The organism is Mycobacterium sp. (genome assembly GCF_044223235.1).
In the GTDB taxonomy this organism is placed as follows: domain Bacteria; phylum Actinomycetota; class Actinomycetes; order Mycobacteriales; family Mycobacteriaceae; genus Mycobacterium.
On the sequence record NZ_JBGAME010000024.1, the window covers coordinates 1 to 57,671 of the forward strand.

At 68.3% G+C, this 57,671-nt stretch carries 50 protein-coding genes, 2 tRNA genes and 2 pseudogenes (1 of these 54 running past the window's edge); 31 read left to right on the plus strand and 23 right to left on the minus strand.

Features of this window, described 5'->3' with window-relative positions:
* Positions 1–97: 97 nt before the first annotated feature.
* The 4 genes from ADBZ6K_RS21675 to ADBZ6K_RS21690 form a co-directional block, all read right to left on the minus strand.
* Positions 98–171 (minus strand) — tRNA-Val (locus ADBZ6K_RS21675).
* Between the two features lie 158 nt (positions 172–329).
* Positions 330–794, minus strand: coding sequence for a methyltransferase domain-containing protein (locus ADBZ6K_RS21680; RefSeq protein ID WP_526350540.1), 465 nt, complete (start codon positions 792–794; stop codon positions 330–332).
* 393 nt (positions 795–1,187) lie between these two features.
* Positions 1,188–2,237: an iron-containing alcohol dehydrogenase family protein gene (locus tag ADBZ6K_RS21685; RefSeq protein ID WP_526350542.1), complete on the minus strand. Its 1,050-nt coding sequence runs from the start codon at positions 2,235–2,237 to the stop codon at positions 1,188–1,190.
* A complete protein-coding gene (locus tag ADBZ6K_RS21690; protein WP_526350544.1) occupies positions 2,237–3,022 on the minus strand; it encodes an HAD-IIA family hydrolase in 786 nt (261 codons plus the stop codon). Before ADBZ6K_RS21690 ends, ADBZ6K_RS21685 begins: the two co-directional genes overlap by 1 nt.
* Positions 3,023–3,215: 193 nt before the next feature.
* Here ADBZ6K_RS21690 and ADBZ6K_RS21695 point away from each other — a divergent pair, with 193 nt between their 5' ends.
* The gene (locus tag ADBZ6K_RS21695) at positions 3,216–4,175 is read left to right on the plus strand and encodes an L-lactate dehydrogenase (protein WP_526350546.1); all 960 of its coding nucleotides are present in this window, start codon (positions 3,216–3,218) and stop codon (positions 4,173–4,175) included.
* 65 nt (positions 4,176–4,240) lie between these two features.
* Here the strand turns inward: ADBZ6K_RS21695 and ADBZ6K_RS21700 are convergent, their stop codons facing one another.
* Positions 4,241–5,761 carry an HNH endonuclease signature motif containing protein gene (locus ADBZ6K_RS21700; protein ID WP_526350548.1) on the minus strand — a complete coding sequence of 507 codons (1,521 nt, stop codon included), beginning with the start codon at positions 5,759–5,761 and terminating at the stop codon, positions 4,241–4,243.
* Between the two features lie 180 nt (positions 5,762–5,941).
* Between ADBZ6K_RS21700 and ADBZ6K_RS21705 the strand changes: the two genes are divergently transcribed.
* Positions 5,942–6,667 carry an MIP/aquaporin family protein gene (locus ADBZ6K_RS21705; RefSeq protein WP_526350550.1) on the plus strand — a complete coding sequence of 242 codons (726 nt, stop codon included), beginning with the start codon at positions 5,942–5,944 and terminating at the stop codon, positions 6,665–6,667.
* 25 nt (positions 6,668–6,692) lie between these two features.
* Here the strand turns inward: ADBZ6K_RS21705 and ADBZ6K_RS21710 are convergent, their stop codons facing one another.
* Positions 6,693–7,424: a type III PLP-dependent enzyme domain-containing protein gene (locus tag ADBZ6K_RS21710; RefSeq protein ID WP_526350552.1), complete on the minus strand. Its 732-nt coding sequence runs from the start codon at positions 7,422–7,424 to the stop codon at positions 6,693–6,695.
* Between the two features lie 285 nt (positions 7,425–7,709).
* On the opposite strand from ADBZ6K_RS21710, the gene ADBZ6K_RS21715 reads away from it, so the two are divergent.
* The 10 genes from ADBZ6K_RS21715 (at position 7,710) to ADBZ6K_RS21760 (ending at position 21,225) form a co-directional block, all read left to right on the plus strand.
* On the plus strand, positions 7,710–7,799 hold the full coding sequence (locus ADBZ6K_RS21715; RefSeq protein WP_526350554.1) for a potassium-transporting ATPase: 90 nt from the start codon (positions 7,710–7,712) through the stop codon (positions 7,797–7,799).
* Positions 7,781–7,882 (plus strand): potassium-transporting ATPase subunit F, encoded by a 102-nt coding sequence (locus ADBZ6K_RS21720; protein WP_526350556.1) that lies wholly within the window; start codon positions 7,781–7,783, stop codon positions 7,880–7,882. The genes ADBZ6K_RS21715 and ADBZ6K_RS21720 overlap by 19 nt, the downstream gene beginning before the upstream one ends.
* Positions 7,882–9,552: a potassium-transporting ATPase subunit KdpA gene (gene kdpA / locus ADBZ6K_RS21725; RefSeq protein WP_526350558.1), complete on the plus strand. Its 1,671-nt coding sequence runs from the start codon at positions 7,882–7,884 to the stop codon at positions 9,550–9,552. The genes ADBZ6K_RS21720 and kdpA overlap by 1 nt, the downstream gene beginning before the upstream one ends.
* Position 9,553: 1 nt before the next feature.
* Entirely contained in the window at positions 9,554–11,695 is a 2,142-nt protein-coding gene (gene kdpB / locus ADBZ6K_RS21730) for a potassium-transporting ATPase subunit KdpB (protein WP_526350560.1), read from the plus strand.
* Between the two features lies 1 nt (position 11,696).
* Positions 11,697–12,572 (plus strand): potassium-transporting ATPase subunit C, encoded by an 876-nt coding sequence (locus tag ADBZ6K_RS21735; protein WP_526350562.1) that lies wholly within the window; start codon positions 11,697–11,699, stop codon positions 12,570–12,572.
* Between the two features lie 7 nt (positions 12,573–12,579).
* On the plus strand, positions 12,580–15,156 hold the full coding sequence (locus ADBZ6K_RS21740; RefSeq protein ID WP_526350564.1) for a DUF4118 domain-containing protein: 2,577 nt from the start codon (positions 12,580–12,582) through the stop codon (positions 15,154–15,156).
* Between the two features lie 56 nt (positions 15,157–15,212).
* Positions 15,213–17,753 (plus strand): DUF4118 domain-containing protein, encoded by a 2,541-nt coding sequence (locus tag ADBZ6K_RS21745; protein WP_526350566.1) that lies wholly within the window; start codon positions 15,213–15,215, stop codon positions 17,751–17,753.
* Positions 17,750–18,427: a response regulator transcription factor gene (locus ADBZ6K_RS21750; RefSeq protein WP_526350568.1), complete on the plus strand. Its 678-nt coding sequence runs from the start codon at positions 17,750–17,752 to the stop codon at positions 18,425–18,427. The genes ADBZ6K_RS21745 and ADBZ6K_RS21750 overlap by 4 nt, the downstream gene beginning before the upstream one ends.
* A gap of 71 nt (positions 18,428–18,498) precedes the next feature.
* On the plus strand, positions 18,499–20,370 hold the full coding sequence (locus ADBZ6K_RS21755; RefSeq protein ID WP_526350570.1) for a propionyl-CoA synthetase: 1,872 nt from the start codon (positions 18,499–18,501) through the stop codon (positions 20,368–20,370).
* Between the two features lie 390 nt (positions 20,371–20,760).
* Complete coding sequence (locus ADBZ6K_RS21760; protein ID WP_526350572.1) at positions 20,761–21,225, plus strand: DUF4383 domain-containing protein; 465 nt, start codon at positions 20,761–20,763, stop codon at positions 21,223–21,225.
* A gap of 64 nt (positions 21,226–21,289) precedes the next feature.
* Here ADBZ6K_RS21760 and ADBZ6K_RS21765 read toward each other — a convergent pair.
* Together ADBZ6K_RS21765 and ADBZ6K_RS21770 are read right to left on the minus strand one after the other, a co-directional pair.
* Positions 21,290–21,571 (minus strand): annotated as a pseudogene (locus tag ADBZ6K_RS21765) (TIGR03085 family metal-binding protein); the annotation flags it as partial.
* A 4-nt stretch (positions 21,572–21,575) separates the two neighbouring features.
* Positions 21,576–21,734, minus strand: a pseudogene (locus tag ADBZ6K_RS21770) (maleylpyruvate isomerase N-terminal domain-containing protein); the annotation flags it as partial.
* 226 nt (positions 21,735–21,960) lie between these two features.
* On the opposite strand from ADBZ6K_RS21770, the gene ADBZ6K_RS21775 reads away from it, so the two are divergent.
* From ADBZ6K_RS21775 to ADBZ6K_RS21785, 3 genes are read left to right on the plus strand one after another with little or no spacing between them, the layout of a single operon-like run.
* A complete protein-coding gene (locus ADBZ6K_RS21775) occupies positions 21,961–22,851 on the plus strand; it encodes an ATP-binding cassette domain-containing protein (protein ID WP_526350666.1) in 891 nt (296 codons plus the stop codon).
* A complete protein-coding gene (locus ADBZ6K_RS21780; RefSeq protein ID WP_526350574.1) occupies positions 22,848–23,555 on the plus strand; it encodes a fluoroquinolone export ABC transporter permease subunit in 708 nt (235 codons plus the stop codon). Before ADBZ6K_RS21775 ends, ADBZ6K_RS21780 begins: the two co-directional genes overlap by 4 nt.
* Positions 23,555–24,298 carry an Rv2686c family ABC transporter permease subunit gene (locus ADBZ6K_RS21785; protein WP_526350576.1) on the plus strand — a complete coding sequence of 248 codons (744 nt, stop codon included), beginning with the start codon at positions 23,555–23,557 and terminating at the stop codon, positions 24,296–24,298. Before ADBZ6K_RS21780 ends, ADBZ6K_RS21785 begins: the two co-directional genes overlap by 1 nt.
* Before the next feature lie 40 nt (positions 24,299–24,338).
* Here ADBZ6K_RS21785 and ADBZ6K_RS21790 read toward each other — a convergent pair whose 3' ends face one another.
* From ADBZ6K_RS21790 to ADBZ6K_RS21810, 5 genes are all read right to left on the minus strand, one after another.
* Positions 24,339–25,295 carry a Ppx/GppA phosphatase family protein gene (locus tag ADBZ6K_RS21790; RefSeq protein WP_526350578.1) on the minus strand — a complete coding sequence of 319 codons (957 nt, stop codon included), beginning with the start codon at positions 25,293–25,295 and terminating at the stop codon, positions 24,339–24,341.
* Between the two features lie 60 nt (positions 25,296–25,355).
* On the minus strand, positions 25,356–25,868 hold the full coding sequence (locus ADBZ6K_RS21795; protein WP_526350580.1) for a DUF501 domain-containing protein: 513 nt from the start codon (positions 25,866–25,868) through the stop codon (positions 25,356–25,358).
* Complete coding sequence (locus tag ADBZ6K_RS21800; protein WP_526350582.1) at positions 25,861–26,574, minus strand: FtsB family cell division protein; 714 nt, start codon at positions 26,572–26,574, stop codon at positions 25,861–25,863. The genes ADBZ6K_RS21795 and ADBZ6K_RS21800 overlap by 8 nt, the downstream gene beginning before the upstream one ends.
* 3 nt (positions 26,575–26,577) lie before the next feature.
* Positions 26,578–27,867 carry a phosphopyruvate hydratase gene (gene eno, locus ADBZ6K_RS21805; protein WP_526350584.1) on the minus strand — a complete coding sequence of 430 codons (1,290 nt, stop codon included), beginning with the start codon at positions 27,865–27,867 and terminating at the stop codon, positions 26,578–26,580.
* Between the two features lie 138 nt (positions 27,868–28,005).
* Positions 28,006–28,737: a lytic transglycosylase domain-containing protein gene (locus ADBZ6K_RS21810; RefSeq protein WP_526350586.1), complete on the minus strand. Its 732-nt coding sequence runs from the start codon at positions 28,735–28,737 to the stop codon at positions 28,006–28,008.
* 218 nt (positions 28,738–28,955) lie between these two features.
* Here ADBZ6K_RS21810 and efeU point away from each other — a divergent pair, with 218 nt between their 5' ends.
* From efeU to efeB, 3 genes are read left to right on the plus strand one after another with little or no spacing between them, the layout of a single operon-like run.
* Entirely contained in the window at positions 28,956–29,915 is a 960-nt protein-coding gene (gene efeU, locus ADBZ6K_RS21815) for an iron uptake transporter permease EfeU (protein WP_526350588.1), read from the plus strand.
* A 2-nt stretch (positions 29,916–29,917) separates the two neighbouring features.
* A complete protein-coding gene (gene efeO, locus ADBZ6K_RS21820) occupies positions 29,918–31,078 on the plus strand; it encodes an iron uptake system protein EfeO (RefSeq protein ID WP_526350668.1) in 1,161 nt (386 codons plus the stop codon).
* Entirely contained in the window at positions 31,059–32,363 is a 1,305-nt protein-coding gene (gene efeB / locus ADBZ6K_RS21825) for an iron uptake transporter deferrochelatase/peroxidase subunit (protein WP_526350590.1), read from the plus strand. The genes efeO and efeB overlap by 20 nt, the downstream gene beginning before the upstream one ends.
* Positions 32,364–32,370: 7 nt before the next feature.
* On the opposite strand, the gene ADBZ6K_RS21830 is transcribed toward efeB, so the two are convergent.
* The 3 genes from ADBZ6K_RS21830 to ADBZ6K_RS21840 form a co-directional block, all read right to left on the minus strand.
* Positions 32,371–33,297, minus strand: coding sequence for a nucleoside triphosphate pyrophosphohydrolase (locus ADBZ6K_RS21830; RefSeq protein WP_526350592.1), 927 nt, complete (start codon positions 33,295–33,297; stop codon positions 32,371–32,373).
* Positions 33,294–36,962: a transcription-repair coupling factor gene (gene mfd / locus ADBZ6K_RS21835; RefSeq protein ID WP_526350594.1), complete on the minus strand. Its 3,669-nt coding sequence runs from the start codon at positions 36,960–36,962 to the stop codon at positions 33,294–33,296. Before mfd ends, ADBZ6K_RS21830 begins: the two co-directional genes overlap by 4 nt.
* 64 nt (positions 36,963–37,026) lie before the next feature.
* Positions 37,027–37,620 (minus strand): TetR/AcrR family transcriptional regulator, encoded by a 594-nt coding sequence (locus tag ADBZ6K_RS21840; RefSeq protein WP_526350670.1) that lies wholly within the window; start codon positions 37,618–37,620, stop codon positions 37,027–37,029.
* A gap of 119 nt (positions 37,621–37,739) precedes the next feature.
* Between ADBZ6K_RS21840 and ADBZ6K_RS21845 the strand changes: the two genes are divergently transcribed.
* The 7 genes from ADBZ6K_RS21845 to pth all read left to right on the plus strand — a co-directional run bounded on the left by ADBZ6K_RS21845 (position 37,740) and on the right by pth (position 42,982).
* Positions 37,740–37,811: transfer RNA gene (locus tag ADBZ6K_RS21845), tRNA-Gln, on the plus strand.
* Between the two features lie 148 nt (positions 37,812–37,959).
* Entirely contained in the window at positions 37,960–39,420 is a 1,461-nt protein-coding gene (gene glmU, locus ADBZ6K_RS21850) for a bifunctional UDP-N-acetylglucosamine diphosphorylase/glucosamine-1-phosphate N-acetyltransferase GlmU (RefSeq protein ID WP_526350596.1), read from the plus strand.
* An 87-nt stretch (positions 39,421–39,507) separates the two neighbouring features.
* Positions 39,508–40,488, plus strand: a complete 981-nt coding sequence (locus ADBZ6K_RS21855; protein WP_526350598.1) for a ribose-phosphate diphosphokinase — start codon at positions 39,508–39,510, stop codon at positions 40,486–40,488.
* The gene (gene arsC / locus ADBZ6K_RS21860) at positions 40,488–40,832 is read left to right on the plus strand and encodes an arsenate reductase (glutaredoxin) (protein ID WP_526350600.1); all 345 of its coding nucleotides are present in this window, start codon (positions 40,488–40,490) and stop codon (positions 40,830–40,832) included. The genes ADBZ6K_RS21855 and arsC overlap by 1 nt, the downstream gene beginning before the upstream one ends.
* On the plus strand, positions 40,829–41,506 hold the full coding sequence (locus ADBZ6K_RS21865) for an LpqN/LpqT family lipoprotein (protein ID WP_526350602.1): 678 nt from the start codon (positions 40,829–40,831) through the stop codon (positions 41,504–41,506). The genes arsC and ADBZ6K_RS21865 overlap by 4 nt, the downstream gene beginning before the upstream one ends.
* Positions 41,507–41,707: 201 nt before the next feature.
* Positions 41,708–42,373 carry a 50S ribosomal protein L25/general stress protein Ctc gene (locus ADBZ6K_RS21870; protein WP_526350604.1) on the plus strand — a complete coding sequence of 222 codons (666 nt, stop codon included), beginning with the start codon at positions 41,708–41,710 and terminating at the stop codon, positions 42,371–42,373.
* Positions 42,374–42,403: 30 nt separating this feature from the next.
* A complete protein-coding gene (pth, locus tag ADBZ6K_RS21875) occupies positions 42,404–42,982 on the plus strand; it encodes an aminoacyl-tRNA hydrolase (protein WP_526350606.1) in 579 nt (192 codons plus the stop codon).
* Positions 42,983–43,009: 27 nt separating this feature from the next.
* On the opposite strand, the gene ADBZ6K_RS21880 is transcribed toward pth, so the two are convergent.
* The 5 genes from ADBZ6K_RS21880 to ADBZ6K_RS21900 all read right to left on the minus strand — a co-directional run bounded on the left by ADBZ6K_RS21880 (position 43,010) and on the right by ADBZ6K_RS21900 (position 48,973).
* Positions 43,010–44,644 (minus strand): fatty acyl-AMP ligase, encoded by a 1,635-nt coding sequence (locus ADBZ6K_RS21880; protein ID WP_526350608.1) that lies wholly within the window; start codon positions 44,642–44,644, stop codon positions 43,010–43,012.
* A 322-nt stretch (positions 44,645–44,966) separates the two neighbouring features.
* Positions 44,967–45,932 (minus strand): 4-(cytidine 5'-diphospho)-2-C-methyl-D-erythritol kinase, encoded by a 966-nt coding sequence (locus tag ADBZ6K_RS21885; RefSeq protein ID WP_526350610.1) that lies wholly within the window; start codon positions 45,930–45,932, stop codon positions 44,967–44,969.
* A 54-nt stretch (positions 45,933–45,986) separates the two neighbouring features.
* The gene (gene rsmA / locus ADBZ6K_RS21890) at positions 45,987–46,907 is read right to left on the minus strand and encodes a 16S rRNA (adenine(1518)-N(6)/adenine(1519)-N(6))-dimethyltransferase RsmA (protein WP_526350612.1); all 921 of its coding nucleotides are present in this window, start codon (positions 46,905–46,907) and stop codon (positions 45,987–45,989) included.
* Positions 46,904–48,031, minus strand: a complete 1,128-nt coding sequence (locus ADBZ6K_RS21895) for a transglycosylase family protein (protein WP_526350614.1) — start codon at positions 48,029–48,031, stop codon at positions 46,904–46,906. Before ADBZ6K_RS21895 ends, rsmA begins: the two co-directional genes overlap by 4 nt.
* Before the next feature lie 75 nt (positions 48,032–48,106).
* Entirely contained in the window at positions 48,107–48,973 is an 867-nt protein-coding gene (locus ADBZ6K_RS21900; protein ID WP_526350616.1) for a TatD family hydrolase, read from the minus strand.
* 24 nt (positions 48,974–48,997) lie between these two features.
* On the opposite strand from ADBZ6K_RS21900, the gene metG reads away from it, so the two are divergent.
* The 4 genes from metG (at position 48,998) to ADBZ6K_RS21920 (ending at position 54,060) form a co-directional block, all read left to right on the plus strand.
* The gene (gene metG / locus ADBZ6K_RS21905) at positions 48,998–50,560 is read left to right on the plus strand and encodes a methionine--tRNA ligase (protein WP_526350618.1); all 1,563 of its coding nucleotides are present in this window, start codon (positions 48,998–49,000) and stop codon (positions 50,558–50,560) included.
* 125 nt (positions 50,561–50,685) lie between these two features.
* Positions 50,686–51,867 (plus strand): NAD(P)/FAD-dependent oxidoreductase, encoded by a 1,182-nt coding sequence (locus ADBZ6K_RS21910; RefSeq protein ID WP_526350620.1) that lies wholly within the window; start codon positions 50,686–50,688, stop codon positions 51,865–51,867.
* Positions 51,864–52,760: an RNA polymerase sigma-70 factor gene (locus ADBZ6K_RS21915; RefSeq protein ID WP_526350622.1), complete on the plus strand. Its 897-nt coding sequence runs from the start codon at positions 51,864–51,866 to the stop codon at positions 52,758–52,760. The genes ADBZ6K_RS21910 and ADBZ6K_RS21915 overlap by 4 nt, the downstream gene beginning before the upstream one ends.
* Positions 52,761–52,785: 25 nt before the next feature.
* Complete coding sequence (locus tag ADBZ6K_RS21920; protein WP_526350624.1) at positions 52,786–54,060, plus strand: aminodeoxychorismate synthase component I; 1,275 nt, start codon at positions 52,786–52,788, stop codon at positions 54,058–54,060.
* Here ADBZ6K_RS21920 and rsmI read toward each other — a convergent pair.
* Positions 54,016–54,852 carry a 16S rRNA (cytidine(1402)-2'-O)-methyltransferase gene (gene rsmI / locus ADBZ6K_RS21925; RefSeq protein WP_526350626.1) on the minus strand — a complete coding sequence of 279 codons (837 nt, stop codon included), beginning with the start codon at positions 54,850–54,852 and terminating at the stop codon, positions 54,016–54,018. The genes ADBZ6K_RS21920 and rsmI overlap by 45 nt on opposite strands.
* Before the next feature lie 61 nt (positions 54,853–54,913).
* Between rsmI and ADBZ6K_RS21930 the strand changes: the two genes are divergently transcribed.
* Both ADBZ6K_RS21930 and ADBZ6K_RS21935 read left to right on the plus strand, forming a co-directional pair.
* A complete protein-coding gene (locus ADBZ6K_RS21930; protein ID WP_526350628.1) occupies positions 54,914–56,464 on the plus strand; it encodes a dolichyl-phosphate-mannose--protein mannosyltransferase in 1,551 nt (516 codons plus the stop codon).
* Positions 56,465–56,567: 103 nt separating this feature from the next.
* A complete protein-coding gene (locus ADBZ6K_RS21935; protein WP_526350630.1) occupies positions 56,568–57,446 on the plus strand; it encodes a putative endonuclease domain-containing protein in 879 nt (292 codons plus the stop codon).
* 18 nt (positions 57,447–57,464) lie between these two features.
* Here the strand turns inward: ADBZ6K_RS21935 and arcA are convergent, their stop codons facing one another.
* Positions 57,465–57,671: the 3' end of an arginine deiminase gene (gene arcA / locus ADBZ6K_RS21940; RefSeq protein WP_526350672.1), read on the minus strand. 990 nt of this gene lie beyond the right edge of the window; the window shows 207 of its 1,197 coding nt (coding positions 991–1,197); its start codon lies beyond the right edge, outside the window — the gene reads right to left on this strand; it ends in the stop codon at positions 57,465–57,467.

A 57,671-nucleotide genomic window follows, 5' to 3' on the forward strand; every position in this document is an offset into this window, starting at 1 on the left:
GATCTGACTGCTGACGCGGTGCTGACCCGAGGGCCCGAAAGTGTTGCAATCGCTCATCTGTTCGAGACGAAAACCACCTCTACCTGCACTTATTCGGTGCCCCCAGTCGGACTCGAACCGACACTGTGCGGATTGTAAGTCCGCTGCCTCTGCCAATTGGGCTATGGGGGCCACCGATGATGGTAGAGGCCGGGGCGGTATCAGGGTGGAGGCGGCCGCCTGCCCCACGCATACCAAGTCTCCAAGATGACATGCCCCACCGAGGGGTCGTGCAAGCGTGCCACGCAAGCATCGATCTGTTCGGCGGTGACTCTGCCGGTGGCCACCATTCAGTCGCGCACCACGCCTATGGAGAACTGATTGATTCGAACGCTGCCGATGTCTCCGCCGACCTCGCAACGACGAAACGATTCGGCATCGACTTCTTCCAAGCCGAGTTGGCGCATCCGCTCGGCCATCCTAGGTGCCCACGTGTGATCCCAGCCCGCCTCGTTGACGACCGCGAGGAACGCTTCCTGGGTGAGCATGTCCTCGGGCGTCGGGTGAATCGGTCCGCCGAGAGCGCCGCCGAAATCGCAGATTGCCACCAGGCCGCCCGGGCGAGCGGCTTCGATCAGACGTGCCAACCCCTCGATTCGCTCGGGCAGATGTTCGAGGAGGCACCGCGCATGAACGACATCGAACAAATCGCGCGGGAAGTCGTCGGCGAACAGATCCATCTGCCGTGCCTCGAGGCGCTCCCGTTCGCGATCCCACGCCATATCGAATACGTAGCCTGGCTCTGGGCGGCCCACGACGCGTGCGCTACGCCCTTCAGAAGGGCGGCGGTTCGAGACGTTCTCGCGTGTAGATGTCACTCTTCGCGCGTTAGGCGTTGATCCGTCGCTCGCGGTCGATAGCGCGGGTTTGGCGGCGGCGCAGCATCATCAACCCCCTGGCCGGAGACGGCGCAGGAACGTCGGCTGCTTACCCGCCCAACCCCCGAGTCCGCACCCGAAGGATTTCAGCAAATGGTGCCTGCGACAAAGACATTTGAGGGTCGGTAACAAGTCATCGGGCTACCCTCTGGCGGACCAGAAGATATCGATGGGCCCGTGAGCGATGCTCCGGCGTTTTTCGTATGCACCGAGAAGTTTTGGTCGTCGTCCTCCACCTGCTGATATGGCTCGGCGAGATCGCGGCGCGAATCACGCAAGGTAGTCGCCCCACAGCGGGTCCTCGGTGAGGTAGCGCTGCAGCACTTCGACCGCTCCTGGCTCGGACAGCACGGTGTAATAGCCCGGCTTGATCGTCGTCGCCAACCGCACTGCCTGCAGGAAGGTCGAACGGTCCAGGGGGTCGTGCTTCATCGCCGCGCTGAATCCGGTCTCATCGAGTACGCGTCGCACGGTGGAGTGGTGCGGATTCTTCTGTAACCACGTGGTGGCGATGGTCGCCACACCGACCTGTTCGCCGTGCATCCGCGGTCGGTCGGCAATCTGATCGTAGGCATGCGAGATCAGGTGCTCACTGCCCGAGGCCGGACGAGATGAGCCCGCCACCTCCATCGCGACTCCGCTCATGACCAACGCCCCGCAGACGAGTTGCAGGAAGTCGAGGTCGTCGATGGACTTGACCGGGTGGAAGACCAGATTCTCCACGCTCTGCATCGCAATGGTGGTGGCGAAGTCGTTGATCGCCTCGCCGGTGGCGTGGTACGAGCGCTTCCAGTCGCTGATCGCGCTGTACTTGGAGATGAGGTCACCAATCCCGGACAACGTGAAACGCGGCGGGCAATTGCGGATCACGGTGGTGTCGATCACCACACCGAATGGGATGGTGGCCGCCGCGCTGATCCGGGCGCCGTCGACAAGCAGGCTCGCGCCGGGAGAGGCGAAGCCATCGTTGGAGATCGCCGTCGGAACCGCGATGATCGGCAACCGGTTGAGGAAGGCGACGTACTTGCCGACGTCGACCGCAACCCCACCGCCGACAGCCACAATCGCCTGGGTTCCCCTGGGCAGACGGAACGCGGTGCTGACGATGGCATCGGCGTCGTTGCTCAGCGCGATCTGCTGCGTCACCACGGTGATCTCGGACGAAGCCAGCGAGATCCGCACGCTCTGCCCGACCAGATCCTCGATACCCTCGCCGTAGAAGAGGGCAATTCGATCGAAGCCGTACTTGCGCAGATACTTTCCCAGCTTGAACAGGGCGTCCGGCTTGATGCGCAGCAGGGAGGGGATGCGGATCTCCATCAGTGCGGCTTCCCAAGCACGACGGGATCGATGTCCGCGACGCTGTCGTAGACGAACGTCGGGCGGTAGGGGAAGCCGTCGACAGCGGCGCGGTCGGACACCCCTGACAGCACAAGGCAAGTCTGCATGCCGGCCTCGAGTCCGCCGACGATGTCGGTATCCATTCTGTCGCCGATCATCACGCAGTCCTCAGCGGGAACCCCGAGCATTCCCCGGGCGTAGAACATCATCAGAGAATTGGGCTTCCCGACGATGTATGGCTTTGTCCCAGTGGCCGCCTCGATCGATGCCAGCAGTACCCCGGCGGCCGGTTCGGTGCCTCCTTCGACGGGATCCACCATATCCGGGTTGGTGCCGATGAACTTCGCGCCCTCGTCTATGAGTTGCGCGGCCTTGCGCAACATGGGATACGCGAATGATTCGGTCTTGCCGACCACGACGTAATCGGGCGCGGTATCGGTGATCGAGTAGCCGATCTTGTATAGCTCCGCAGTCAATCCGCTGCCGCCGACGACGTAGGCAGTGCCATGCGGTTTCTGGTTGTTCAGGAATTGCGCGGTGGCCATTGCCGAGGTGATGAAGTTCTGCTCGGTGAGACCATGGAACCCGAGCCCGGCAAGCTTGCGCAGCAAGTCGAGCGCACTCTGCTCGGAGTTGTTGGTCAGGAAGACAAATCCGACCCCGCTCTCGCGCAACCGGTCGATGAAGCCCTGTGCACCGGGAATGGCCCGCTTGCCTCGATAGATCACGCCGTCCATGTCGGAGATCACGCCAAGCCTGGGCACTCCCGCACCTCCGATGGGCGATTCGGGCACCCGCCAGTCGGAGGAGTATTACGTGAATTCCCGGGTCGGCACATTATCGACACCCTTCCAGCTTGCCGCGGTCACCGGCTCGGGCCGACCTGTCAGAGGTCCCGAGATGCGGTGTCCTTCGACCCCTATCTCGGGAACCGGTTTCGTCTCTACGTTGACTGACATGTCTGAAAATGGATTGCGCCGTAACAAAGTTGCCATCGTCGGAGCGGGAGCGGTGGGCGCGACGCTTGCGTACGCGAGCCTGATCCGCGGAGCGGCGCATGACGTGGTGCTCTATGACCTCTACGCCGAGAAGGTCGAGGCAGAGGTGCTGGACCTGCGCCACGGGCTGCAGTTCGTCCCTCGCGCGGAGGTGCACGGTTCGGACGACATCCAGGTCTGCGCCGGCGCCGATGTCGTCGTGGTCACCGCCGGTGCGAAGCAGAAGCCCGGGCAGACACGACTCGAGCTAGCCGGGACCAACGTTGAGATCTGCCGGGCACTGATACCCAAGCTGCTCGACGTCGCTCCCGATGCGGTCATCGTGATGGTGACGAATCCCGTCGACGTGCTCACCCTGGCAGCGCTGAAGTTCTCCGGCCTGCCCGCCCACCGTGTACTCGGCACCGGGACGGTGTTGGACTCCTCGCGACTGCGCGACCTCGTCGCCCGGCATTTCGGCGTCGCCCCGCAGAGCGTGCATGCCGTCATCGCCGGTGAGCACGGCGACTCGGAGTTTCCTCTTTGGAGTACCGCCACCGTGGGAGGCCTGCCCTTGGCCGGCTTCGCAATGCCCGGCCGGCCCACGTTGGACAACGCGACCGAGGAGAGCATCGCCCGCGAAGTGGTCACGGCAGCGGAGCGCATCATCCGGGGCAAGGGCGCGACAAACTACGCGGTGGGTCTGGCGGCAACCCGGGTGATCGAGGCGATCCTGCGCGACGAGAACGGCGTCCTTCCGGTGACATCGTTGCTCGACGGGCACCTCGGTCTGTCGGACGTCTGCTTGTCCCTACCATCGGTGGTCAACCGCAGCGGCGTGGCCGCCGTGCTGGACGTGCCGATGTCCCCGCGGGAACTCGATTTGTTGCAGGCCTCGGCGCAACAAGTGCGTGACGTCGCCACTACCTTTGGTTTGTAGCGCGCCGCCACGTTCGACATCCTGGCGGTTGCGAACACGTAACCCGGCTCTGGGCTGTCCACGACTCAGAAGGTCGGCGGTTTCAGGCGTTCTCGGGCGTAGATGTCGTTCTTCGCGCGTTCGGCGTTGATGCGTTGCTCGCGGTCGATGGCGCGGGTTTGGCGGCGGCGCGGCATCATCAACCCCCTGGCCGGTGACGGCGCAGGAATGTCGGCCGCGTCCACGGCTACCGGCGCGGTCGGCCGCGTCAGCGCCGGGAAGAACAACCGGCTACCCGGATGGGTGGTGTACGTGAAACCGCCAGGGGCAGTCCATATGACGGTACCGTCGGGCAGTTGGCTATCCGACCAACCCGCGGGTCCGCACCAGAACGATTTGAGCAAATGGTGTCTGCGACAAAGACATTTGAGGTTGGACGCCTGGGTGGGCCCCACCGGCCAGGGGATCGTGTGGTCGATGTCGCAGTCGAATGCGGGCGCGTCGCAGCCCGGGAACCGACACGTCAGATCCCGGCAGCGGACGAACTCCGCCAGCGCCGTCGAGGGAGTGTAGCGAGGTTCGGGTCCCGCAGCGCCGGGATGGACGATCGTGCGCACCACCGCGCGCTGGGCCAGTGCGGCGGCCAGCGGAGCAGACATGATGGTGCCCCCGATCAGCAGCGCGGGATTGCACGGGCTCGGCTCGGTCGGCGGGTCGGGGGCAAACGCCTCGGCGATCGTCGTCGTCGCGTTGATGTCCCGCGGCTGCGGATCCTCCCCGTCCAGCGCCGCAGCGGTCGTGTCCTCGACGGTGTCGGCGTCGGCCACCACGTGGATGACCACCGCGCCCGGGGAGGCGTCGGCGGCCGGGCACTCGGATTCCCCACAGGCGCAGGCCAGCCGGTCGGCCCCGCCGGCCAACGCCCCCAGTGCGTCGGCGCGGCGCTGATCGAGTGTGCGAGGGTCGCCGTCGCACACCGCCTTCGCCATCGCGTCCAGCCGTTCGTCGAGCACGGCGGCATCGGTGGCGTACAGATCGCCCGAGATCGCGGACAGCCCGTCACCGTTGCTGCGACGGTCGACGATGACGCCGCGCGAGCGGGCACGGACCTCGGTGCGGCGCAGTGCGTGCGGGTCGAAGCGGTCGACCCAGTAGTCGATGGCCTTTTCGATCTTGGCCTCCGACCAACCCCTCCACCGATGCAAATGCTCCGCAATCGCAGCGTCGATCTTGGCCATGGTCTCCGGGTCCGTCGCCAACGAGGTGCGGGTGACGATGACAGACGCCAGGCGATAACTGAGGTCCCCTGCGGTCAACAGCTGCTCGACCCGAGGGAGGCGTTCGTGCAGAGCCTTCGCAACGAGCAGCTGGTTGGACACCACTCCACCGGACAGGCCTTGGGCTGCAGCGATTTCCGCGCACACCGCTGACCAATTGTCCAAGCACCACTGCTCCCGTTCGACGGCCCCGTCGGCGGCCAGGCGCGCTTCCAGAACGCCGAACATCGCCGACAGCTTCCGCGCGCATGCGGCGTTCTCGACCCGCGCCCACTCACCGACCGCGCCGGCGCCAGCGGCACTTTCGGCGGTTGTCAGCAAATCGAACATACGTGCGATATTACCTGCGGCCACCGACAAGAGGTGACTCGGCGACCGCGAGCCTGTGAACAAAATCGGCATTGGGGATAACCCGGGGTGTGTCGTCCGAATGGATGACACCGGATTCATCCGCCCGTTCGCCCGAACGCAGGATGCGACGACTCAACGTTGTGCCGCAACCTCATTCGTATGACGAGAACACTTCCCACCCCCACTGCCGCATCACGCCGCCATCAACATCGCAACGCTTTCGACATCCACAAGGCCCAGCGCACACGACGCCAGGACGTCCGAGTGAAGTACGCCGTCGAGGCGATCGGCACCTTCTTCCTGGTCGCCACGATCGGCGCCACGGCACACACCGGCAGCCCGCTGGCCCCACTGGCCATCGGCGCGGTCCTGATGGCGATGATCTACGCAGGCGGCCATGTTTCCGGCGCCCACTACAACCCCGCGGTGACCCTGGCGGTGCTCGTCCGCGGCCGCATCACGGTGCATGACGCCGTCGGCTACTGCAGCGCCCAGGTCGCCGGCGGGTTGGTCGCCGCGGCGGGAATCACCGCCGGTCTGCCCCGCACTCCGTCCGCCCCGATGCACATCGGGCCCGCCGCCATGGTCGCCGAGCTGTTGGTCACCTTCGCGTTGTGCTACGTCGTGCTCAACGTCGCGACCAGCAAAGACCACCCCGACAACGGCTTCTACGGCCTGGCGATCGGCTTTACCGTGCTGGCCGGTGCGATCGCCGTCGGCGGTATCTCCGGCGGCGCATTCAACCCGGCCGTGGTCCTCGCCGGCGTGGCGATGGGTCAGTTCGGCGGATCGGCCGTGTGGCTCTACCTCCCGGTCCAGCTGCTCGCCGGCGCCGCTGCCGCTGCCGCATTCCGAGTGCTCAATCCCGGCGACAAGTACAAGTAAAGGCAGCCGGCGGCCCTTCTCTCGCTCATGGGAGAAGGGCCGCCCCGGGTGAGAGCGCCACGAGCGGACGGGGGAAGCGAAGTGCCTCGCAGGCCTCGTCGATCGAATCCTCAACCGCTGCGGCGAATCCGGGCAATTCGACTGCCCAATCGCCGGGCGGGACGACGCTTCGCCCGCACAACCCCAGCCGGCACAGCACCACCCCGTGGCGGCGGCCGATCATCGCCATCACCCCGACCAGGTACCGGATCACCTCCGAGTGCACGCCTCCCTTCGAGGCGATATCGCCATACACTCCAACGAGATTGAACTTCAGGATCTCGGCAATCGGTGCGATCTCCCGATCAGTGGTGTCCGGTTCCCTCAACCGCACGGCCACCGACTGCCGACGACTGCGGACACAGGAGGCAACCAGTTCGGCCTGTCCCGCCGAGCTGACCACCACCCGCCGGGCACCACCGCTGACCACCGCACACAGCTCGGCGTCCCCGAGAACATCGGCGTGGACGCTCATCTGGCCCGGCGGCACCCCGGCCGCGAGAGCCACGTCGATGTCCTCCCCCGCGCGGACATCGACCGGCACGCGGTGATCTCGCACCCAGGACGCGACCTCCTCATCCTTGAGAGCCGTTGCCGGAAAATCGATCTCCGCCGCAGGAAAGGCAGTGCGATAGGTGACGTAGCGACGCACCGTCGCGTGCCGATCCGCCCGCTTGCGGCGCTCGATCGCTGACAGTAAGACGTCGGAGATGGTCACGATGACCTCCTTTCGCCGACCTGTCTACGCCGCCATCCTGAGATTCAGCCCGCACCGGCGCGTACTCGAAGCACCACCGCAGCACACTCACAGGCGTCCCGATTCGCCCAATACCCGTGCGCACCCGCCTGCACGGCGTGACACCGTAAGACCTCCGTTAAGGGCGCACCCGTGCCCGTCAAGAAACCGTCAACGCCGCGCTGAGCGCCCTGAACTGGACGGACGCTGAACACATGCCGGTGAAATCGCCGGCGGCGTTAACGGGTTCGAACGGAGAGACATCTCGTGGTTGTGCTCATAGTGGTGTTCACCGTCCTGACGGTGGCGATCTTCGCCCTGCTCGGCCAGGTGATCAAGTGGGTCGAGAGACTGTGATCGAGAACGTCGTCGGCCTGGTGCTGGCCGCCCTCATCGCGCTGTTCCTGTTCGCCGCGCTGCTGTTCCCGGAGAGGTTCTAGTGACCACCACTACGGCGGGGATCGCATTCCTCGCCTCGCTGATAGTCGCCCTCGCCGCTGTGCACGTCCCGCTCGGCGACTACATGTTCCGCGTCTACACATCGCAGAAGCACGCCCGCGGTGAACGCCTCGTCTACCGCATCATCGGGGCCGATCCCGAGTCCGAACAGACGTGGGGGGCCTACGCGCGCAGCGTGCTGGCCTTCTCCGCGGTCGGCGTCCTGTTCCTGTTCCTCCTGCAGCTGGTCCAGGGCAGGCTGCCACTGCACCTTGATGACCCGGCCACCCCGATGACACCGGCGCTGGCATGGAACACCGCGGTCAGTTTCGTGACGAACACCAACTGGCAGGCGTATTCGGGCGAGTCGACGCAGGGTCATCTGGTCCAGATGGCCGGCCTCACGGTGCAGAACTTCGTGTCGGCCGCCGTCGGCATGGCGGTCGCGGTCGCGTTCGTGCGCGGCCTGGCCCGCCAGAGCACCCACGAACTGGGCAACTTCTGGGTTGACTTGGTACGCGGCACATTCCGCATCCTGCTGCCGCTGTCGATCGTCGGCGCGATCATCCTCATAGCCGGTGGCGTGATCCAGAACTTCCACCTGCACGACCAGGTGGTCGGCACCCTGGCCGGCGCACAACAGACGATCACCGGTGGGCCGGTGGCAAGCCAGGAGGCCATCAAGGAACTCGGCACCAACGGCGGCGGCTTCTTCAACGCCAACTCGGCGCACCCGTTCGAGAACCCCACCGTCTGGACCAACTGGGTGGAGATCTTCCTGCTGCTGATGATCAGCTTCTCGCTGCCGCGCACGTTCGGCCGGATCATCCATAGCCGCAAGCAGGGGTATGCGATCGTCGCGGTGATGGGTGTCATCGCCACCGTCAGCGTCAGCCTGATGATGCTGTTCCAACTGCAGCATCACGGCACCGTGCCCACCGCGGTCAACGCCGCGATGGAGGGCGTCGAGCAGCGGTTCGGGGTCGCCGACTCGGCGGTGTTCGCCGACGCGACGACGCTGACCTCGACTGGCGCGGTCAACTCGTTCCACGACTCCTACACCAGCCTCGGCGGGCTGATGGCGCTGTTCAACATGCAGCTCGGCGAGGTGGCGCCCGGCGGCGTCGGCTCCGGCCTCTACGGCATGCTCGTGCTGGCGATCATCACGGTGTTCGTCGCGGGACTGATGGTCGGGCGCACCCCGGAGTATCTCGGCAAGAAGATCACCCCGCGCGAGATCAAGCTGGCCGCAACCTATTTCCTGATCACCCCGCTGATCGTGCTGACCGGCACGGCCGTCGCGATGGCGATGCCCGGCCAGCGGGCGAGCATGCTCAACTCCGGCCCCCACGGGCTCTCGGAGGTGTTGTACGCCTTCACCTCGGCGGGCAACAACAACGGATCCGCCTTCGCGGGCATCGGCGTCAACACCGAGTGGTACAACACCGCGCTCGGCCTGGCCATGGTGTTCGGCCGCTTCCTGCCGATCATCTTCGTGCTGGCGCTGGCGGGCTCACTGGCCAGCCAGGGCAAGACACCCGAATCCATCGGCACCCTGCCCACCCACCGGCCGCAGTTCGTCGGCATGGTCGCAGGCGTGACGCTGATCCTGGTCGCGCTGACCTTCCTGCCGATGCTCGCGCTCGGACCACTCGCCGAAGGAATCCACTGACATGCCCACCCTGACACTCGAATCCGCGCCAGCGAGCACAAGCGCCAAACCGGCCAAACGCATTCAGGGCGGTCTGCTCGACCCGAAGATGCTGTGGCGATCCCTGCCCGACGCGCTGCGCAAGCTCGACCCGCGCACCATGTGGCGCAACCCGGTGATGCTCATCGTGGAGATCGGCGCGGTGTGGAGCACCGTCCTTGCCGTTACCAGGCCTTCGTGGTTCGCCTGGCTGATCGTCGTGTGGCTGTGGCTGACAGTCGTTTTCGCCAACCTCGCCGAAGCCGTCGCCGAGGGTCGCGGGAAGGCCCAGGCGGCGAGCCTGCGCAATGCCAAGACCTCCACGATGGCCCGCAGGCTCGTCGACTGGCACCCCGGCGCACCGGCGCGGGAGGAGGCGGTGGCCGCTCCCCTGCTCCAGCAGGGCGACGTCGTCGTCGTGGAAGCCGGTCAGGCCATCCCGGGCGACGGGGACGTCGTCGAAGGCATCGCGTCGGTGGACGAGTCGGCCATCACCGGTGAATCCGCTCCTGTCATCCGGGAATCCGGCGGCGACCGCTCCGCGGTGACCGGCGGCACCACCGTGCTGTCGGACCGCATCGTCGTGCGGATCACCCAGAAACCGGGCGAAAGCTTTATCGACCGGATGATCTCGCTCGTCGAGGGCGCCAACCGGCAGAAGACACCCAACGAGATCGCGCTGAACATCCTGCTCTCGTCGCTGACCATCATCTTCGTATTCGCCGTCGCCACCCTGCAGCCGCTGGCGATCTTCTCCAAGGCCAACAACCCGGGCGTTCCGGACAGCCTGGCGCTCACCGGCAATGGCGTGACCGGCATCGTGATGGTGTCGCTGCTGGTGTGCCTGATCCCGACCACCATCGGCGCCCTGCTGTCGGCGATCGGCATCGCCGGTATGGACCGGCTGGTGCAGCGCAACGTGCTGGCCATGTCCGGCCGTGCCGTCGAGGCCGCCGGTGACGTCAACACGCTGCTGCTGGACAAGACCGGCACCATCACCCTGGGCAACCGGCAGGCCGCGGCGTTCGTCCCGATATCCAGCGTGAGCGCAGGGGAACTCGCCGACGCGGCGCAGCTGTCAAGCCTCGCCGACGAAACACCCGAGGGCCGCTCGATCGTCGTGTTCGCCAAACAGCAGTACGGGCTGCGGGCCCGCACGCCCGGTGAACTCGCCCACGCCCACTGGATCGAATTCAGTGCGAATACCCGGATGTCCGGCGTCGATCTGGACGGGAACAAGCTGCGCAAGGGCGCCGCCACGGCGGTGGCGGAGTGGGTGCGGGCTGAGGGCGGTCAGGTGCCCGCCGAGCTGGGTGAGATCGTCGACGGCATCTCGGCCGCCGGTGGCACGCCGCTGGTGGTCGGGCGGGTGCGCGCCGGTGCCGCGACCGTGCTCGGGGTGATCCACCTCAAGGACGTGGTCAAGCACGGCATGCGGGAGCGGTTCGACGAGATGCGCAGGATGGGCATCCGCACGGTGATGATCACCGGCGATAACCCCTTGACCGCCAAGGCGATTGCCGACGAGGCCGGGGTGGACGACTTCCTGGCCGAGGCCACACCCGAGGACAAGATGGCCCTGATCAAAAAGGAGCAGGCCGGCGGCAAGCTCGTCGCGATGACCGGCGACGGCACCAACGACGCACCCGCACTCGCGCAGGCCGACGTCGGCGTGGCGATGAACAGCGGCACGTCGGCCGCCAAGGAGGCCGGCAACATGGTCGACCTCGACTCCGATCCGACCAAGCTCATCGAGATCGTCGAAATCGGCAAGCAACTGCTGATCACCAGAGGCGCCCTGACGACGTTCTCGATCGCCAACGACATCGCCAAGTACTTCGCGATCATCCCGGCGATGTTCGTGGCCATGTTCCCCGGCCTGGACCTGCTCAACGTGATGCGGCTGCACAGCCCCCAATCGGCCATCCTGTCCGCGGTCATCTTCAACGCGCTGGTGATCGTCGCGCTGATCCCGCTGGCCCTGCGCGGTGTCCGCTACACCCCGAGCAGTGCGTCAAAGCTGTTGAGCCGCAACCTCTACGTGTATGGACTCGGAGGAATCATCGCACCGTTCATCGGCATCAAACTGATCGACCTGGTCATCCAACTCTTCCCCGGAATGTGACATGAGATTCTCCGCCCTGGCCCGACAGCATTGGGCCGCGCTGCGTGCGCTGCTGTTGTTCACCGTCGTCCTGGGTCTGGCTTACCCGGCGGTCATCTGGCTGGTCGCGCAGCTGCCCGGGCTGCGGGACAAGGCCGACGGGTCGATCGTCGAGGCCGACGGAAAGCCGGTGGGCAGCAGCCTGATCGGCCAAGCCTTCACCGACGCCGACGGTAGCCCGCTGCCGCGGTACTTCCAGAGCAGGCCGTCGGCGGCGGGCGACGGGTACGACCCGCTGGCCAGCGGCGCGAGCAACCTCGGTCCCGAGAGCATCGTCGACACCCCCGATGACCCCAGCCTGCTGACTCTGGTGTGCCGGCGCAGCAAGGACATCGGCGAACGCGACGGTGCCGACGGCGCCCGGCCGTTCTGCACCGGCGGCGGCGTCGGCGCGGTGTTGTCGGTGATCGGCCCGCGCGACGCCCGCGGCACCGTCGTCCAGCCGGCACGGGTCGTCAGCGTCAACGAGCCGTGCGAATCGGTGAGCACCCCGTTCCTGGCCAGCTACGAGGGCGTACACGTCGAATGCGCGAAGCTCGGTGAGGATTACAGCGCGGGGCAGATCGTGCCGATCAGGGGCAACGCACCCGCCGACCCGCAGGTGCCGTCCGACGCCGTCACCGCCAGCGGCAGCGGTCTGGATCCCGACATCTCACCCGCGTACGCCGACATCCAGGTGAACCGCGTGGCGCAGGCCCGCGGCGTCACGCCCGAGCAGGTCCGTCGGGTGGTGAGCGACAACACCAGCTCCCGCGGTCTGGGCTTCCTCGGCGAACCCCGCGTCAACGTGCTCGAGCTCAACCTGGAGCTCGACCAGAAGTACCCGGCGGCGGGCTGATCCCGAGATGGCCACGTCGAGCCCCGACCACAAGAGCAAGCGCGGCGAGCTTCGCATCTATCTCGGCGCGGCGCCCGGCGTCGGGAAGACGTACGCGATGCTGGGTGAAGCGCACCGGCGACTCGAGCGGGGCACCGACGTGGTCGCCGGCGTCGTCCTCACCCACGGCCGCAAGAAGACCGCCGAGCTGCTCGACGGCATCGAGGTCATCCCGCCGCGCTACCTGACCTACCGCGGTGGCACCTTCCCGGAGCTGGACGTGGCTGCCGTCCTCGCGCGCCGCCCCGAGGTCGTGCTGGTGGACGAACTCGCCCACACCAACACCCCGGGCAGCGCGCACCCGAAGCGCTGGCAGGACGTCGAGGAGCTGCTCGACGCGGGCATCACGGTCATCTCGACGGTCAACGTGCAGCATCTGGAAAGCCTCAACGACGTCGTCACCCAGATCACCGGCATCGAGCAGCAGGAGAAGGTGCCCGACGAGATCGTGCGGGCCGCAGACCAGATCGAGCTCGTCGACATCACACCGGAGGCGTTGCGGCGCAGGCTTTCCCATGGCAACGTCTACCGGCCCGAACGCATCGACGCGGCGCTGTCCAACTACTTCAGACCCGGAAACCTCACGGCGCTACGCGAACTGGCGCTGCTGTGGCTGGCCGACCAGGTCGACGCGGCGCTGGCGAAGTACCGGGCGGACAACAAGATCACCGAGATGTGGGAGGCCCGGGAACGGGTCGTCGTGGCGGTCACCGGCGGACCCGAGTCGGAAACCCTGGTCCGCAGGGCATCGCGCATCGCGTCGAAGTCCAGCGCGGAGTTGATGGTCGTGCACGTCGTGCGCGGCGACGGGCTGGCGGGCATCTCGGCACCGCAGATGGGCAAGGTCCGTGAGCTCGCCGTCAGCCTGGGCGCAACCCTGCACACGGTCGTCGGGGACGACGCCGGTGGGGTGCCTGCGGCCCTGCTGGATTTCGCGCGCGAGATGAACGCCACCCAACTGGTCATCGGGACGTCGCGACGATCGCGCTGGGCCCGCATCCTCGACGAGGGCATCGGCGCCACCACCGTGCAGCACTCCGGCAAGATCGACGTGCACATGGTCACCCACGAAGAAGCCAAACGGGGCTTCCCGCGGCGAGCCACGACGCGGCACACCCCGGGCAGGCAACGCGTCGCATCGTGGCTCGCCGCGGTGCTGGTGCCGTCGGCGATCTGCGCCGTCGCCGTCGGGGCACTCGACCGTTTCCTCGACGTCGGCGGGCAGAGCGCGTTGTTCTTCGTCGGTGTGCTGGCCGTCGCCCTCCTTGGCGGCGTCGCACCCGCTGCGCTGTCGGCGCTGCTGTCGGGGGCGTTGCTCAACTACTTCCTCGTCGACCCGCGGCACACGTTCACCATCGCCGAACCCGACAGCGCCATCACCATCGTCGTGCTGCTGGTCGTCGCGGTCGCGGTGGCGGTACTCGTCGACGGCGCGGCCAACCGGTCCCGCGAGGCCAGACGCGCCGCCCAGGAGGCCGAACTGCTCGCGTTGTTCGCCGGTTCGGTGCTGCGCGGCGCCGACCCGGACACCCTGCTGGAGCGGGTCCGCGAGACCTACTCCCAGCGTTCGGTCAGCCTGCTGCGCGAAGGACGCGAAGGATCTGCCGGCGCAACCGTTGTCGCCTGCGTCGGCGCCGACCCGTGCCTCGACGTCGACTCCGCCGACACGGCGATCGAAGTCGGCGGAGACTCACCCCGGGACGAGTTCTGGCTGCTGCTGGCGGGCAAGAGGCTTTCCGCCCGGGACCGCCGCGTGCTCGCCGCCGTCGCCAAACAGGCCGCCGGGCTGGTCGAACAACGCGAGCTGAGCGAAGAAGCCGGCAAGGCCGAAGCCCTCGAACGGGCCGACGAGCTGCGGCGCTCGCTGCTCTCCGCGGTCAGCCACGACCTGCGCACCCCGCTGGCCGGCGCCAAGGCGGCCGTGTCCAGCCTGCGCAGTGACGACGTCGACTTCTCCGACGAGGACACCGCCGAACTGCTGGCCACCGTCGAGGAGTCCATCGACCAGCTGACCGCACTCGTCGGCAATTTGCTCGACTCGTCGCGGCTGGCCGCCGGGGCGGTGCGGCCCGAGCTGCGCCGGGTCTACCTCGAGGAAACCGTGCAGCGAGCCCTCGTGGGGCTCAGCCGAAGCGGCAGCGGTATCGGCCACGACGTCTTCGACCGGGTCAAGGTCGAGGTCGGCGGCACGGTGGCGATGGCCGACGGCGGCCTGCTGGAGCGTGTGCTGGCCAACCTCATCGACAACGCGCTGCGCTATGCACCGAACGGCCCGGTGCGGGTCACCGCGGGCCGGGTCGGCGAGCGCGTCCTGATCGCCGTCGTCGACGAGGGCCCCGGCATCCCCCGCGGCACCGAGGAAGGCCTCTTCGGGGCGTTTCAGCGGCTCGGCGACGGCGACACCACCAGCGGGGTCGGTCTCGGCCTTTCGGTGGCCCGCGGATTCGTCGAGGCGATGGGCGGCACCCTGACCGCCGCCGACACGCCGGGCGGCGGACTGACCATGGAGATCGACCTCGGCGCACCGGCAAACGGCACGCCGTGACGCTGGTGCTGGGCTACCGTTGCCAGGAATGACCGCGGCTGAGCGAAAATGAGACGGTGAGCATACGCCGGCGCAAACGCGGAGATCTGCGGATCTACCTGGGCGCGGCGCCGGGTGTGGGCAAGACGTACGGCATGCTCGGCGAGGCCCATCGGCGGATCGAACGGGGCACGGACGTCGTCGCCGGGTTCATCGAGCCCCACGACCGCCGCAAGACGACCCAGCAGATGGCGGGCATCGAGATGATCCCGCCGCATTACGTCGAGTACCGCAACCAGCGCCACCCCGAACTCGACGTCGACGCGGTGCTCGACCGCCGCCCGCAGGTGGTGCTCGTCGACGAGCTTGCCCACACCAACACCCCGGGCAGCCGCAACGCCAAACGCTGGCAGGACGTCGAGGAGCTGCTCGAGGCGGGCATCACGGTGCTCACCACCGTCAACGTCCAGCACCTCGAGAGCCTCAACGACGTGGTCGCCCAGATCACCGGGACCGAGCAGAAGGAGACCATCCCCGACGAGGTGGTCCGCCGCGCCGACCAGATCGAGCTCGTCGACATCACCCCGGAAGCGCTGCGGCGACGGCTCGCGCACGGCAACATCTACCCGCCGGAGCGGGTGGATGCGGCGATGTCCAACTACTTCCGCACCGGGAACCTCACCGCGCTAAGGCAATTGGCGCTGCTGTGGCTGGCCGACGAGGTCGACGCGGCGTTGGCCCGCTACCGCGCCGACAAGAAGATCACCTCCACCTGGGAGGCGCGGGAGCGGGTGGTGGTGGGGGTGACCGGAGGCCCCGAGTCGGAAACGTTGGTGCGCAGGGCTTCCCGCATCGCCTCGAGATCCAGCGCCGAACTGATGGTGGTGCACGTGATCCGCGGCGACGGACTGACCGGGGTCAGCGCACCCCAGATGGGCCGGATCCGTGAGCTGGCCGCAAGCCTTGGCGCCAGCCTGCACACCATCGTCGGCGACGAGGTGTCCACGGCGCTGCTGGAATTCGCCGTGGACACCAACGCCACCCAGCTGGTGCTCGGAACCTCCCGGCGGTCGCGGTGGGCCAGGATCTTCGACGAGGGCATCGGCGCCACCACCGTGCAGCAGTCCGGGAAGATCGACGTGCACATGGTCACCCACGAGGAGGCCAAGCAGCCCTCCGCGTGGTCGCGACTCGGGCCGCGCCGCAAGCATCTGATGTCCTGGCTGGCTGCCCTGGTCATCCCGACGGGGATCTGCGCGCTGATCGTGCTGGCGCTGGACCCGTATCTCGGCATCGGCGGGGAGAGCGCGATGTTCTTCGTCGGCGTCCTGCTGGTGGCTCTCCTCGGCGGTGTCGCCCCGGCGGCGCTGTCCGCGGTGCTGTCCGGGCTGCTCTTGAACTACTTCCTGGTCACCCCGCGGCACACGTTCAGCATCTCCGAACCGGACGGCGCCATCACCATCGTCGTCCTGCTGGCCGTCGCCGTCGCCGTCGCGGCGCTGGTAGACGGAGCGGCCAACCGGTCCCGCGAAGCCCGACGCGCGTCCCAGGAAGCCGAACTGCTCGCCCTGTTCGCCGGGTCGGTGCTGCGCGACGCCGACCTGGACACCCTGCTGGAGCGGGTCCGCGAGAGTTACTCCCAACGGGCGGTCAGCCTGCTTCGCACCGGACCCGACGGGGCGGCGGTCGCCGCCGCGGTGGGTGCCGACCCGTGCGGCGACATCACATCCGCCGACACCGCCGTCGAGGTGGATCCCGACGCACCCCACGACCAGTTCTGGCTGCTGCTGGCGGGCAGGAAGCTGTCCGCCAGGGATCTGCGGGTACTGACCGCCGTGGCCAAACAGGCCGCGGGTCTGGTCAGGCAACGGGAGCTCACGGAGGAGGCAGGCAGGGCCGAGGCGATCACCCGGGCCGACGAGCTGCGGCGCTCGCTGCTCTCGGCGATCAGCCACGATCTGCGCACCCCGCTGGCCGGCGCCAAGGCGGCCGTGTCCAGCCTGCGCAGCGACGAGGTCGACTTCTCCGACGAGGACACCGCCGAACTGCTGGCCACCGTCGAGGAGTCCGTCGACCAGTTGACCGCGCTCGTCGGCAACCTGCTCGACTCGTCGCGGCTGGCCGCCGGGGCGGTGCGGCCCGAGCTGAACCGGGTCTATTTGGACGAAACCGTGCACCGGGCGCTGCTGGGTATCAGCACGGGCAGCACCGGCTTCCGCCGCGCCGGTGTGGACCGGGTGAAGGTCGAAGTGGGCGACGCCGTCGCGATGGCCGACGGCGGCCTGCTGGAGCGCGCACTGGCCAACCTCATCGACAACGCGCTGCGTTACGCGCCGGATAGCCCGGTGCGGATCACCGCGGGCCGGGTCGGCGACCGGACGCTGATCGCCGTGGCCGACGAGGGCCCCGGCATCCCCCGCGGCACCGAGGAAAGACTCTTCGGGGCGTTTCAGCGGCTCGGGGACAGCGACACCACCAGCGGTGTCGGCCTCGGCCTTTCGGTGACCCGCGGATTCGTCGAGGCGATGGGCGGCACCGTCACGGCGGGCGACACCCCCGGCGGCGGACTGACCGTCGAGGTCGACCTGCCCGCACCGCCCGGGGGCGACCCGGCATGACGCGGGTGCTGGTGATCGACGACGAACCGCAGATCCAGCGCGCCCTGCGGATCAACCTGTCCGTGCGCGGCTACGAGGTGTTGACCGCCGCCAGCGGCGGTGAGGCGCTGCGGACCGCCGCCGCCCACCGACCCGACGTCGTGGTGCTCGACCTGGGGCTGCCCGACATGTCCGGCATCGACGTGCTGGGCGGGCTGCGGGGTTGGCTGAGCGCACCGGTGATCGTGCTGTCGGCCCGCACCGACTCGGCCGACAAGGTCGAGGCACTCGACGCCGGCGCCGACGACTACGTCACCAAACCCTTTGGTATGGACGAATTCCTGGCCCGGCTGCGGGCGGCGGTGCGGCGCGCCGCCGCGTCCGACACCGACGAGCCGGTCGTCGAAGCGGCGGCGTTCACCGTCGACCTGGCCGCGAAGAAGGTGACCAAGGGCGGCACCGAGGTACACCTGACCCCCACCGAATGGGGCATGCTGGAGATGCTGGTGCGCAACCGGGGCAAGCTGGTGGGCCGCGAGGAGCTGCTCAAAGAGGTATGGGGTCCGGCCTACGCCAAGGAAACCCATTACCTGCGCGTCTATCTCGCCCAGCTGCGGCGCAAGCTGGAGGACGACCCGTCCCACCCGGTCCATCTGCTCACCGAGGCGGGGATGGGCTACCGCTTCCAGCCTTGAAACGACCGCTCACCGGATGGTTTCGACCGTCCGCTCCGATGTGACACGCATCTCACGCTACGGTGCCCGGTATGGCTGGCTATCGCGAACAGTTCGACCTCAGTATCCAAGACCCTGCGGCCTTTTGGGCGGAAGCGGCCAAGGCCGTCACGTGGACCCGGCCACCGGAACGCATCCTCGACGACACCAATCCGCCGTTCTACCGCTGGTTCCCCGACGCGGAGCTCAACACCTGCGCCAACGCGCTGGACCGCCACGTCGACGGCGGCCGGGCCGAGCAGCCCGCGCTCATCTACGACTCCCCCGTCACCGGTAGTCAGCGCACCTACACGTTCCGCGAGCTGCGCGACGAGACCGCCCGGTTCGCCGGGGTGCTGCGCGAGCTCGGCGTCGGCAAGGGCGACCGGGTGGTCGTGTACATGCCGATGATCCCCGAGGCCGTCATCACCATGCTGGCCTGCGCCCGGCTGGGCGCGGTGCACTCGGTGGTGTTCGGCGGATTCGCACCCCACGAGCTGGCGATCCGCATCGACGACGTGCAACCGAAGGTCGTCGTGTCGGCGTCGTGCGGCATCGAGCCGAGCCGGGTGGTGGAGTACAAGCCGATGCTCGACCACGCCTTGGAACTGACCGAGCACCCGCCGACCAATTGTGTTGTCGTCCAACGTGACCGGCTGCGGTGCGAGATGGTCGACGGCCGCGATCTGGACTGGCACGAGCTGATGGCGAACGCACAGCCCGCCGACCCGGTACCGGTGGCCGCGACCGATCCGCTCTACGTGCTGTACACGTCGGGGACGACCGGCAAGCCCAAGGGCATCGTGCGCGACAACGGCGGGCATGCCGTCGCGCTGATGTGGACCATGCGCAACATCTACGACATGGCGCCCGGTGACGTGTTCTGGGCCGCGTCGGATGTGGGCTGGGTGGTCGGCCACTCCTACATCGTGTACGCACCGCTGCTGCTGGGCGCCACCACCGTGCTCTACGAGGGCAAACCGGTCGGAACACCCGACCCCGGCGCGTTCTGGCGGGTGATCAGCGAGCACGGCGTGAAGGCGCTGTTCACCGCCCCCACCGCGATCCGCGTGATCCGCAAGGAGGATCCCGACGCGAACTACGTCTCGAAGCACGACCTGTCCGGTCTGAAATACCTCTTCGTCGCGGGTGAGCGGCTCGATCCCGACACCTACCACTGGGCCAGCGAACACCTCGCGATTCCAGTCGTCGACCACTGGTGGCAGACCGAAACCGGCTGGGCCATCGCGGCCAATCCGATGGGTGTGGAACAACTTCCGATCAAGGCAGGTTCACCGACGGTGCCGATGCCCGGCTTCGACGTGCGCATCCTGCACGACGACGGGTTCGGCTGCGGCCCCAACGAGGAGGGCGCGATCTGCATCTCGCTGCCGCTCCCACCGGGCACGCTGCCCACCCTGTGGAATGCCGAGGCCCGCTACGAGGCCTCCTACCTGTCGGAGCATCCCGGCTACTACCTGACCGGCGACGGCGGACGGTTCGACGAGGACGGCTACCTGTTCGTGATGGGCCGCATCGACGACGTCATCAACGTCGCCGGCCACCGGCTGTCCACCGGGGCGATCGAAGAGGTACTCGCCACCCACCCGGCGGTCGCCGAGGCGGCGGTCATCGGGGTGCCCGACGAGATCAAGGGGCAGGCGCCCCGCGGTCTGGTCGTGCTCAAGGCGGGCGCCTCCGGCGACGGACTGGCCAAGGAACTCGTCCAGCTGGTGCGCGACGAGATCGGTGCGGTCGCGGCGTTCCGGATGGTCGACGTCGTACCCGCGCTGCCCAAGACCCGCTCGGGCAAGATCCTGCGCAAGACGATGCGCGGCATCGCCGACGGCAAGGACGAACCGGTGCCCTCGACGATCGAGGACGCGTCGGTGCTCGATGCGCTGAAGCCCATTCTGCGGCCCTGAGCGGTTTGGCGGGCGGGCACCCCCGCCCGGCAAACCGCCGTTGGGCTGCCGTTCCGGTGCGCAATCGCGGAAAGCGGCGGAAATCATCGTGAAATCGGCATATGTTGATAGGTGTCCATGTCCACGAACTCTGCTCCCGCCGGGTCGGCGGTCAGACAGTCACAGGAGTTGACCTGCGATGCGAGTTTCCGAAACGAAGGCCGGATCGGGCTGTACCTGTCGCTGTAATGCATGCGACGGCGGGCACCACTGCGGCAACCTGAGCAGCGGCTGCAAGGTGCGCCGTTAGCCGCTGACGCCGTCCCGCGACCCCACCGCGCCGATTAGCCGCGCGGTCACGCGGGTACTTCTCTAGCCTGCCGGTCAGGAGGGCGGGGAGGTGGGGAAGCGATGCCGAAACGTCGCACGTGCATGGCGGTCCAAGGCGCAGCCGTCTTCGTCGGGGCGGCATTGCTCGCACTGGGAATCGTGGGTTTCGTTCCCGGGGTGACCCAACATCTGGACCAGTTGACGTGGGCGGGCAACCACACGGGAGCAAAGCTTTTCGGGGTGTTCGCGGTGTCGGGGCTGCACAACGCCATGCACCTCGCGGCGGGCATCCTCGGCTTGGTCTTTGCACGCACCTATGCCGCCGCGCGTGCCTACCTGTTGTTCGGCGGGCTGGCGTTCCTGGCGCTGTGGGGATATGGACTGTTGATCGACGACGCCAGCAGCGCAAACATCGTCCCGGTCAGCGCCGCCAACAACTGGCTTCATCTGGGCACTGGCGCCGTGATGGTGCTGCTCGGTCTGACGCTCGGCGGTCAGCACGACCCCACCAAACCGAGGCGGAAGTTCAAGGCGCGCACCGGCTGAGGCCCGAACACCCAGCCCACATGCGCGGTTGGCGAAGCGCTGAACTCACATGCCGAACTGCGTGCGGCGCACCGCCGATCCGGGCCTTCGGTTCGCCTCGCCGAACCCGCACCCGCTCGGCGGGGCAGGCCCACTCGATCTCGAGCCCGCAACCGTCGAGCCGCCGACTCAAGTAGCGACCGCCGCGGCATACGTTTCGCCATAAGGCGACATTCATCGCCGCCGTGAGGGTACGAGGTTGTCCTCCGTTTGCTCGACGGATGTCCTCGTGATGGACGAAGAACTCGTTGAGATTTGCCACCTCGCGAACCCATCCGATCCGGAACAATCCGAAGGGCGGGCCGGACCAGACACGGTCCGGCAATGACATCACGTTCCCGCAACACGAGGTGGGCGGCGAGATCATGGGCAGTCCAGCCGTCGAGCAGAGTAGGCGCGGAAGGACCAACCTCATCGAGAAGGTCGCACAGCGCACCGCGCTCCAGCATGTCCAGGCCGACCACAGACATATTTCCCTGTTGTCCTCAAACGCTCAGTGGCGAAGGCGCTTTCGACCGAGACGACATGTTCCCCGTCATCCCGAACAGTCTTCAAGGCCGCCGGACCTCCACTAGACTGACGGTTGGCTCCGGGAAGTCTGGTCGGAAACGTGGTACACCTCGCCCGCGGTGGCGTCGCAACGTCGACGGCTCCGCGCCGACCGAAGGACACCGGAAATCGATGCGCACAGACGCCATGCAACGCAGGTCAGCTGCCGCCAGGACATCGGTCATCGACGTTCAGGCGCTGACCTACACCTATCCCAAGTCGTCTCAGGCCGCGGTGCGCGGGATGGATTTCACCGTGGGGCGTGGGGAGATCTTCGGTTTCCTGGGCCCCAACGGGGCAGGCAAGTCCACCACCCAGAAAGTGCTCATCGGTCTGCTGCGGGGCCATGGCGGCCAGGCGCTGGTCTGGGGCAGAGCACCACAGGCCTGGGGCCCTGACTACTACCAGCGCATCGGCGTTTCGTTCGAGCTGCCCAATCACTACCTGAAACTCACCGGTGCGGAGAACCTCCGATTCTTCGCCTCCCTGTATGCGGGAACCACGCTGGATCCGCGGGACCTGCTCGGCGCCGTGGGCCTTGCCGACGCCGCCGACACGCGAGTGGGCAAGTACTCCAAAGGAATGCAGATGCGCCTGACGTTTGCGCGGTCACTGCTCAACGACCCCGAATTGCTGTTCCTGGACGAGCCGACGTCCGGCCTGGATCCGGTCAACGCCCGCACGGTCAAAGACATGATTCTGGACTTGAAGGCGCGCGGCCGCACCGTTTTTCTCACAACCCATGACATGGCCACCGCCGATGAATTGTGCGACCGGGTCGCCTTCGTCGTCGATGGGCGCATCGTGGCCATGGACCAGCCCGCGGAACTCAAGATCGCTCGCAGTCAGCGGCTGGTGAGAGTGGAATACCGCACGCCGAACGGCGGATTGGCTGCCGCGGAATTCCCGATTGATCGCCTGGCCGACAACGCCGAGTTTCACTCCCTGCTGCGCAACCACCCGGTTGAGACCATCCACAGCACGGAAGCCAGTCTCGACGACGTGTTCGTCGACGTCACCGGGCGGAGCCTGGCATGAGCCGGTGGACTAGCGCGCTGCGGCTGGAAGTCACCACGCTGGTTCGCCAGCGGTTCGCCCACGCGGCGGTGCTGTCCGGGTTGCTGTGGCTGGCGCTGCTGCTGCCGATGCCGCCGCATCTGCGCCGGATCGTCGAGCCCTATGTGCTGGTGGGCGACATCACCATCATCGGGTTCTTCTTCATCGGCGGCTCGGTGTTCTTCGAGAGGCAGGAACGCACCCTGGGCGCGGTCGTTTGCAGCCCGCTGCGGTTCCGGGAGTATCTCTCGGCCAAAATCACCGCCCTGATGGGAATCTCACTGTTCGTGGCATTGGTCGTGGTGATCGCCGCCAACGGCACCACCTTCCATCTGGCAGCGTTGACGGCGGGAGTGGTGTTGGGAGCACTGGTGATGCTACTGACGGGGTTCGCCTCGTCGCTGCCGTTCGCCTCGGTCAGCGACTGGTTCCTGTCCACCACGGTGCCGCTGGCGGTCCTGTCGCTGCCGATGCTGCACCTGTCGGGGGTCTGGTCCAACTCCGTGCTGTATCTCATTCCCACCCAGGGGCCACTGCTGTTGTTTGCGGCGGTGTTCGGCCAACCGCTGGCGCCGTGGCAGGTCGGCTACGCCGTGACCTATCCGCTCGTCTGCTCAGCCGGGCTCTACTGGCTGGCGAAGACGTTGTTCGGCCGCTACGTGATCGAACGGTCAGGGGTGCTGTGATGGCCGGGGCACTGCGCGCTTGGGCGGCGTTTGGCCGCAACGATATTCGCGGTACGTACCGCGACCCCTTGTTGGTCATGCTGATGGTGGCCCCGGTGATCTGGACGGTCGGCACCTGGATCCTGGTGCCGCGGCTCACCGCGGTATTGGCGCGACGCTACGACTTCGACCTGGTGCCCTACTACCCGTTGGTCATTACCGCGTTGCTGTTGCTCACCAGCATCATCATCGCCGGCGGGCTCGCGGCGTTCCTGGTCCTCGACGAGGTCGACGCAGGCACCCTGACCGCACTGCGCGTCACCCCGGTGCGGCTGTCGTCGTTCTTCCTCTACCGGGCGGCCACGGTTGTCGCGGTCACCACCGTCTATGTGGTGGCCACGATGTCGTTCAGCGGCCTTCTGCAGCCGGGACTCGTGCCCGCACTCATCCCGATCGGCGTGGTCGCCGGCTTGTCGGCGGTGGTCACACTGCTGCTAATCGTCGCGTCGGCCAGCAACAAGATCCAGGGCATCGCGATGGTTCGCCTGCTTGGCATCGTCATCGCAGGACTGCCGTGCCTGCCCTGGTTCGTCGACTCCGCATGGAACCTCGCCTTCGGACTACTGCCCCCATACTGGGCGGCCAAGGCATTCTGGGTCGCGAACGACCACGGCACCTGGTGGCCGTATCTGCTCGCCGGGGCGATCTACAACCTGGCCATCGCGTGGCCGTTGTTCGTCCGCTTCACGACCAAGAACACCTGACCGGGCCACGGACAAACCGGAAGCATGCGCTACTCCCGGCTCATACCCCGGCGATGGACATGGCGATGCCGTCGAGGATGTCGCGCTCGCTGACCACCAGCTCGTCTATCCCGGCGCGGACGGCGAGCACGCGCGCCAGTTCCTCCACCACGATCGCGCCACCGCCGATGACGTCCACCCGGCCCTCGTGCATCGGCCCGAGGGCCGCGCGCTGCTTGCGGGTCATCGCGATCAGCTCCTCGCACACCGCCAGCAACTCGGCGAAGCCGACGCGGGACAGGTGGATCGCGTCCGGGTCGTAGGTGGTCATCCGTTGCGCCAGCGCCGCCAGCGTCGTCATGGTGCCCGCCACCCCCACCCAGGTGCGGGCCCCGTCGACCGGCACCACCCGTAGTGCATCGGCGATGCCCCGCCGCACCACCTCACGGGCCGCGTCGATCTCCGCGGCGGTGGGTGGGTCGGAGTGCAGGCACCGCTCGGTCAACCGCACGCACCCGATGTCGGCCGAGTAGCTGGCCTGCACCGAATCCGCGCCGACGACCACCTCCGTGGATCCCCCGCCGAGGTCCACGACGACGAAAGGCGCCTCGGCGGAGTCCAATTCGCCCACCGCACCGTGGAACGACAGCGCCGCCTCCTCGGTGCCGGCGATCACCTCGGCGACCGCGCCCGGCACGACGCGTCCGAGCACCTGCGCGGTCATCGCGAAGAACTCGTCGCGGTTGGTCACATCGCGGGCGGCAGACGTCGCGACCATCCGCACCCGCGACACCCCGAGCTCGCCCAGCAGTGTGGCGTAGTCGGTGAGTGCGACGCGGGTGCGTGCGAGCGCCTCGGGGGCGAATTGCCCGGTGGCGTCGACGCCCTGGCCCAGCCGCACGATGCGCATCTCCCGGTGCACGTCGCGCAGCCGTCCGTCGGCGCGGTCGGCGATCAGCAGCCGGATCGAGTTGGTGCCGCAGTCGATCGCCGCGACGCGCTCCTCCTGGCCGGTCATGTCGGCTCCTCGCGCAAGCGCTCGTCGGTCATGTCGGCTCCTCGCGCAAGCGCTCGTCGGTCATGTCGGCTCCTCGCGCCCATGTATCCGCCAGCGCCCGTCCAGGATGCCCTCCAGTCCCGGCTCGCCCGCCAGCCCGGAGAGCGCCTCGTCACCCAATGGGTTCACCCCCGGCCCCTTGGCGAGCGAATGCGCGATCAGCACGTGCAGGCACTTGACCCGGTCCGGCATGCCGCCGCCGGAGAAGGTCGTGCCGAGTGGTTCCAGCGCGTCGCGCTCGGCCAGATACGACTCGTGGGCGCGGCGATACGCGGCCGCCAGCGCGGGGTCGTGATCCAGCCTGGCCGTCATGTCGCGCATCATCCCCGACGACTCCAGCCGGCTCGCCGCCGCGGTGAGTGCGGGGTGGGTCAGGTAGTACAGCGTCGGAAATGGCGTCCCATCGGCAAGTCTGGGCGCAGTCTTCACCACCGCCGGTTCGCCGTTGGGGCACCGGTATGCGATCTCGAGCACGCCGCGGGGCTCGCGGCCCAGCTGTCGCGCGACGGCGTCGAGGTCCGAACGGTCAACCACCGGGTGCGGGGGGCTCGGGCGGCGGCGGGACGGGTGGCGAAACCCCGTGGGGGTCATCGGCAATCGTGCGCCACAGCGCGGTGTACCACGGCTGCCCGGACGGCAGCTGACCGCCCGGGCCCGTACCGGGCGCACCCGGCGCGTCCGGGCCCGGCGGCAGCTGGACCTGATACGGGATGTCACCGGGCATCACGAACCCCAGTCGCTCCCGGGCCTGCGCCGCGATGAACGCGGGGTCGGCCAGTTTCACCTTCTGCACTTCGAGTTCGGCGATCTGCGAACGCAATTGGGCCTCGGTGGCCTTCAGCTGCTGCATCTCCGTGCGCTGCGCGAAGTAGGTGCGAACCGGACCCGCGATCGTCAGCGTCAGCACGCACACCACCGCCGCCAGGATGGCCGCCCGCCGGGCCGCCGAACCGAATCGCTGTTCGGACTGCACCTCGGCGATGTGCTCGGCCCGCACGGTGAACGGCCGCGTAGCGATCTCCTTGCCCGGCTTGGCGGGTTCGGAGGCCTCAGCATCGTCGGAGGCATCGGCGTCCTCGGCGACCGGCTTGGCTTCAAGCGCCTTGGGCGCCTTCGGTTCGCGCCGGCTCGCCGACGCCCCCCGCGACCGGTCGCGCTTCGGCTCGCCGGGCTTCCCGGCCCCACCGGGCCGGGAAGCCGGCGACCGCCGCTTCGGATCGGGCCGCTTCGCTTCGGGCACGGGCTATTTGGACTCCACCACAAACCGCGGGAAGGCCAGGTCGCCCGCGTAGCGCGCGGCGTCGCCGAGGATCTCCTCGATGCGCAGCAGCTGGTTGTACTTCGCCACCCGCTCACTGCGGGCCGGGGCGCCCGTCTTGATCTGCCCGCTCCCGACGGCGACCGCCAGATCGGCGATCGTGGTGTCCTCGGTCTCACCGCTGCGATGGCTCATCATGGTGCGGTAGCCGCTGTTGTGCGCCAGTGCGACCGCGTCCAGCGTCTCGGTCAGCGTGCCGATCTGGTTCACCTTGACCAGCAGCGCGTTGGCGGCACCCTTTTCGATGCCCTCCTCGAGGCGTTCGGGGTTGGTGACGAACAGGTCGTCGCCGACCAGCTGCACCCGGTCGCCGATGGCGCTCGTCAGCGTGACCCAGCCGTCCCAGTCATCCTCGGACAGCGGATCCTCGATCGACACCAGGGCGTAGGAATCCAGCAGCCCCGCGTAGAACTCGGCCATCTGCTCGGCGGTGCGGATCTCCTTCTCGAAGGCGTAGCCCGTGCCGTCGGTGTAGAACTCCGTCGCCGCCACATCGAGCGCCAGCGCCACATCCGACCCCAGCTTGAAGCCGGAAGCCTCGATCGCCGTCCCGATCAGGTCGAGTGCGGCCTTGGTGCCTGCGACGTCGGGGGCGAAACCGCCTTCGTCGCCGAGCCCGGTGGCCAGGCCCTGCTTCTTGAGCACCGACTTCAGCGAGTGGTACACCTCGGCGCCCCAGCGCAGCGCCTCCTTGAAGCTGGGTGCGCCGATGGGCGCCACCATGAACTCCTGCACGTCGACGCCGGTGTCGGCATGCGCACCGCCGTTGAGGATGTTCATCATCGGCACCGGCAGGATGTGGGCGTTGGGGCCGCCCACGTAGCGGAACAGGGGCAGCCCGGCCGCTTCCGCGGCCGCCTTCGACACCGCCAGCGACACGCCGAGGATCGAGTTCGCGCCGAGGCGGGACTTGTCCGGAGTGCCGTCCAGGTCCAGCAGGGCCTGGTCGACCAGCCGCTGGTCGTCGGCGCTCAGCCCGATGACCGCCGGGGCGATCTCGTCGAGCACCGATTGCACCGCCTTCTCCACGCCCTTTCCGCCGTAGCGGGCGGCGCCGTCGCGCAACTCGACGGCCTCGTGTTCACCGGTCGAGGCGCCGGACGGCACTGCGGCGCGGGCGAAGGTGCCGTCGGTGAGCGCGACCTCGACCTCCACCGTCGGATTACCGCGGGAATCGAGGATCTCACGGGCTCCGACCTGCTCGATTATGGGCACTGGATGTCTCCTTCTCGATGTGCCGGGCTCGCCCGGTTTCGTCATGCGGCTGGACTGCGGTGAATCTCGTGCATGAGCCTAGAGCGTGAAGCCATGCGGGGTGGGCGGGAACCCACCACTAGGTGTGTCAGGAACCCCTCAGAGCGCGCGACCTGCGGCGTAGGCGGTCGCCCAATCCCGAACCATGCGCGCGTACTGGTCGGAGAAGTTGTACGCCCGCAGCGCGTTCATCCACCCGCGCGGCTTGGACAGGTCCTTGCCCCGCCAGCAGAGATAGCCGGCCGCCGACAGCGCCGCATCGTCGAAGTTGTCCGGGCTGACGACACCGTCGTTGTTGGCGTCCACCCCGTACAGGCGCCACGTGTCGGGGATGAACTGCATCGGTCCCATCGCACGGTCGAGGGTCGCGTCGCCGTCTAGCATGCCCACGTCGGTGTCGGCGATGTGTAGATTGCCGCTGGTCCCGTCCAGCCGGACACCCCGGATCGGCGGCGTGACATCGCCGTTGGGCGCGATCATCGCGCCGCGATAGGTCCCGTGGTGGCTCTCGACCATGCCGATGCCCGCCAGCGTCGTCCAGGACAGGTTGCATTTGGGGTTCTCCACCTGCGCGACGCGGGCGGCGTAGGCGTATGCCTCCAGCGCGGTGACCGGTATGCCCAGCGCGGGCGCCCGCTCGGCGGCCCATTCGTGCAGCTGGTCGGCCCCGCGGCCGGCGGCGTAGGTGTCGACTGCGGGCACCGGATCGCCTGCGGGCGGCGGGACCCCTTCGGGAATGGGAATGCCGAGCTGCCACGAACAGGAAGAAGCCAGCAGCAGAGCTGTCGCGCCCACCACCGCGGCAGGCCGCAGCCAACGGATCGGCGCCACGGCACTCCCTTACAACTACCCAGCACTACAACTACCCAGCACTCCCCTCGGAGCGACTTTGGTCTTTGCCCATAGTCCCACGCATCCGCAGCGCAAAGGCGCGGGGTGCGGGGTTCTTGGACCCGTTCCGGGGCGCATCTCACCCCTGATAAGGTGAGGCACACCTTGCTATGGCAAGCCAAAGCTGGGTAGGCACACAGGGTAGCGAGGACATATCGATGATTGCCGCCGCGAGCTTTCCGGCCAGCGTCCAGGCCGCCGCGCCCAACATCACATCACAGCTGTTCGGCAGCGGTTTGATCGGTCTGCGGGAGGGCCTGGAAGCCGCCATTGTGGTGACGATTCTGGTGGCGTTCCTGGTCAAATCCGAGCGCCGCGACGCACTGAAATGGGTGTGGCTCGGTGTCGCCGCGGCAATCGTCATGACCATCGGTGTGTTCCTCGCGATTCAGCTCAGCGCGTACACCATCACCGGGCTGGCCGCCGAGGCGATCGCCGGCGTCGCATCGCTGATGGCCGTCGCGATCGTCACCACGATGGTGCTGTGGATGAGAACCGCCGCCGCGGGACTGTCCGGCGAGCTGCGCACCGAGATGGCGCGCGCGCTGGAGACCGGGTCACTGGCGGTTCTGGCCCTGGCGTTCCTGGCCGTCGGCCGCGAAGGGGTTGAGACGGCGCTGTTCATGGTCGGATTCGCCGAAGCCGAGACGCTGTGGCCCCTCGTCGGCCTGGTCATCGGGGTGCTGTTCGCCGTCGCGATCGCCTACGGCATGTACCGCGGGGCCATCCGCATCAACCTCGCCAAGTTCTTCAAGTACACCGGTGTGTTCCTGATTCTGGTCGCGGCGGGGATCCTGTCCTACGGCGTCGGGGCGCTGCAGACCGTCGGCTGGCTGCCGGGGCTGAGTCACCGGGCGTTCGACATCACGTCGTGGTTCAACTGGTCGGCGTGGTACGGAGAGGTCATCCAGGGCGTCTTCAACGTCACGCCAACGCCGACGGTGCTGCAGTTCATCGCCTGGCTGACCTACCTCGTCGTCATCCTCGCGATGTTCCTGCGGCCGACGAAGGCACCCGCCAAGCCGTCCACTCCCCCGCCCACCGACACGCCGTCATCCAGCTCCGAGCCGCCGTCGGCATCGGAGTCCGCCACCGCATCCGAAAGGTCCAGCAAGTGAACATCCGCCCCGTCGGCAGAGCGGCCGTCGCCGCCACAGCCGCAGTGCTCACCGGCATCTCCCTGTCCAGCTGCCAGGCCAAGGAGGCCGAACCCGCCCAAGAGGGTCAGGCCGCCCCCACGGAGATCACCGTCGCGGCCTCGGACACGGAATGCGAGCTGTCGGGCACCGCCGGCACCACCGGCGCGAATACGTTCCTCATCACCAACAACGGCACCAAGGTCACCGAGTTCTACGTCTACGGCGAGGGCGACCGGGTGATGGGCGAGGTCGAGAACATCTCCCCCGGCCTGCAGCGCAAGCTGATCGTGCAGCTCGGCGAGCCCGGTACCTACCAGACGGCGTGCAAGCCGGGCATGGTCGGCGACGGAATCCGCGGTGACTTCACCGTCACCGGCGCCGCCGTGCAGATCGACACCGAGGGAAAGTTCAAGGAAGCCGCCGACAACTACAAGCGCTACGTCAACAGCCAGACGGAGGCCCTGATCGCCGCCACCCAGGTCTTCGTCGAGGCCGTGAAGCGCGGCGACGTCGAGACCGCCAAGGCGCAGTTCCCCATTGCGCGCACCTACTACGAACGCATCGAGCCCGTCGCCGAGTCGTTCCCCGACAACCTCGATCCCCGCATCGACCTGCGCGAGGCCGACCTCGAACCGGGCCAGAAGTGGACGGGTTTCCACGCGCTGGAGAAGCAGCTGTGGGTGACCGGTCTGCAGCCCGACGCCAACGCCCTGGCCGACCAGCTGACGGCCGACGTCAAGGAGCTCGACGCCGGCGTCAAGGCGACCGACTGGACGATCGACTCCACCCAGATCGCCGGCGGCGCGCAGGGCCTGCTCGACGAGGTGGCCAAGAGCAAGATCAGCGGCGAGGAGGACATCTTCAGCCACACCGACCTGTGGGACTTCAACGCCAACGTCCAGGGTTCGCAGACGGCGGTGGCCTCGGTCCGCCCGATCCTCGATGAGCGCAACCCCGACCTGGGCAAGCGGGTCGACCAGCGCTTCGCCGAGGTCGAGGCGCTGCTGCAGAGGTACCGCCAGGGCGACGGCTTCGTGTTCTACGACAAGGTCACCGAGCCGGAGCGCCAGGAACTGTCCAGGGCCATCGACGCCCTGTCGGCCGAAGTAAGCCAGGTGCAAGGTGTCATCGCCCCACAGTGATTCTCCGCAAGACCGCTCAGGGTTCTCCCGGCGCAAGCTGATCGGCGCGGCGGGCGTCGGCGCCGCCGTCGCGGGCGCGGCCGGAGCCGGCGTGCTGGCAGGACGGGCGTCGGCGGCGGCCCGGAAGCCGCACGGCGAACTGCAGAGCGCGGTGCCGTTCCGCGGCGAACACCAGGCGGGCATCGTCACCGAAGCCCAGGACCGGATGCACTTCGCGACGTTCGACGTCACCACCGAGTCCAAGGACGACGTGGTGGCGCTGATGCGCGAGTGGACGCACATGGCGGAGCGCATGACCGCGGGCGAGGAGGCCGTCAAGAACGGCGCCGTCGGCCTCAACCCGTACGCGCCGCCCGCCGACACGGGTGAGGCGCTGGGTCTGCCGGCATCGCAGCTCACCCTCACCATCGGCTTCGGGCCGTCGTTCTTCGTCAAGGACGGCAGGGAGCGGTTCGGTCTGGGCGGTCAGCGCCCCGGCCTGCTGGCCGATCTGCCGAAGTTCCCCAACGAGACCATGGATCCGGCCCGCTCCGGAGGCGATATCTGCATCCAGGCCTGCGCCAACGACCCGCAGGTGGCGGTGCACGCGGTGCGCAACCTGGCCAGGGTGGCCTTCGGCACGGCGGCGGTGAAGTACTCGCAGCTGGGATTCGGCCGCACCTCGTCCACCACCAGGGATCAGGCGACGCCGCGAAACCTGTTCGGGTTCAAGGACGGCACCAACAACATCAAGGCCGACGAAACCGACAACCTCGACAAGCAGGTCTGGGTGGCGTCCGGCGACGGACCGGACTGGCTGACCGGCGGCACCTACATGATCACCCGCCGCATCCGCATGCTGATCGAATCATGGGACCGGACAACCCTTCTCGAACAGGAGCGGGTGATCGGCAGGCAGAAGGGCAGCGGTGCGCCCAACGGGCTCGCCGACGAGTTCGAGGAGCTCGACTTCGATCTGGTCAACGACAAGGACGTGCCGCTGATCGACGTGGACGCCCACGTCCGGCTGGCATCCGCCCAACACCTGGGTGGCATCGAGATCCTGCGCCGCGGCTACAACTTCACCGACGGCACAGACGGTTTCGGGCACCTCGATGCGGGCCTGTTCTTCATCGCCTTCGTCCGCAACCCGGAAACCCAGTTCATCCCGATGCAGGCGGAGCTGTCGCGCAGGGATGCGCTCAACGAGTACATCACGCACACCGGCAGCGCCATCTTCGCGATTCCGCCCGGGCTGCGCGACGGCGACAACAACGCCTTCTGGGGGTCGACGCTGCTGGGCTGACGCCTGGCTAGTTGGCCGGGTCGGGCCAGGCCGTGCGCCATTCGTCGGCGCTGAGCGGCTCGGCGGTGGCGTCGTCGAGCCGCGCGCCGCGGGCGGCCACGATCGCCTTCTCGGCATGGCGAATATCGTCCATGAACGCCAATACCGTTGACCGCAGGTCATTTTCGGCATCTCCGTCGGGGGTGAGGGTGACGGCCAGCATGCCGGCTGGAATCAGGTCGGCGGGCAGCCCGGCCTGGGTGACCCTGGCGATGATCTTCTGCGCCAGGGCAAGCGCGGGCTGCGCGGTGGGCACGCCGTCGGTGATGGAATTGCGTGACCTCTTCTCCAGCGCCTTACGTTCCTCCCACTGGGCCAGCTGGTCCTCCAGCGAGATCTGCTCACCGGCGAGCACGGCGGGCACCCGGTTGCCCAGCTTGCGCACCAGCGTGTCCGCGACGTCGTCGATGCCGAACGGGTGCTGCGGGGCGTCCTCGGCGATGCGGGCGTGAAACAGGACCTGCAGCAACACATCTCCGAGTTCTTCACACAGCTCGTCGGCGTTGCCGTTGTGCACGGCGTCGAACAGCTCGTAGGTCTCCTCGAGCAGGTAGCGACGCAGCGAATCGTGGGTCTGCTCGCTTTCCCACGGCCCGGCGGTGCGCAGCTTGTCCATCATCGCGACGGCGTCGATGATGCGTTCACCGGGCTGCGGGCCGGGTGCGCCGATCAGCCTCTCCCCCGCGGCCAGCCGGGCCCTGACCGCCGGGTGGCTCGGGTCGGAGGACAGCAGCACCGGCGCGTTCTGCCCGTTGTGGGCAGGCCGCGCCGCGGCCAGCGACCACGGCACCTTGACCGGCAGCTCCTCGGTGTACTGGACGTCGCCTGCCAGCAGCGGGACCGCTTCGACCGGAACCAGTGAAGGCCGTCGCGGGTCCACCAGTATCACCGTCACGGGGATACGGTCTCCGCGCCGTACTTGGCCATATCCACTTCGTCGTGCGGTTTGCCCTGCATCGTCAGGATCAAACCCGCGACCATCTGCACCAGCTCGAGGTCCCGGATCCGCGGCGCCCCAACCCCGTTACCCGCCCGGGGAATCGGCACCTGAACCGTCGACGTGGTCGCCCGGTAGTGCGCGCCGGCATAGAGCCGCTTGAGACGCAGCTGCGCGGAATCGGGCAGCTGCAGCGGCGCCAGCCGCACGGTCGACTCGGACAGCGCGCCGATCTCGGTGATCCCGTATTCGCGGCACAGCAGCCGCAGCCGCGCCACCGCGACCAGGCGGCGCGCCGGTTCCGGAAGCGGCCCGTACCGGTCGATGAGCTCCTCCACCACGGCACTCACCGCGGCGTCGTCGGGCGCCGCCGCCAGTCTGCGGTAGCCCTCGAGGCGCAACCTGTCGCTGCCGATGTAATCCGGCGGCAAGTGTGCGTCCACCGGCAGGTCGATCCGGACGTCCTTGGGCTCCTCAGGCGCCACAACGGTTTTCCCATCCGCCGCGGCGCGGTAGGCCTCGACCGCCTCACCGACCAGGCGGACGTACAGGTCGAAGCCGACACCGGCGACGTGTCCGGACTGTTCGACGCCGAGCACGTTTCCCGCGCCACGGATCTCGAGATCCTTGAGCGCTACCGCCATGCCCGCACCCAGTTCGTTGTTCTGCGCGATGGTGGCCAGCCGGTCGTAGGCGGTCTCGGTGAGCGGAACCTCGGGCGGATACAGGAAATACGCGTATCCGCGCTCGCGGCTGCGTCCCACCCGCCCGCGCAGCTGATGCAGCTGCGACAGCCCGAATGTGTCCGCGCGCTCCACGATCAGGGTGTTGGCGTTGGAGATGTCCAGCCCGGTCTCCACGATGGTGGTGCACACCAGGATGTCGAATTCACGGTTCCAGAACCCCTCGACGGTGCGCTCCAGTTGCTCCTCGGGCATCTGGCCATGCGCCACCACCACCCGCGCCTCCGGGACCAGCGCGCGCACCCGGGCGGCGGCCTGATCGATCGACCGCACCCGGTTGTGGATGTAGAACGCCTGTCCGTCGCGCAGCAGTTCGCGGCGCAACGCGGCGGCGACCTGCTTGTCGTCGTGCGGGCCCACGTAGGTCAGCACCGGGTAGCGCTCCTCGGGCGGGGTCAGGATCGTCGACATCTCCCGGATCCCGGCCAGGCTCATTTCCAGCGTCCGCGGAATCGGGGTGGCGCTCATGGTCAGCACGTCGACGTGGGTGCGCATCGACTTGATGTGCTCCTTGTGCTCGACGCCGAATCGCTGCTCCTCGTCGACCACGACCAGGCCGAGGTTCTTCCAGCGCACCGCCGTCTGCAGCAGCCGGTGCGTACCGATCACGATGTCCACGCCGCCGTCGGCCATACCCTCCAGCACCGCGCGGGATTCGGCGGGATCGGTGAACCGGGACAGCCCCTTCACGGTGACGGGGAACCCGGCCATCCGCGCGGAGAAGGTCTGCAGGTGCTGGTCGGCAAGCAGCGTGGTGGGCACCAGCACGGCGACCTGCTTACCGTCCTGCACCGCCTTGAACGCCGCCCGCACGGCGATCTCGGTCTTGCCGTAGCCGACGTCCCCACAGATCACCCGATCCATCGGGATCGGCTTCTCCATATCGGATTTCACCTCGGTGATGGCGGTGAGCTGGTCGACCGTCTCGGTGAATCCGAACGCGTCCTCCATCTCGGCCTGCCACGGGGTGTCCGGCCCGAACGCGTGCCCGGGAGCGGCCTGCCGCTTGGCATACAGCGTCACCAACTCGCCGGCGATCTCGCGGACAGCCTTGCGCGCCTTGGTCTTCGTGTTCGCCCAGTCGCTGCCACCCAGCCGCGACAGCGACGGCGCCTCACCACCCACGTAGCGCGACAGCTGATCCAGCGAGTCCATCGGGACGAACAGCTTGTCGGCGCTGTCTTTTCCACTGCCCCGTTTTCCTGACGCGTATTCCAGCACCAGGTACTCGCGGCGGGCGCCGCCGACGACGCGCTCGGTCATCTCGACGAACCTGCCGATGCCATGCTGATCGTGCACAACCAGGTCACCCGCGGTCAGCGCCAGCGGATCGACGACATTGCGCCGCTTGGCGGCCAGTCGCTTCCCCTCGGTGGCGGTGACCCGGTTGCCCGTCAGGTCCATCTCGGTGATCACCACCAGGTTGGCGCCCGGCAGCACCGCACCGTCGTGCAGCGGGCCCTTGAGCACGCCGACCACACCCACCGACGGTGTCGCACCGGGCTCCAGAAGCGCTGCCGGCGTTTCGGATTCGGCCAGCTGTTCGACGACTCGCTGCGCGGTGCCCGCGCCGGGGGTGACGACGGCAGCGTATCCGCCGGTCATCACATGCGCACGCAGCATCGCGAAGATCCCGCTGATCCCGGTGCTCCCGGTGGTGGTGACGTCCTGGCCCCGCGCCGACGGTGACGGGCGGATGTCGAGCTCCGTCGCCGAACCGTCGGGCAGCTGACTCAGCGTCCACCACGGATGGCCGCCCGCCGCCGCGCGCGCCCTGACCTCACCCAGCCCCAGGAACCCCGACGCGCCCAGCGCCTCCACGTCGATGGGGACCTCACCCCCGACCGCGGCCGTCGACCAGGACGCCTCCAGGAACTCGCGGCCCGTCCTGATCAGGTCCGCCGCCCGGGTGCGCACCTTCTCGGGGTCGCACACGAGCACCGGGGTGCCCTCGGGCAGGTGGTCGGTCAGGGTGGCCATATCTGCCGACCGCAGCAGCGGCAGCAGCGCCTCCATCCCGTCGACCGGGATGCCCTCGGCCAGCTTGGCCAGCATGTCGGGCACGCTGCCTGGCAGGTGACTGTCGTGCGGCGGATGCTGCTCGGAGAGCTCGGCGGCACGTTGCCGCAGTTCGTCGGTGACCAGCACCTCGCGGCACGGGACCGCCACCAGGGTGTCGATGTCGATCTCGGGAATCGAGCGCTGGTCGGCCACCGAGAACATCCGCATCTCGCTGACCTCGTCGCCCCAGAACTCGACGCGCACCGGGTGCTCGGCGGTGGGCGCGAAGATGTCGAGAATGCCGCCGCGCACCGCGAACTCGCCGCGTTTGCCCACCATGTCGACGCGGGTGTAGGCGAGGTCGACCAGCCGGGCGACGAGGCCGTCGAAATCGCCCTCGTCGCCGACGGTCAGCGTGACCGGCTCGATGCCCGCGAGGTCCGGTGACATCGGCTGCACGAGCGACCTGGTGGTCGTCACCACCACCCGCAGCGGCGGGCCGAGTCGTGCATCGTCGGGATGAGTCAGCCTGCGCAGCAACATCAGCCGGGCGCCGACGGTGTCTACCCCGGGGGAGAGCCGTTCGTGCGGCAGGGTCTCCCAGGACGGGAAGATCGCCGCCGCATCGCCGAAGACGCCGCGCAGTTCGGCGGTCAGGTCGTCGGCCTCCCGGCCGGTAGCCGTGACGACCACCAACGGCCTCGCCTGCGCCAGGGTGGCGGCGACGAACACCCGCGCGCCCGCGGGTCCGACCAGGGTGAGGTCCTCCGGCCGCCCTGCCGCACGACGGGCAAGATCGGCGAGGGCAGGATCGCGCTGTGCCAACGAGACAAGCCCCGCGATCGGGGTCTGGACATGGGTGTGCCCCGATGAGGTCATGATCCGTCCATCCTAGGCACTCCCCCCAGGGCCGGTGCACGCGGCGATGCCGCGGCGAACGGCGCTAGTCAGCCTGCAGGTGCGGATCGGCTTCCAGATGGGTCAGCCCGTTCCACATCAGGTTCACCAGATGCGCGGCCACCACTTCCTTCTTGGGTTCGCGGATGTCCAGCCACCACTGGGCCGTCATCGACACCGAACCCACCAGCGCCTGCGCGTACAGCGGCGCGAGGTCGGGGTCCAGCCCGCGCCGGGCGAAGTCGCCGGCCAGGATCGATGCGACCTGGCTGACGGCGTCGTTGAGCAGGCTGGAGTAGGTGCCGGAGGTGATGGTGGCCGGGGAATCGCGGATCAGGATGCGGAAGCCGTCCGTGCGCTCCTCCACGTAGGTCAGCAGCGCCATGGCCACCCGCTCCACGCGCACCCGGGACCGATTGTTGGTCAGCGAGGCCGTGATCCCGTCGAGCAGTGCCGACATCTCCCGGTCCACCACGACGGCGTAGAGCCCCTCCTTGCCGCCGAAATGTTCGTAGACCACGGGTTTCGAGACATTGGCCCGCTGGGCGATCTCCTCGATGGAGGTGCCCTCGTAGCCACGCGCGGCGAACAGCGACTTGGCGATCTCGATCAGTTGCTGACGTCGTTCGCTTCCGGTCATTCTGGCGCGGGGTGCACGCGGGTCTTTCTCGGGCGCAGCCACGCCTGCAAGGCTATCCCCGCCCGGCCGTCTCGCGCTCAACGGCGCCGACGGTGTCGACTAGAGTCTCTGGCGGGCAATCCGTCGTGGTGTAATCGGCAGCACCTCTGATTTTGGTTCAGATAGTTCAGGTTCGAGTCCTGGCGACGGAGCGGCGAGTGAGGCTTGCCGAGCGAGCAGACAACAGAGGCTTGCCGAGCGACCATAAGCACGGAGCGGCGAGTGAGGCTTGCCGAGCGAGCAGACAACAGAGGCTTGCCGAGCGAGCATCCATCCAGAGCGGACATGGAGGAGACGCAGATGGCGGCTGACGGCGATATCGCGGTCATCGTTCTCGCCGCCGGTGCGGGCACCCGCATGCAATCCGACACCCCCAAGGTGCTGCACGGCGTTGCCGGCCGCAGCATCGTGTCCCACGTCCTTCGCGCGGTGTCCAAAGTCGCCACCAACCGCCTCGTCGTCGTGCTCGGGCACGACCGCGACCGGGTGGGAGCGGCCGTCGCGGCCCTCGCCGACGATCTCGGCCGGCCCGTCGCGACGGCGGTCCAGGACGAACAACTCGGCACCGGCCACGCCGCCGGATGCGGCCTGGCGGCGCTCGCCGACGAGTTCACCGGCACCGTCGTGGTGACCTCGGCCGACATCCCGCTGCTGGACGCCGACACGCTGGCCGAACTGGTCAGCAGCCACACGGTCAGCGCGGCCGCGGCGACGTTGCTGACCACCACACTGCGTGATCCCACCGGCTACGGACGCATCCTTCGCACCCAGGATCACGAGATCATCGCCATCGTCGAACAGGCCGATGCCAGCGCGTCGCAGCGCAAGATCCACGAGGTCAACGCGGGCGTGTACGCATTCGACACCCCCGCGCTGCGCACCGCTCTGAGCATGCTGCGCTCCGACAACGCACAACACGAGCTCTACCTCACCGACGTGGTGTCCATCCTGCGATCGGCCGGCCACACCGTGCGGGCCAAGCACGTGGCCGACACCGCGCTGGTCGCCGGCGTGAACGACCGCGTTCAGCTCGCCGAGGTCGGGGCCGAACTGAACCGGCGCATCGTCTCCGCCCACATGCGTGCCGGTGTCACCGTGGTCGATCCGGCCAGCACCTGGATCGACGTCGATGTGGCGGTGGGTCGTGACACCGTCATCCACCCGGGCACACAGCTGCTGGGAGCGACCCGGGTCGGCGATCGATGCCAGATCGGGCCGGACACGACGCTGTCCGACGTGACCGTCGGCGACGGCGCGTCGGTCGTCCGGACGCACGGGAGCTCGTCGGCGATCGGCGCCGGCGCAACCGTGGGGCCCTTCACCTACCTGCGGCCCGGAACGCGGCTTGGCGCCAACGGCAAGCTCGGGACCTTCGTCGAGACCAAGAACGCCACCCTGGGCGAGGGCACCAAGGTGCCGCACCTCACCTACGTCGGTGACGCCGACATCGGCGACCACAGCAATATCGGCGCCTCGAGCGTGTTCGTCAACTACGACGGGGAGACCAAGCGGCGCACCACCATCGGCTCTCATGTGCGCACCGGGTCGGACACGATGTTCGTGGCCCCGGTGACCGTGGGCGACGGTGCCTACACGGGTGCGGGCACTGTGGTTCGCGACGACGTGCCGCCCGGTGCGCTGGCCGTTTCGGGCGGCCGTCAGCGCAACATCGAGGGCTGGGTCGAGCGCAAGCGCCCCGACTCGGCGGCCGCCGCGGCGGCGCGTCAGGCCCGGGCCGGCCAACCGCCCGCACCTGAATGAACGTGCTTGCGCCAACCCGGAAACGTACCGCGAGAAAGGCTACGTACCATTAGGCCGTTATCGATTCCCGACCGGCGAGGGCGGACATTGAGCCACGACTGGAGCGACAACCGCAAGAACCTCATGCTCTTCTCGGGCCGTGCTCACCCTGAGCTCGCCGAGCAGGTGGCCAAGGAACTCGACGTCCACGTCACCGCGCAGACCGCTCGGGACTTCGCCAACGGCGAGATCTTCGTGCGGTTCGACGAGTCCGTGCGCGGCTGCGACGCCTTCGTCCTGCAGAGCCATCCGTACCCGCTGAATCAGTGGCTGATGGAACAGCTGATCATGATCGATGCGCTCAAGCGCGGCAGCGCCAAACGCATCACCGCGATCCTGCCGTTCTACCCCTACGCCCGGCAGGACAAGAAGCACCGCGGTCGCGAACCCATCTCTGCACGGCTGGTGGCCGATCTGCTCAAGACCGCGGGCGCCGACCGCATCGTGTCGGTGGACCTGCACACCGATCAGATCCAGGGCTTCTTCGACGGGCCCGTCGACCACATGCGCGGACAGTCGCTGCTGTGCAACTACATCGTCGACAACTACAACGGCCATGACAAAGTCGTGGTCTCCCCCGACTCGGGCCGGGTGCGCATCGCCGAGAAGTGGGCCGACGCGCTCGGCGGCGTCCCGCTGGCCTTCATCCACAAGACACGCGACCCGCGGGTGCCCAACCAGGTCAAGTCCAACCGCGTCGTCGGCGAGGTGAAGGGTAAGACCTGCATCCTGATCGACGACATGATCGACACCGGTGGCACCATCGCCGGCGCGGTGAAGCTGCTGTACGAGGACGGCGCCCGCGATGTCGTCATCGCCGCAACCCATGGCGTACTGTCCGACCCGGCCCGTCAGCGCCTCGCCGAATGCGGTGCCCGCGAAGTCATCGTGACCAACACGCTGCCGATCGGCGAAGACAAGCAGTTCCCGCAGCTGACGGTGTTGTCCATCGCGCCGCTGCTGGCGAGCACCATCCGTGCGGTATTCGAGAATGGTTCGGTGACAGGACTTTTCGACGGGGAAGCCTAGTGGCCGACCCGGTCATCTACCACAACCCTCGCTGCTCGACCTCGCGCAAGACGCTGCAGTTGCTGCGGGACAACGGCATCGAGCCCGCGGTGGTGGAGTACCTGAAGACGCCGCCGTCGCGCGATGAGCTCGAGACGTTGATCCGCGACGCCGGTATCGACGTCCGCGCGGCCGTGCGCAAACGGGAAACCCTGTACGCGGAACTGAATCTCGCCGACGCCGACGATGAGGAACTGCTCGACGCGATGGCCGAGCATCCCATCCTGATCGAGCGTCCCTTCGTCGTCACGGCCAAAGGCACCCGCCTGGCCCGGCCGATCGAGACGGTGCGCGAGATTCTGTGAGGCGGTTGCGCTGGCTGATCGTCGCCCTGCTCGTCAGCGCGGCGTCGGCGTGCGGCCACGATCCCCCCGACTACCAGGCGATCTGGAGCACGACCAGCGCACCGCCGACGACCAGCACGGCGCCCGCGGCGGTGCCGCTGTGGCAATTCCTCGAACAGTCCGGCGTCGTCGGAAACCCGGTGGCACCCGAACATCTCTCCGACCTGACCGTGACGATGCCGCAGCCGCCCGGGTGGGCCCCCTACACCAACCCGAACCTCGCGCTGGGCACCCGGATGATCGCCAAGGGCGACACCTATCCGACGGCCATGCTCATGGTCTTCGAGCTGACCGGCGACTTCGACGCCAACCAGGCGATCACACACGGCGCCGCCGATGCGCAGCTGTCGGAGAACTTCAAGCAGCTCTACGCGTCGACCGACAAATTCCGCGGCTTCCCGTCATCGATGGTCGAAGGCAGCTACGACCTCAACGGGCAGCGCATGCAGACCTACAACCGGGTGGTCTTCGCCACCGGGGCGGCACATAAGCCCGAAGCAGCCGGGCAGCCCGCCCCGCCACCGCAGCGCTATCTGGTGCAGTTCACCGTGACGACGTATGCGGACAAGGCCGCCGAAGAGGCGCCCGACATCGAGGCCATCATCTCGGGGTTCACCGTCGCACCCAAGGCTTGATTCCGTCCAGATCACTTCCAGCGGCGGATTTCCGCTGCGGGCTGCTGGTGCGCTAACCTGACTCCGCCCGATATGGCCGGTTCGGCCGTGCGGGCACCACGGCGAGGGTGGCTCGAACCACCGTTATCGACGGGGACCCAGTTCTCAGTTGCGGCCCTTGCTGTGCCCAGTACCAACGACCGGCACAGGAGCAACATCCCGATGGCTCAGACCTCGAAGACCTCTCAGACCTCGGGCGGAAACAAACTCACCGCCTCGGTTCGCGACAAGACCGGTAAAGGCGCGTCCCGCCGCGCCCGCCGCGAGGGCAAGATCCCCGCGGTGCTGTACGGCCATGGCAGCGAACCCCGGCACCTGGAGCTGTCGGCCCACGACTTCGCCGCGGTGCTGCGCCACTCCGGCACCAACGCGGTGCTCAGCCTCGACATCAACGGCGAGGAGCAGCTCGCGCTGACCAAGGCTCTCGACATCCATCCGATCCGGCGCAACATCCAGCACGCCGACCTGCTCGTGGTCCGGCGCGGCGAGAAGGTGACCGTGGAGGTCAACGTCGTCGTCGAGGGCGAAGCCGCGTCGGGCACCCTGGTCACCCAGGACGCCAACGCCATCGAGATCGAAGCCGAGGCGCTGTCGATCCCCGAGCAGCTCACCGTGTCCGTCGAGGGCATCGAGGCGGGCACGCAGATCACCGCCGGGCAAATCGAGCTGCCGTCGGGCGTCGGCCTGATCTCCGATCCCGAACTGCTGGTGGTCAACGTCGTCGCCGCCCCGACCGCCGAGGATCTCGAGGCCGAGGGTGGCGGTGCCTCCGTGGAGGAGCAGACCGAGGCGACCGAAGCCGACGAGGCCGGCGCCGCGTCCGAGTAAGCCACGGGCCACACGAGGTCACCATCCGATATGGCCGAGACGCTGCTGGTGGTCGGCCTGGGCAATCCCGGGCCGAACTACGCCAAGACCAGACACAACCTCGGCTTCATGGTGGCCGATGTGCTGGCGGGACGCATGGGCTCCGCTTTCAAGGTGCACAAGCGCTCCGGCGCCGAGGTCATCACCGGCCGGCTGGGTGGCCGGCCGGTGGTGCTGGCCAAGCCGCGGGTGTACATGAACGAGTCGGGACGTCAGGTCGGTCCACTGGCCAAATTCTTCTCGGTGCCGCCCGCGGACGTGGTGGTGATCCACGACGAGTTGGACATCGACTTCGGGCGGATCCGGCTGAAGTTCGGCGGCGGGGTGGCCGGGCACAACGGGCTGAAATCGGTGGCGGCCGCGCTGGGCACGCACGACTTCGGGCGTGTGCGCGTCGGCGTCGGCCGTCCGCCAGGCCGTAAGTCGGGGGCGACGTTCGTGTTGGAGACGTTCACGACCAACGAGCGACCCGAGGTGCCGACGATCTGCGAGCAAGCCGCCGACGCCACCGAGCTGCTGGTGCAGCATGGGCTGGAGCCCGCGCAGAACACCGTGCACGCCTGGGCCTGAGGGGGTTACCACCCCCGCGCGCCCGGGCTAGGTGACCAGGGCGACCGAGTTGGCGCGGCGCAGCTTGCCCGACGGGGTCTTCGGGATGGTCCCCGGCCCGAGCACAACCACGTTGCGGGGACGGACGTCCACCTCGGAGACCACTTCGTGGGCGACCTGATGCTCGATGCGGCGCACCTCGACCGGATCCTGCCAGCCGTTGGATTCCACCGCGACCGCGAACGACTCGCGGGAGTGCCCGGCGTCCAGGCGCACCGCGACCGCACAGCCGGGGCGCACGCCCTCGACGCGGCCCGCAGCCCGCTCGATGTCGGTCGGATAAATGTTGCGGCCGGCCATGATGATCACGTCCTTGACGCGGCCGCAGACCACGACGTGGCCGTTCTCCATCACATAGCCGAGGTCGCCGGTGTCGTACCAACCGTGCTCATCCTGCGCGGGCACGAACCCGCCCATCGTGATGTAGCCCGGGGTCAGCGGCTCACCGCGCAGCTCGATCACCCCGACGCCGCGCGGCGGCATCACATCGCCGTGCTCGTCGATAATCCTGGCTTCCAGACCCTCCAGCAGCGGGCCGAGCGACGCCAGCCGCCGGGTGTTGCCCTTGGTGCCGGGCACCGCCTGGCGCAGGGCGGCGAGCAGGTCGGCGTCGATCTCGTCGACCACCAGCCCGGCACCGCACTCGGAGAACGACACCGCCAGCGTGGTCTCTGCCATGCCGTACGCGGGCAGGATGGCCTCGGGCTTCAGACCGAACGGCTTACCCGCGTCGATCAGGTCCTCGACGTCGGCCGGCTCGACGGGTTCGGCGCCCGACAAGGCGAACCGCAGCGTCGAAAGGTCGAACTGACCGGGCTGCGCCTGCTTGCGCAGCCGCTTGGCGAACAGCGCGTAGGCGAAGTTCGGCGCCGCGGTCATCGTGCCCTTGTACTTGTCGATCAGCTTGGCCCACAGGAGCGTGTCACGCAGGAAGTCCATCGGCGTGACCTTGACCAGCTCGGCGCCGAAGTACATCGGCACCGTCAGGAACCCGACCATGCCCATGTCATGGAAGCAGGGCAGCCAGCTGACCATGACGTCCTTCTCGACGTCGTATTCGGCCCCGATGAACATTGCCTCCGCATTGGAGTAGATGTTGCGATGGGTGATCTGGACTGCCTTAGGAGATCCAGTCGAGCCGCTCGTCAATTGCATGAGCGCAAGATCGTCCTCGCCGACCTCGATGGGATCGATCGGTTCGGCGGCCAGCAGGTCGGCCACCGTGACCACCGTGATGCCCTTCTCCTCAAGCACCGGAACCGCGGCCATGAACGGGTCGGACACCACCACGACCCTGGCCTCGATCATGCCGATGACGGTCATGGTGTCCTCGGCCCACAGCACCAGGTCGGTACGCAGTGTCGGCTGGTGCAGCATCGTCAGGCTGGCACCGCGCATCCATACGCCCTGGGCGGTGGGTGCGATCTCCACCGGGAAGCCCGCAAGCACGCCAATGGCGTCGCCGTGGCCGACGCCCACGGCCGCCAGCCCGCCCGCGACGCGCCGGGCCCGTTCGTGCACCTCACCCCAGGTGTGCCGGACCGGTTCGTGGGGCTCGCCGGTGACCATGCCGGAGGTGACGGTGCGGGCGTTGCGGTACATCTTCTCGGTGAATCTGCTCACGACAACCTCCTCTGAGCCGGCGCCGGTGCCCGGTCATACATGTTCCGCCTGATCACGGACTCGTTCGGGTAGGCACGCGCACACAATTGGGGAGCGGTTACATCTCGAAACGGTGTTGACGCCGGTGTTGATGCCGGTGATGATGCGGGAGACTGGCGCGGGACTGCACGACCGCTCCACCCAACGCAGTGGGTGGGCGGAGTCATCGCATCCGACGCTCGAGTCTTCACCGACGATCATCTTAAGAGACTCTTAAGTAGCTGCCAAACTCTGGCGATAATTGAGGTCGGAGTCACACCCGGGACGAGGATTCGGTGGGCGGTTACATCAGCCGCGACGGGGCGGGGACGACCCGCGCTCCCTGGACGGGCCCGCTGGCCACCCGGACCGTTCGGCACACCCCCACGCCTGCCAACCGCGCGCCGACGTCGATCGCCGCGGGCGCCGAAGCGCACAGGAACGCGCAGGTCGGTCCCGATCCCGACACGATCCCGGCCAGCGCGCCCGCGTCGACGCCGGCCCGCAGTGTGCGGCGCAGCCCCGGGTCCAGGCTCAGCGCGGCGGCCTGCAGGTCGTTACCCAGAAGCGGCGCGAGTTCGGCGGGATCCCCGGAGGCCAGCGCGGCCAGGACGGGTTCGGGATCCCCCAGCCGCGCGGGCGGGTTGCGTCCCTCCGCCCGCAGCCGGTCGATCTCGGCGAACACGGCGGGCGTCGACAATCCCCCGTCGGCGAAGGCCAGCACCCAGTGGAAGGTGTTGCGGGCCAGCACCGTCGCCAGCTCCTCGCCACGGCCCGTCCCGAGTGCGGTGCCGCCGTGCAGGGCGAACGGTACGTCGCTGCCGAGGTGGGCCGCCAGCGCGTGCAGATCACGCCGTGGCACCCCGAGCTCCCACAGCATGTTGATGGCCACCAGCACCGCCGCCGCATCGGCGCTGCCGCCGGCCATCCCGCCCGCCACCGGGATCGCCTTCTCGATGCTGATCGCGACGTCGGGCACCCGGCCGACGTGGGCGGCCATCAGCTCCGCCGCCCGCCACGCCAGGTTGCGCTCGTCGGTGGGCAGATCCTCGACGCCCTCGCCCGACATCTCCAGCGAGAGCACGTCGGCGTCACGGACCGTCACCTCGTCGAGCAGGGAAACCGCGTGGAACACCGTGGTGAGGTCGTGGTAGCCGTCATCCCGGAGGTCGCCGACACCCAGGTACAGATTGACCTTGCCGGGCACCCGGACGGTCACCGACCCGGTGGGCACCCATTCGGGGGCGATATTGCCGTCGGAGCCGGACACTGAACGACCTTATCCCCGGCATCCCCGGCGCGCGCCCTGCTCTGGATATCGGGGTCAGGCGTCGAGCTGCTGCTCGGTGTGCTCGGGCTGCCACTGCCCGGCGAGGTCGGGCTGCCACTGCCCGGAGCGTTCGAGCAGGCGCACGAAGTCGGCGATGCTCAACGTCTCACCGCGGCGCGCGGGGTCGATGCTCGCGGCCAGCAGCCTGCTGGCCGACTCGTTGCCCGAGCCCGCCCACTCCGCGAACGCATTGCGCGACGTCTTACGCCGCTGCAGGAAGCCGATGTCGATGAGATCGAACACCTGCCGGCGGAACGCGGCGTCGGTAGGCCACGGCGAGGCCTCGTACCGGTCGATGCGCACCAGCCCGGAATAGACCCGCGGGATCGGCCAGAAGACCGTCGGGGACACCATGCCGTAGCGGCGCACCTTGCCGTAAAACCGGACCTTGGCGCTCGGCACGCCGTAGTCCTTACCGCCGGGCTCGGCAGCGAGCCGCTCTGCTACTTCGGCCTGCACCATCACCATGACCGTCCGGATGGACGGGAACTCGGCGAGCAGGTGCAGCAGCGCGGGCACCGCGACGTTGTAGGGCAGGTTGGCGACCAGCGCTGTCGGCTCGTCCTGCAGGTCGGCGGGCAGAATGTCGAGTATGTCGCGGTTGTACACCGTCAGCCGGTTGATCTCGCTGTGGGAGTGCTCCGCGATGGTGATCGGCAGCTGCCGGGCCAGCACGGGATCGATCTCGACGGCCGTGACGTGGGCGCCGCGGTCGAGCAGTGCCAGCGTCAGCGATCCCAGACCGGGGCCGACTTCCAGCACGTGATCATGGCGGTGAATGCCGGAGGCCGAGACGATGCGTCGCACGGTGTTGGCGTCGTGGACGAAGTTCTGGCCGAATGACTTCCGCGGGCGGAAGTCGATGTCCTTGGCGAGCCGCCGAATCTCGGTACGTCCGAGTAGTCGGATAGTCAACGTACCCCCACTCTTCCGCTACACGTTGGCCATGCACCCCAGCCCTGTCGTGCCCGAGTAACTTCAGCAATCGCGATCTGTTCTTCTTTCGTTGCCAGATCCGCTCTGGCAGCATACCTCACACCACCGTTTCGCTCCCAGGTGTTCTGATCAAATTGCACGCCGCCGAAAAAACCGTTGCCCGTGTTGATGGCCCAGTTACCTCCGGCTTCGCACTGCGCAAGCGCATCCCAGACGGGTCCGTTGGTCACCGGCGGCACTTCGGTACCGGGTTTCGCACCTACCCGCAGCACCCCGTTTCGGGCCGGAAGTACAACGACATTGGCTACTGGCAACCTGCCGGTCTCCACACCGTTGACCCTCGAGATGGCGAAGGTCACATCCTGAGAACCCGCACTTCCGGGATCCTCAACGATTTGCCGACTCATGTTCAGCGTGACGTCCTCGATGCGAGTGCTGCCCGGCTCCAGCGGAATTCGTTCGGTCACCTTCTCGATCCGGATCCGGGTCACCTGGATCTGCATACCGTCCACGATGGGGCTCGACGGCGCGGGCGTCACCTTGTCGCTCTGCTCCAGCGGTATCCCTGCGGCAGCAAGGAGACCCGCCACGTTGGGCGCGGCCATGCGCACAGTGCGTATCACGCCGCCATCGTCGAGCTGGACCGTCCTGGGGCTCACGACGGGCAGGGCCATGCCCTCGAGCGGAACGCGGCTGCCGCGTGACGCGGCCAGGGGCGCCTTGTCGGTCATCTGCAACTGCGTGAGCGCTTCGTCGACAGTCGACGCTGTGGTCCAGATCTCCTGACTGCCCTGACCGTCCAGCGAGATCTGGAGCGGGCGGCTGCGGCGCAGCACGATGGTCCCGTCGGGTCCCACCGTCTGGTCGGCCGCCGGGTAGAGGTCGTCGCGGTCGCCGACCTCGTATCCGTTCTCCTCGACGATGTCGATGACCCGGGATTTCATCGTGGTCACCGTCATCGGTGATCCGTCGACCGTCAGCGTCACGGTCTTGTGGGAGGCGACGGCGAAGCCGCCGGCAAACGCGAGCGTGAGCAGCAGCGCGGCCACCAGAAGCCGCAGGGCCGGTGAGCGCGTCTCGTGCAGTCTGTTCAATGTATTCACAATGTGGTCTATCCCGACTATCGGTCTTGGAGGCGGAACGGGCCGCAGTCGATCACAAGACGGTAACGAAAAGGTCTACGCTCGGCAACTCTCATCGAGTCGATAGGTACGCGACGCCGTCGTCGCAGTTTGCTGAGCGAGCTCCTCCGGCGGTCGGCCGAGGAGTTCTGCGAGTGCCCGGACAGTGTAAGGGAGGCAGTAGGGCTCGTTCGGTGCACCGCGATAGGGGTGCGGGGTGAGGAAGGGTGCGTCCGTCTCGACAAGCAGCTGGTCAGAGGGGATCAGCGCCGCCGCGGCGCGCAGTGCACGCGCATTGCGGAATGTGACGGTTCCCGACAGGCTCAGCAACCAGCCGGCGTCGACACAGGTGTGAGCCATCTGCGCGTCGGAGGAAAAGCAGTGAAAGATCACGGTCTCGGGTGCGCCCTCCGCGCGCAGCACGTCGAGGACGGCGCCGTCGGCGTCCCGGTTGTGGATCATCAGCGGTTTGCCGGCCCGTTTTGCCAGGTCGATGTGCCAGGCGAAGGCCTCGCGCTGCTCCCGCGGTTCGGCGCAACCGGCCAGCCGGCCGGGCCAGTACAGGTCCATGCCCGTTTCGCCGATGGCGACGACTCTGGGGTGCTGCGCAAGCCGCTCCAATTCGGCGCGCGCCGCGTCGTCCAGCACATTGGCCCGCGTCGGGTGCAAAGCCACTGCGGCGTAGACGCGCGGGTCCCAGCCGGCCGCCTGGGTGACCCATCGCGCGGACGCCAGGTCGTCGGCGACGGTGACCAGCGCCCGCACCCCCACCGCGGCCGCCCGGTCGGCCATCGCGCGGACATCGCCTGCGTCGACGGCACCGCAGGCGTCGAGGTGGGTATGCGCGTCGATCAGCGGTGACAGGGGTCCGGGCGCCGGCGGCGCGGGTCGACGACCCGCGGACGGGGTCTCCTGGGAACTCACCGCAACACCATAAGGTGAGGACAAATGAGCACCGACATTCCCGACAGCGGCTCCGGGAGCCCGTACTACGTCACGACGGCGATCGACTACCCCAACGCGGCGCCCCACATCGGGCACGCCTACGAGAAGATCGCCACCGACGCCATCGCCCGCTTCAAGAAGCTCGACGGGTTCGACGTGCGCTTCTTGACCGGCACCGACGTGCACGGTCTGAAGATGGCCGAGACTGCGGCGGCCCAGGGCATCCCGACCGAGGAGCTGGCCCGGCGCAACTCCGACGTCTTCCAGGCGATGCAGGAACACGTTGACATCTCGTTCGACCGGTTCATCCGGACCAGCGACGCAGATCACTACGAGGCGTCCAAGGAGATCTGGCGCCGGATGGAGGCAGCCGGCGACATCTACCTCGGCGCCTACCAGGGCTGGTACTCCATCCGCGACGAACGCTTCTTCACCGAGGACGAAATCGAGCTGCGCGAGGACGGCAACCGCTTCGCGATCGAGACGGGCACGCCGGTCACCTGGACCGAGGAGCAGACCTATTTCTTCCGGCTGTCGGCCTACGCCGACCGGCTGCTGGCGCACTACGAGGCGCACCCGGAGTTCATCGGACCGGATGTGCGGCGCAACGAGGTCGTCAGCTTCGTCTCCGGCGGGCTGCGCGACCTCTCGATCTCCCGGACGACATTCGACTGGGGCATACCCGTGCCCGGGCACCCCGGCCACGTCATGTACGTATGGGTCGATGCGCTGACCAACTACCTGACCGGCGCCGGCTTCCCCGACACCGATTCGGCGGCGTTCCGCCGGTTCTGGCCCGCCGACCTGCACATGATCGGTAAGGACATCATCCGGTTCCACACGGTGTACTGGCCGGCGTTCCTGATGTCAGCGGGCATCGAACTGCCCAAGCGGGTCTTCGCGCACGGCTTCATCAACGTCAAGGGCGAGAAGATGAGCAAGTCGGTGGGCAATGTCGTCGACCCGACCGCGCTCGTCGAGGAGTTCGGTGTGGACCAGGTGCGCTACTTCCTGCTGCGGGAGATCCCGTTCGGGCAGGACGGCAGCTACAGCCCCGAAGGCATCGTCGCGCGCATCAACGCCGACCTGGCCAACGAGTTCGGCAACCTGGCGCAGCGGTCTCTGTCGATGGTGGCCAAGAACCTCGGCGGTGCCGTCCCCGATCCCGGCCCCTTCAGCGTCGACGACACCGCCCTGCTGGCCCAGGCCGACGGGCTGCTGGCCGCGGTGCGGTCGCACTACGACGACCAAACCATGCACCTGGCGCTTGAGGCGATCTGGTCGGTGCTGGGCGCAGCCAACCGATATTTCTCCGCCGAGGAGCCGTGGGTGCTGCGCAAGACCGACGCCGAGCGCTTCCGGACGGTGCTGTACACCACACTGGAAGTGGTCCGCATCGCCGCGCTGCTGACCCAGCCCGTGATGCCCGAATCGACGGGCAAGCTGCTCGACCTCCTCGGCCAGGCGCAGGAGCAGCGGACCTTCGCCGCGGCGGGCGTGCGGATCGCGCCGGGCACCGCGCTGCCCCCGCCGGAAGGGGTGTTCCCCCGCTACCAGGTGGGGTGATGTGCGCCACCAGGCGAAGTGATGTGCGCCATAGTCGGGGGTGACGCTGTCACATTCCGGCGCCGCCCGGTGTCACGAGGGCAGACCGGCTCACGATGAGCGGGACCACCTGAAGGAGACCGACAATGAGAGAACACAACACCAGGGTCGTGGTGCTCGGCGGCGGCTATGCCGGCGTGCTCGCCGCTAATCACCTGCAAACCGCATCCGGCGCCGACATCACGCTGGTCAACCCGCGCCCGCACTTCGTGGAGCGGATTCGCCTGCACCAGCTGGCCGCCGGCAACGACGACGCGACCGAGGATTACGGCGCGCTGCTGGGCGAGGGTGTGCGACTGCTCGTCGACGGCGCCGACCGCATCGATGCCGCGGCCCGCCAGGTCCGGCTGGCCTCGGGGGCGACGCTGGACTACGACTATCTGATCTACGCCGTCGGCAGCACCGGGACGGTCCAGGAAGACGTGCCCGGCGCAGCGGAGTTCGCCTATCCCATCGCCGAACTGGAGCTGGCACAACGGTTACGGGCCCGGCTGGCGGACACCGCGTCGTCCGCGCCGGTGGTCGTCATCGGCGGCGGCCTGACCGGGGTCGAGGCGGCCAGCGAACTGGCCGAGCAGGGCCGCCCCGTCACGCTGGTCACCAACCGGCTGGCACCGTCGGTGGGCGCCTCCGGGCGGCGGTCGCTGGCCAAGCAGCTGACGTCAGTGGGCGTCAACATCCTCGAGGGCGTCGCGGTGGCCGCCGTCGAGGCGTGCGCCGTCCGGCTGGCCGACGGCACCCGCCTGTCCAGCGCGGTGACCGTGTGGACCGCCGGCTTCGGCGTTCCCGGGCTGGCCGCCAGCAGCGGCCTGAGCACCGATGCGCTGGGGCGGCTGCTCACCGACGAAACTCTGACCAGCGTCGACGACACGCGCATCATCGGCGCTGGTGACGCCGTGTCCCCGTCGGGCATCCCGCTGCGGATGAGCTGCCAGTCCGCACTGCCGCTCGGCGCGCAGGCCGCCAACACCGTGTTGGCCCGCATCGCCGGCACCGAACCCGCGGCGATCAGCCAGGCCTTCACCGGCCAATGCATCAGCGTCGGGCGCCGTCGCGGCACCGTCCAGCTGGCGCACACCGACGACTCACCGCGCCGTGCCTACATCGGCGGGCACACAGCGGGGTTCATCAAGGAACGGGTGTGCCGGGCCACCCTGTCTTTTCTGAGCCGCGAGGCCCGCAAGCCGGGCTCGTACTTCTGGTTCAAGAGTGACTGGCGCGACGACGTGCTGGACGAGCGGGTCGCCCAGGGCGTGCCGACGAGATGACGGCCAACTCCGACGAGCACGCCGAACGATTCACCGCGCTGCGGCCGCTGCTGTTCACCATCGCCTACGAGATCCTCGGCGCGGCAACGGAATCCGACGACGTACTGCAAGAGAGCTATTTGCGGTGGGCCGAGGTGGACCTGGCGACGGTGCGCGACACCAAGTCCTACCTCGCCCAGCTCGTCACCCGCCAGGCGCTCAACGCGCTGAGGTCGCAGGCACGCCGCCGCGAGGAGTACGTCGGACCGTGGCTGCCCGAACCGCTGCTGCTGGACACCCAGGATCCGTCGGCCGACATCGTGCTGGCGGAGTCGGTGTCGATGGCCATGATGGTGGTGCTCGAGACGCTGAGTCCCGACGAACGTGCGGTGTTCGTGCTGCGCGAGGTGTTCGGCTTCAGCCACGACGAAATCGCTTCTGCGGTGGGCAAATCCGCGGGCACTGTGCGTCAGATGGCACACCGCGCCCGTGAGCACGTGCATTCGCGGCGCAAACGCTTCGAACCCGTCGACGCACAGCAGTCGGCCGAACTGACGACGCGGTTCTTCACCGCGGCCGCCACCGGCGACCTGGACGCGCTGATGTCGATGCTGGCCCCCGACGTGGTGTGGACCGCCGACAGCGGCGGAAAGGTCAGCGCGGCACGCAGGCCGGTCGCGGGCGCGGAGAAGGTCGCCAGGCTGGTCATGGGGCTGACCCGGCTCGGTGGCGTGGACGGACGCGCCGAACCGGCCATCTACAACAATGCGCCGGCCCTGATCCTCTACCTCGGCGACAGCCTGGAGGGCATCGTCACGGTCGAGGTCGTCGACGGCAAGATCACCAACTTCTACGCCATGCGCAATCCGGAGAAGCTGGCCACCGTCACGGTGCCCCGCCGGGTCAGCCGCTGAGGGCAGCCGTCTGGCAGGCTAAGGCATGCTCATCGAGCGGCTCGGCAGGCTGGGCGACACCTCCACGGTGCTGCGTGCCGTCGCCGACGCCGCCGAACGCCGGGACACCGCGCCGCCAGCCGCGCTGACGGGTGACTGGTTCGGATCGCGGGCGGTGATCGCGCCGAGCCTCGCGGCCGAGCCCGCCGGGGCCGTCTTCGACGTCGCGCCCGGCGTCGGGACCGCCGGCCCCGGCGGCCCGGTCGGGGGCGGCTGGTTCGGCTACCTGTCCTACCCGGACCCGGGCGCCGACGGTCGCGGGCCGCGCATTCCCGAGGCGGCCGGCGGCTGGTCGGACTGCGTGCTTCGCCAGGACCGCGACGGCGTGTGGTGGTACGAAAGCCTTTCGGCCGCAGCACTTCCCGGGTGGCTGCGGGATGCGGTTCGGGCTCCGGTGGCGCGCAGACCCTATCGGCTCGCGTGGGGTGGGGCCGACCGAGACCGACACCGGTGGGGGGTGCACGAATGCCTCGCCGCGATCGCCGCGGGTGAGGTCTACCAGGCGTGCGTGTGCACCCAGTTCACCGGTGAACTCGACGGCGCGCCGGTCGACTTCTTCATCGACGCCGTGCGGCGCCTGGCACCCGCGAAGGCTGCCTTCTTGGCGGGCCGCTGGGGCGCGGTGGCGTCGTTGTCGCCGGAGCTGTTCCTGTCGCGCCGCGGCGCGACGGTGATGTCCAGCCCGATCAAGGGCACCGTGCCGCTGTCGGCCGACCCGGCAGAGCTGCGGTCGTCGGTCAAGGACGTCGCCGAGAACATCATGATCGTGGACCTGGTCCGCAACGACCTGGGGCGCGTCGCGGTCACCGGGTCGGTGCACGTACCCGAGCTGCTGACGGTGCGGCCGGCGCCGGGCGTGTGGCATCTGGTGTCGACGGTGTCGGCGCAGGTGCCCGTCGAGCTGCCGATGACGGAGCTGCTCGACGCCGCCTTCCCGCCTGCGTCGGTGACCGGGACCCCGAAACTGCGGGCCAGGCAGCTGCTGCGGGAGTGGGAACCGGTGCGCCGCGGAGTGTACTGCGGCACGGTCGGTTTGGCGTCGCCCATCGCGGGGTGCGAACTGAACGTGGCGATCCGGACGGTGGAGTTCGGTGGCCATGGCTCGGCCGGGTCGGCCGTCTCGGCCGTCCTCGGGGTGGGCGGCGGCATCACCGCCGATTCTGACCCGGACCGGGAGTGGGACGAATGCCTCCACAAGGCGGCACCGATCGTCGGGCTACCGGCGTGCGCGCAGGACGGCGTCGTAGAGCTCGCGCCGTGACGGTGCGCCCGGGTGGGCGGCGACAACCTGCGCACAGGCATCCTTGACCCTGGCGCCCGCCTCGACGAGCGTGTCGACCTCGGCGACCAGACTCGCCACGTCGGCCTTCGGCTGCGCGCCCGCCAACACGACGGTGATCTCGCCGAGCACCCCGGGCGCGGCCCACTCCGCCAGCTCGGCCAGTGGGCCGCGCATCACCTCCTCGTGGATCTTGGTCAACTCGCGGCACACCGCCGCGTGCCGGTCCGGGCCGAGCTCGGCCACCGCGTCGCGCAAGCAGTCCGGCAGCCGCCGCGGGGACTCGAAGAACACGCAGGTGCGCGGTTCGGTGGCCAGTCCCGCGAACCAGGCCCGGCGCGCCGCGGGTCTACGGGGTGCGAAGCCCTCGAAGCAGAACCGGTCCGACGGCAGCCCGGAGACCGCGAGCGCGGTCGTCACTGCCGACGGCCCGGGCAGGCACTGGACCGGGAATCCCGCGGCGATACACGCGGAGACCAGCCGGTAGCCGGGGTCGTTGATCAGCGGCATGCCTGCGTCGCTGACGAGCAGCACGGTGGCCCCGGATTCGATGTCGCCGACGAGCGCCGACATCCGCGCCGACTCGTTCTGGTCGAACATGCTGACCACCCTGCCGCTCGGTTTCACCTCCAGCGACTGCGCCAGGGCACGCAGCCGCCGGGTGTCCTCCGCCGCGATCACGTCGGCGGTGCCCAGCGCACGGATCAACCGGTGTGAGGCATCGGAGGGCTGGCCCAGGGGGGTGGCGGCGACGAGCAGCCTGCCGGGTGTCATACCGGCTGGCGGGAGCGAAGCGACCGGGGAGTTTTCACGACCACAGCCTACGATCGGTTCCGTGACCGCCGTCGCCACCGAATCCTCCAGCGCCCGGCGCGCGGTCCCCGTCATCAGCCCGGGTCCGCTGGTTCCGGTGGCCGACTTCGGGCCGGTCGACCGCCTCCAGGGCTGGGCGATGACGGCCGTCATCACGGCACTGGCCGCGGTGACGCGGTTCCTCAACCTGGGCTCCCCCACCGACGGCGGCACCCCGATCTTCGACGAGAAGCATTACGCGCCGCAGGCCTGGCAATTGCTGCACAACCACGGCGTCGAGGACAATCCCGGCTACGGCCTGGTGGTGCATCCCCCGGTCGGCAAACAGCTGATCGCGATCGGTGAGGCGATCTTCGGCTACAACGGGCTGGGCTGGCGGTTCAGCTCGGCGGTGTGCGGCGTCATCCTGGTGCTGCTGGTGTGCCGCATCGGCAGGCGGATCAGCCGCTCCACGCTGGTCGGCGGGATGGCCGGCCTGTTGTTGATCGCCGACGGGGTGAGCTTCGTCTCTTCGCGCACGGCCCTCCTCGACAGCTTCCTGACCTTGTTCGTGGTGGCCGCGTTCGGCGCCCTGATCGTCGACCGGGATCAGGTGCGCGCGCGGATGCACACCGCCCTGATCGAGGGCCGGATCGCCGCGACGGCATGGGGTCCCCGGCTCGGCGTGCGGTGGTGGCGCTTCGGGGCGGGGGTACTGCTCGGGCTGGCCTGCGCGACGAAGTGGTCCGGTCTGTACTTCGTGGTGTTCTTCGGGGCGATGACGCTGGCGTTCGACGTCGCGGCGCGCCGTCAGTACCGGGCGCCTCGGCCATGGCTGGGCACCCTGCGCCGCGATGTGGGGCCCACCGCGTACGCACTCGGGCTGATCCCGTTCGGCGTCTACCTGGCGACCTACGCGCCGTGGTTCGCTTCCGAAACGGGCGTCGACCGCCACCAGGTCGGACAGTCGATCGGCGAGCACAGTGTGCTGCCGATCCCCGACGCGCTGCGTTCGCTGTGGCACTACACGTACGCCGCCTACCGGTTCCACTCCGGGTTGACCAACGCCGACGGAAACCACCACCCGTGGGAATCGAAGCCGTGGACGTGGCCGATGTCGCTGCGGCCGGTGCTGTACGCGATCGACAACCAGGACGTGCCCGGATGCGGGGCGACGTCGTGTGTCCGTGCGGTGATGCTGGTCGGCACCCCGGCGATGTGGTTCATCGCGATCCCGGTGCTCGGCTGGGCGGTGTGGCGGGCGTTCGTCAAGCGAGATTGGCGCTACGCCGCGATCCTGGTCGGCTATTCGGCGGGCTTCCTGCCGTGGTTCGCCGACATCGACCGGCAGATGTACTTCTTCTATGCGACCACGATGGCGCCGTTCCTGGTGCTGGCCATCGCCATGATCCTCGGCGACATCCTGCACCGGCCCGATCAGAACGACGAGCGCCGAATGCTCGGGCTGATCCTGGTGTGCTGTTACCTCGCGCTGGTCATCACGAACTTCGCGTGGATGTACCCGGTCCTCACCGGCCTGCCGATATCGCAGTCCACCTGGAATCTGCAGATCTGGCTGCCGAGCTGGCGTTGAGCCCGCCTCCCGCGAGATAGCGCTCCTGGTCGTGATTCCGGGTTATCCACAGCCTTGACTTCTCACTCGCGAACGGGACGGTCACTTCACGCATGATTTCCGCATGGGGGAGGTCGTTCGCGGCTCGGAGGCGGTTGCGGCGGGCATCCTCACCCGGGGCGAACTCCGCTGGAACTATCGCTCGATCTACCCCGACGTGTACGTGCCGAACGGATCCGTCCCGTCACTGAGGACCAGAACGATCGGCGCATGGCTGTGGTCGCGACGTCGAGGGGTCATCACCGGGCAGGCCGCGGCGGCCCTGCACGGCGCGAAATGGATCGACGACGCGGTACCGGTCGAGGTCCTGTGCGCCAACAACCGCGTGCCGAAAGGGATGACCGCGCGTCGTGACCGGATCGGACCCGACGAGATCTGCGACGTCGGCGGCGTAGCCGTAGCAACACCTGCCCGCACCGGGCTTGACCTCGGCCGCTACCTTCCGCGCACGGCGGCCGTCATCCACCTCGACGCGCTGGCGGCCGCGACGGCCGTCACCCAACCCGACGTCCTCGGCCTCGCGGCGCGCTACTGCGGCGCCCGGGGTGTGCGCAAATCCCGGGTGGCGGCGCTGCTGATGGACCGCGGCGCGCAGTCGCCCAAGGAAACCTGGCTGCGACTACTGCTTGTCGACGCCGGGTTCCCGCGGCCACAGACCCAGATACCGCTGGTGGACGGCTACGGCCGCGCATTCGCCTACCTCGACATGGGTTGGGCGGACGTCATGATCGCGGTCGAGTACGACGGCGACCATCATCGCAGCAGTCGCGCCCAGTACGCGTGGGACGTCAAGCGGCTCAGAATGGTGACGAATCTCGGCTGGCTGCATGTGCGGGTGATCGCCGAGGATTCCCCGTACGACATCGTCGACCGGGTGCGACGTGCGTGGACTCAACGCGAGCGAGAAGTCATGGCTGTGAATCGGCTCCCACCGCGACCGTGAGCGCTATCTCGCGGCCCACTACAGCGGGTCGCGGGCGGCGGGGCAGGACATGCAGCGCGGGCCGCCGCGTCCGGTGCCCAATTCGGAGGCCTCGATGGCGAGCACCTCGATGCCGGAGTCGGCCAGCCGGGCGTTGGTCTCCACGTTGCGCTCGTAGGCGACCACCACGCCGGGCGCGATGGCCAACGTGTTGTTGCCGTCGTCCCATTGCTCGCGTTCGGCGGT

What these genes read in the sequence shown, in the direction of transcription:
- ADBZ6K_RS21685 (WP_526350542.1), bottom strand. Translation starts at nt 2,237, where the DNA reads ATGGAGATCCGCATCCCCTCCCTGCTGCGCATCAAGCCGGACGCCCTG.
- ADBZ6K_RS21695 (WP_526350546.1), top strand. Translation starts at nt 3,216, where the DNA reads ATGTCTGAAAATGGATTGCGCCGTAACAAAGTTGCCATCGTCGGAGCG.
- ADBZ6K_RS21700 (WP_526350548.1), bottom strand. Translation starts at nt 5,761, where the DNA reads ATGTTCGATTTGCTGACAACCGCCGAAAGTGCCGCTGGCGCCGGCGCG.
- ADBZ6K_RS21705 (WP_526350550.1), top strand. Translation starts at nt 5,942, where the DNA reads ATGACGAGAACACTTCCCACCCCCACTGCCGCATCACGCCGCCATCAA.
- kdpB (WP_526350560.1), top strand. Translation starts at nt 9,554, where the DNA reads ATGCCCACCCTGACACTCGAATCCGCGCCAGCGAGCACAAGCGCCAAA.
- ADBZ6K_RS21735 (WP_526350562.1), top strand. Translation starts at nt 11,697, where the DNA reads ATGAGATTCTCCGCCCTGGCCCGACAGCATTGGGCCGCGCTGCGTGCG.
- ADBZ6K_RS21740 (WP_526350564.1), top strand. Translation starts at nt 12,580, where the DNA reads ATGGCCACGTCGAGCCCCGACCACAAGAGCAAGCGCGGCGAGCTTCGC.
- ADBZ6K_RS21750 (WP_526350568.1), top strand. Translation starts at nt 17,750, where the DNA reads ATGACGCGGGTGCTGGTGATCGACGACGAACCGCAGATCCAGCGCGCC.
- ADBZ6K_RS21755 (WP_526350570.1), top strand. Translation starts at nt 18,499, where the DNA reads ATGGCTGGCTATCGCGAACAGTTCGACCTCAGTATCCAAGACCCTGCG.
- ADBZ6K_RS21760 (WP_526350572.1), top strand. Translation starts at nt 20,761, where the DNA reads ATGCCGAAACGTCGCACGTGCATGGCGGTCCAAGGCGCAGCCGTCTTC.
- ADBZ6K_RS21775 (WP_526350666.1), top strand. Translation starts at nt 21,961, where the DNA reads ATGCAACGCAGGTCAGCTGCCGCCAGGACATCGGTCATCGACGTTCAG.
- ADBZ6K_RS21780 (WP_526350574.1), top strand. Translation starts at nt 22,848, where the DNA reads ATGAGCCGGTGGACTAGCGCGCTGCGGCTGGAAGTCACCACGCTGGTT.
- ADBZ6K_RS21785 (WP_526350576.1), top strand. Translation starts at nt 23,555, where the DNA reads ATGGCCGGGGCACTGCGCGCTTGGGCGGCGTTTGGCCGCAACGATATT.
- ADBZ6K_RS21790 (WP_526350578.1), bottom strand. Translation starts at nt 25,295, where the DNA reads ATGACCGGCCAGGAGGAGCGCGTCGCGGCGATCGACTGCGGCACCAAC.
- efeU (WP_526350588.1), top strand. Translation starts at nt 28,956, where the DNA reads ATGATTGCCGCCGCGAGCTTTCCGGCCAGCGTCCAGGCCGCCGCGCCC.
- mfd (WP_526350594.1), bottom strand. Translation starts at nt 36,962, where the DNA reads ATGACCTCATCGGGGCACACCCATGTCCAGACCCCGATCGCGGGGCTT.
- ADBZ6K_RS21840 (WP_526350670.1), bottom strand. Translation starts at nt 37,620, where the DNA reads ATGACCGGAAGCGAACGACGTCAGCAACTGATCGAGATCGCCAAGTCG.
- glmU (WP_526350596.1), top strand. Translation starts at nt 37,960, where the DNA reads ATGGCGGCTGACGGCGATATCGCGGTCATCGTTCTCGCCGCCGGTGCG.
- ADBZ6K_RS21870 (WP_526350604.1), top strand. Translation starts at nt 41,708, where the DNA reads ATGGCTCAGACCTCGAAGACCTCTCAGACCTCGGGCGGAAACAAACTC.
- pth (WP_526350606.1), top strand. Translation starts at nt 42,404, where the DNA reads ATGGCCGAGACGCTGCTGGTGGTCGGCCTGGGCAATCCCGGGCCGAAC.
- metG (WP_526350618.1), top strand. Translation starts at nt 48,998, where the DNA reads ATGAGCACCGACATTCCCGACAGCGGCTCCGGGAGCCCGTACTACGTC.
- ADBZ6K_RS21910 (WP_526350620.1), top strand. Translation starts at nt 50,686, where the DNA reads ATGAGAGAACACAACACCAGGGTCGTGGTGCTCGGCGGCGGCTATGCC.
- ADBZ6K_RS21915 (WP_526350622.1), top strand. Translation starts at nt 51,864, where the DNA reads ATGACGGCCAACTCCGACGAGCACGCCGAACGATTCACCGCGCTGCGG.
- ADBZ6K_RS21920 (WP_526350624.1), top strand. Translation starts at nt 52,786, where the DNA reads ATGCTCATCGAGCGGCTCGGCAGGCTGGGCGACACCTCCACGGTGCTG.
- rsmI (WP_526350626.1), bottom strand. Translation starts at nt 54,852, where the DNA reads ATGACACCCGGCAGGCTGCTCGTCGCCGCCACCCCCCTGGGCCAGCCC.
- ADBZ6K_RS21935 (WP_526350630.1), top strand. Translation starts at nt 56,568, where the DNA reads ATGGGGGAGGTCGTTCGCGGCTCGGAGGCGGTTGCGGCGGGCATCCTC.